General features: G+C 37.2%; 50 protein-coding genes, 2 pseudogenes and 1 other annotated feature (1 of these 53 only partly in view). Of the genes and pseudogenes, 43 read left to right on the forward strand and 9 right to left on the reverse strand.

Annotation, left to right across the window (positions count from 1 at the left end; genetic code table 11):
• Positions 1 to 417: LysM peptidoglycan-binding domain-containing protein (locus FC64_RS05860; protein WP_202987272.1), on the reverse strand; the 417-nt coding region annotated here is incomplete at its 3' end.
• A 220-nt stretch (positions 418 to 637) separates the two neighbouring features.
• Here FC64_RS05860 and FC64_RS05865 point away from each other — a divergent pair.
• Complete coding sequence (locus FC64_RS05865) at positions 638 to 1126, forward strand: DUF6568 family protein (protein WP_057906977.1); 489 nt, start codon at positions 638 to 640, stop codon at positions 1124 to 1126.
• Positions 1127 to 1308: 182 nt separating this feature from the next.
• Here the strand turns inward: FC64_RS05865 and FC64_RS05870 are convergent, their stop codons facing one another.
• Positions 1309 to 1659: a hypothetical protein gene (locus FC64_RS05870; protein ID WP_057906978.1), complete on the reverse strand. Its 351-nt coding sequence runs from the start codon at positions 1657 to 1659 to the stop codon at positions 1309 to 1311.
• Positions 1660 to 1774: 115 nt separating this feature from the next.
• Positions 1775 to 2734, reverse strand: coding sequence for a nucleoside hydrolase (locus FC64_RS05875; protein WP_057906979.1), 960 nt, complete (start codon positions 2732 to 2734; stop codon positions 1775 to 1777).
• A gap of 303 nt (positions 2735 to 3037) precedes the next feature.
• On the opposite strand from FC64_RS05875, the gene FC64_RS05880 reads away from it, so the two are divergent.
• The 12 genes from FC64_RS05880 (at position 3038) to FC64_RS05935 (ending at position 14419) form a co-directional block, all read left to right on the forward strand.
• Positions 3038 to 4114, forward strand: a complete 1077-nt coding sequence (locus FC64_RS05880; RefSeq protein WP_235804840.1) for an ABC transporter ATP-binding protein — start codon at positions 3038 to 3040, stop codon at positions 4112 to 4114.
• A 2-nt stretch (positions 4115 to 4116) separates the two neighbouring features.
• The gene (locus tag FC64_RS05885; protein WP_057827366.1) at positions 4117 to 4995 is read left to right on the forward strand and encodes a carbohydrate ABC transporter permease; all 879 of its coding nucleotides are present in this window, start codon (positions 4117 to 4119) and stop codon (positions 4993 to 4995) included.
• Entirely contained in the window at positions 4992 to 5810 is an 819-nt protein-coding gene (locus tag FC64_RS05890; RefSeq protein WP_057906981.1) for a carbohydrate ABC transporter permease, read from the forward strand. The genes FC64_RS05885 and FC64_RS05890 overlap by 4 nt, the downstream gene beginning before the upstream one ends.
• Complete coding sequence (locus FC64_RS05895) at positions 5794 to 7080, forward strand: MBL fold metallo-hydrolase (protein WP_057906982.1); 1287 nt, start codon at positions 5794 to 5796, stop codon at positions 7078 to 7080. The genes FC64_RS05890 and FC64_RS05895 overlap by 17 nt, the downstream gene beginning before the upstream one ends.
• 28 nt (positions 7081 to 7108) lie before the next feature.
• Positions 7109 to 8395, forward strand: coding sequence for an extracellular solute-binding protein (locus tag FC64_RS05900; protein ID WP_057906983.1), 1287 nt, complete (start codon positions 7109 to 7111; stop codon positions 8393 to 8395).
• A 112-nt stretch (positions 8396 to 8507) separates the two neighbouring features.
• Positions 8508 to 8990, forward strand: a complete 483-nt coding sequence (locus FC64_RS05905; protein ID WP_057906984.1) for a DUF3013 family protein — start codon at positions 8508 to 8510, stop codon at positions 8988 to 8990.
• Positions 8991 to 9000: 10 nt separating this feature from the next.
• Entirely contained in the window at positions 9001 to 9885 is an 885-nt protein-coding gene (gene prmA, locus FC64_RS05910; RefSeq protein ID WP_057906985.1) for a 50S ribosomal protein L11 methyltransferase, read from the forward strand.
• A gap of 1 nt (position 9886) precedes the next feature.
• Positions 9887 to 10648 (forward strand): RsmE family RNA methyltransferase, encoded by a 762-nt coding sequence (locus FC64_RS05915; protein ID WP_057906986.1) that lies wholly within the window; start codon positions 9887 to 9889, stop codon positions 10646 to 10648.
• Positions 10649 to 10683: 35 nt separating this feature from the next.
• Positions 10684 to 11013, forward strand: a complete 330-nt coding sequence (locus tag FC64_RS05920; RefSeq protein WP_057906987.1) for a hypothetical protein — start codon at positions 10684 to 10686, stop codon at positions 11011 to 11013.
• Positions 11014 to 11076: 63 nt separating this feature from the next.
• Positions 11077 to 13308 carry a RelA/SpoT family protein gene (locus FC64_RS05925; RefSeq protein WP_057906988.1) on the forward strand — a complete coding sequence of 744 codons (2232 nt, stop codon included), beginning with the start codon at positions 11077 to 11079 and terminating at the stop codon, positions 13306 to 13308.
• Between the two features lie 13 nt (positions 13309 to 13321).
• Entirely contained in the window at positions 13322 to 13768 is a 447-nt protein-coding gene (gene dtd / locus FC64_RS05930; RefSeq protein WP_057906989.1) for a D-aminoacyl-tRNA deacylase, read from the forward strand.
• A gap of 18 nt (positions 13769 to 13786) precedes the next feature.
• Positions 13787 to 14419 carry an HAD-IA family hydrolase gene (locus FC64_RS05935; RefSeq protein WP_057906990.1) on the forward strand — a complete coding sequence of 211 codons (633 nt, stop codon included), beginning with the start codon at positions 13787 to 13789 and terminating at the stop codon, positions 14417 to 14419.
• A 93-nt stretch (positions 14420 to 14512) separates the two neighbouring features.
• On the opposite strand, the gene FC64_RS05940 is transcribed toward FC64_RS05935, so the two are convergent.
• Positions 14513 to 15406: an N-acetylmuramoyl-L-alanine amidase gene (locus FC64_RS05940; RefSeq protein WP_057906991.1), complete on the reverse strand. Its 894-nt coding sequence runs from the start codon at positions 15404 to 15406 to the stop codon at positions 14513 to 14515.
• 139 nt (positions 15407 to 15545) lie between these two features.
• Positions 15546 to 15722: a binding site (T-box leader), on the forward strand.
• Positions 15723 to 15779: 57 nt separating this feature from the next.
• Between FC64_RS05940 and hisS the strand changes: the two genes are divergently transcribed.
• The 3 genes from hisS (at position 15780) to FC64_RS05955 (ending at position 22632) form a co-directional block, all read left to right on the forward strand.
• The gene (gene hisS, locus FC64_RS05945) at positions 15780 to 17057 is read left to right on the forward strand and encodes a histidine--tRNA ligase (RefSeq protein ID WP_057906992.1); all 1278 of its coding nucleotides are present in this window, start codon (positions 15780 to 15782) and stop codon (positions 17055 to 17057) included.
• 15 nt (positions 17058 to 17072) lie between these two features.
• On the forward strand, positions 17073 to 18854 hold the full coding sequence (aspS, locus tag FC64_RS05950) for an aspartate--tRNA ligase (protein WP_057906993.1): 1782 nt from the start codon (positions 17073 to 17075) through the stop codon (positions 18852 to 18854).
• Positions 18855 to 19017: 163 nt separating this feature from the next.
• Positions 19018 to 22632 carry a type IIG restriction enzyme/methyltransferase gene (locus tag FC64_RS05955; RefSeq protein WP_057906994.1) on the forward strand — a complete coding sequence of 1205 codons (3615 nt, stop codon included), beginning with the start codon at positions 19018 to 19020 and terminating at the stop codon, positions 22630 to 22632.
• Between the two features lie 79 nt (positions 22633 to 22711).
• On the opposite strand, the gene FC64_RS07425 is transcribed toward FC64_RS05955, so the two are convergent.
• Together FC64_RS07425 and FC64_RS07480 are read right to left on the reverse strand one after the other, a co-directional pair.
• The gene (locus FC64_RS07425; RefSeq protein WP_235804841.1) at positions 22712 to 23521 is read right to left on the reverse strand and encodes an IS3 family transposase; all 810 of its coding nucleotides are present in this window, start codon (positions 23519 to 23521) and stop codon (positions 22712 to 22714) included.
• Between the two features lie 66 nt (positions 23522 to 23587).
• Positions 23588 to 23782: a transposase gene (locus tag FC64_RS07480; protein ID WP_235804850.1), complete on the reverse strand. Its 195-nt coding sequence runs from the start codon at positions 23780 to 23782 to the stop codon at positions 23588 to 23590.
• A gap of 310 nt (positions 23783 to 24092) precedes the next feature.
• Here FC64_RS07480 and FC64_RS05965 point away from each other — a divergent pair, with 310 nt between their 5' ends.
• From FC64_RS05965 to FC64_RS06025, 14 genes and pseudogenes are all read left to right on the forward strand, one after another.
• On the forward strand, positions 24093 to 25277 hold the full coding sequence (locus FC64_RS05965) for an SIR2 family protein (RefSeq protein WP_057906995.1): 1185 nt from the start codon (positions 24093 to 24095) through the stop codon (positions 25275 to 25277).
• A 10-nt stretch (positions 25278 to 25287) separates the two neighbouring features.
• Complete coding sequence (locus tag FC64_RS05970; protein ID WP_057906996.1) at positions 25288 to 26916, forward strand: ATP-binding protein; 1629 nt, start codon at positions 25288 to 25290, stop codon at positions 26914 to 26916.
• A gap of 206 nt (positions 26917 to 27122) precedes the next feature.
• A pseudogene (locus FC64_RS07485) lies at positions 27123 to 28076 on the forward strand (acetate/propionate family kinase).
• Positions 28077 to 28491: 415 nt separating this feature from the next.
• Positions 28492 to 30006, forward strand: a complete 1515-nt coding sequence (locus FC64_RS05980) for a Y-family DNA polymerase (RefSeq protein WP_057906997.1) — start codon at positions 28492 to 28494, stop codon at positions 30004 to 30006.
• An 18-nt stretch (positions 30007 to 30024) separates the two neighbouring features.
• Positions 30025 to 30195 (forward strand): hypothetical protein, encoded by a 171-nt coding sequence (locus FC64_RS07440; protein WP_202987275.1) that lies wholly within the window; start codon positions 30025 to 30027, stop codon positions 30193 to 30195.
• 333 nt (positions 30196 to 30528) lie between these two features.
• The gene (locus tag FC64_RS05985; protein ID WP_081035650.1) at positions 30529 to 31077 is read left to right on the forward strand and encodes a cysteine hydrolase family protein; all 549 of its coding nucleotides are present in this window, start codon (positions 30529 to 30531) and stop codon (positions 31075 to 31077) included.
• A 196-nt stretch (positions 31078 to 31273) separates the two neighbouring features.
• Positions 31274 to 32158 (forward strand): alpha/beta hydrolase, encoded by an 885-nt coding sequence (locus FC64_RS05990; RefSeq protein WP_057906999.1) that lies wholly within the window; start codon positions 31274 to 31276, stop codon positions 32156 to 32158.
• A gap of 144 nt (positions 32159 to 32302) precedes the next feature.
• Positions 32303 to 33175: a YitT family protein gene (locus FC64_RS05995; RefSeq protein WP_057907000.1), complete on the forward strand. Its 873-nt coding sequence runs from the start codon at positions 32303 to 32305 to the stop codon at positions 33173 to 33175.
• 21 nt (positions 33176 to 33196) lie between these two features.
• Complete coding sequence (locus FC64_RS06000; RefSeq protein ID WP_235804842.1) at positions 33197 to 34375, forward strand: CDP-glycerol glycerophosphotransferase family protein; 1179 nt, start codon at positions 33197 to 33199, stop codon at positions 34373 to 34375.
• Positions 34376 to 34395: 20 nt separating this feature from the next.
• Positions 34396 to 35559, forward strand: a complete 1164-nt coding sequence (locus FC64_RS06005) for a glycosyltransferase (protein ID WP_057907001.1) — start codon at positions 34396 to 34398, stop codon at positions 35557 to 35559.
• 2 nt (positions 35560 to 35561) lie between these two features.
• Positions 35562 to 36770, forward strand: coding sequence for a glycosyltransferase family protein (locus tag FC64_RS06010; protein ID WP_057907002.1), 1209 nt, complete (start codon positions 35562 to 35564; stop codon positions 36768 to 36770).
• A gap of 14 nt (positions 36771 to 36784) precedes the next feature.
• Positions 36785 to 37819 carry a glycosyltransferase gene (locus FC64_RS06015; RefSeq protein WP_057907003.1) on the forward strand — a complete coding sequence of 345 codons (1035 nt, stop codon included), beginning with the start codon at positions 36785 to 36787 and terminating at the stop codon, positions 37817 to 37819.
• On the forward strand, positions 37816 to 38220 hold the full coding sequence (gene tagD / locus FC64_RS06020; RefSeq protein ID WP_057907004.1) for a glycerol-3-phosphate cytidylyltransferase: 405 nt from the start codon (positions 37816 to 37818) through the stop codon (positions 38218 to 38220). Before FC64_RS06015 ends, tagD begins: the two co-directional genes overlap by 4 nt.
• Before the next feature lies 1 nt (position 38221).
• The gene (locus FC64_RS06025) at positions 38222 to 39121 is read left to right on the forward strand and encodes a deoxyribonuclease IV (RefSeq protein ID WP_057907005.1); all 900 of its coding nucleotides are present in this window, start codon (positions 38222 to 38224) and stop codon (positions 39119 to 39121) included.
• A 180-nt stretch (positions 39122 to 39301) separates the two neighbouring features.
• Here FC64_RS06025 and FC64_RS06030 read toward each other — a convergent pair whose 3' ends face one another.
• On the reverse strand, positions 39302 to 39505 hold the full coding sequence (locus FC64_RS06030) for a hypothetical protein (protein WP_057907006.1): 204 nt from the start codon (positions 39503 to 39505) through the stop codon (positions 39302 to 39304).
• A 159-nt stretch (positions 39506 to 39664) separates the two neighbouring features.
• On the opposite strand from FC64_RS06030, the gene FC64_RS06035 reads away from it, so the two are divergent.
• From FC64_RS06035 to FC64_RS06070, 8 genes are all read left to right on the forward strand, one after another.
• The gene (locus FC64_RS06035; protein WP_202987276.1) at positions 39665 to 40999 is read left to right on the forward strand and encodes a D-serine ammonia-lyase; all 1335 of its coding nucleotides are present in this window, start codon (positions 39665 to 39667) and stop codon (positions 40997 to 40999) included.
• Positions 41000 to 41271: 272 nt separating this feature from the next.
• Positions 41272 to 42513: an arginine deiminase gene (gene arcA, locus FC64_RS06040; protein WP_057907007.1), complete on the forward strand. Its 1242-nt coding sequence runs from the start codon at positions 41272 to 41274 to the stop codon at positions 42511 to 42513.
• A 27-nt stretch (positions 42514 to 42540) separates the two neighbouring features.
• Complete coding sequence (gene argF / locus FC64_RS06045) at positions 42541 to 43578, forward strand: ornithine carbamoyltransferase (RefSeq protein WP_057907008.1); 1038 nt, start codon at positions 42541 to 42543, stop codon at positions 43576 to 43578.
• A gap of 48 nt (positions 43579 to 43626) precedes the next feature.
• Positions 43627 to 44568, forward strand: a complete 942-nt coding sequence (gene arcC / locus FC64_RS06050) for a carbamate kinase (protein WP_057907009.1) — start codon at positions 43627 to 43629, stop codon at positions 44566 to 44568.
• A gap of 56 nt (positions 44569 to 44624) precedes the next feature.
• Positions 44625 to 46052 (forward strand): basic amino acid/polyamine antiporter, encoded by a 1428-nt coding sequence (locus tag FC64_RS06055; RefSeq protein ID WP_057907010.1) that lies wholly within the window; start codon positions 44625 to 44627, stop codon positions 46050 to 46052.
• A gap of 53 nt (positions 46053 to 46105) precedes the next feature.
• Positions 46106 to 47569 carry an amino acid permease gene (locus tag FC64_RS06060; RefSeq protein ID WP_057907011.1) on the forward strand — a complete coding sequence of 488 codons (1464 nt, stop codon included), beginning with the start codon at positions 46106 to 46108 and terminating at the stop codon, positions 47567 to 47569.
• A gap of 143 nt (positions 47570 to 47712) precedes the next feature.
• A complete protein-coding gene (locus tag FC64_RS06065) occupies positions 47713 to 49221 on the forward strand; it encodes a YfcC family protein (RefSeq protein WP_057907012.1) in 1509 nt (502 codons plus the stop codon).
• A 15-nt stretch (positions 49222 to 49236) separates the two neighbouring features.
• A complete protein-coding gene (locus tag FC64_RS06070; RefSeq protein WP_057907013.1) occupies positions 49237 to 50568 on the forward strand; it encodes a M20 family metallopeptidase in 1332 nt (443 codons plus the stop codon).
• Between the two features lie 49 nt (positions 50569 to 50617).
• Here the strand turns inward: FC64_RS06070 and FC64_RS06075 are convergent, their stop codons facing one another.
• Positions 50618 to 51913, reverse strand: coding sequence for an MATE family efflux transporter (locus FC64_RS06075; protein WP_268888291.1), 1296 nt, complete (start codon positions 51911 to 51913; stop codon positions 50618 to 50620).
• Between the two features lie 148 nt (positions 51914 to 52061).
• Between FC64_RS06075 and FC64_RS06080 the strand changes: the two genes are divergently transcribed.
• On the forward strand, positions 52062 to 52484 hold the full coding sequence (locus FC64_RS06080) for an OsmC family protein (protein WP_057907015.1): 423 nt from the start codon (positions 52062 to 52064) through the stop codon (positions 52482 to 52484).
• Between the two features lie 98 nt (positions 52485 to 52582).
• Here FC64_RS06080 and FC64_RS06085 read toward each other — a convergent pair whose 3' ends face one another.
• Positions 52583 to 52804 (reverse strand): hypothetical protein, encoded by a 222-nt coding sequence (locus tag FC64_RS06085; protein ID WP_057907016.1) that lies wholly within the window; start codon positions 52802 to 52804, stop codon positions 52583 to 52585.
• Between the two features lie 231 nt (positions 52805 to 53035).
• On the opposite strand from FC64_RS06085, the gene rbsK reads away from it, so the two are divergent.
• The 4 genes and pseudogenes from rbsK to lepA all read left to right on the forward strand — a co-directional run.
• The gene (rbsK, locus tag FC64_RS06090; protein WP_057907017.1) at positions 53036 to 53941 is read left to right on the forward strand and encodes a ribokinase; all 906 of its coding nucleotides are present in this window, start codon (positions 53036 to 53038) and stop codon (positions 53939 to 53941) included.
• A 103-nt stretch (positions 53942 to 54044) separates the two neighbouring features.
• A complete protein-coding gene (gene rpe, locus FC64_RS06095; RefSeq protein WP_057907018.1) occupies positions 54045 to 54689 on the forward strand; it encodes a ribulose-phosphate 3-epimerase in 645 nt (214 codons plus the stop codon).
• 26 nt (positions 54690 to 54715) lie between these two features.
• Positions 54716 to 57107 (forward strand): annotated as a pseudogene (locus FC64_RS06100) (phosphoketolase family protein).
• Between the two features lie 284 nt (positions 57108 to 57391).
• Positions 57392 to 57671, forward strand: the 5' end (the start) of a protein-coding gene (gene lepA, locus FC64_RS06105) for a translation elongation factor 4 (RefSeq protein ID WP_057907019.1). The gene runs 1556 nt beyond the window's last position; the window shows 280 of its 1836 coding nt (coding positions 1–280); it begins with the start codon at positions 57392 to 57394; the stop codon falls past the right edge of the window.

A 57671-nucleotide genomic window follows, 5' to 3' on the forward strand; every position in this document is an offset into this window, starting at 1 on the left:
TTTTTCTTGTTGTTCTTTAGCAGCTTGAGCGGCAGCAGCTTGTTGAGCTTGTAATGCAGCTTGAGCTTGGGCAGCCTTCTGTTGAGCAGCTAATTGTGCTTGACGTTGTGCTGCTTGTTGTTGAGCAATTACAGCTTGTTCTTGTTGAACTTGGGCTGCATTTGCTTGAGGTTGTTGAACTTGTTGTTCAGCATTGTCATTTGTTGGGATGTTTAATTGTTCCCCAACTGTGATAAAGTTTACGTCTTGTAAATTGTTTGCTTTTTGAATTGCTTCAACTGTTGTATTGAACTTTTGAGCAAGTTCTGAAACAGTGTCCCCTGCTTTAACTGATACTGTATCAGCATTAGCAGCTGTTCCTGCTGCAGCGATTCCTGAGAGGGCAGCAGCTGATACTAAAACTTTGTTTAATTTCATGTAGAAAGTTCACTCCTAAAAGATTTTTAATCTATCTATATCTATCCTCATAGTTCAAATCCATTGAACCATCGTTTAAAAGTATAACTGACTAACATAACAATAAGATAGCAATAATGTTACTTTTTGATATTTTTTTGTAACATTTGTAACATTGAGGTATAAGAAACATCTGATTAATAGGGTATAATATTAATAGAATGATATGGAGGCGAATCTAATGGATAAGAAGAACAATTTGAAATTATTGCTTGGAATCTCTGGGTTAACAGCGGTTGCCGCCATGGGTTGGGAACATTATCGAAATCATTATAATTTAGATAATCATTTATCATTTGCTGAAAAAAGCATTATCTTTTGGCAACGTAAGGTATATGATCAAAAGATCAAATTCTTTATTCGGTTAAAAGCTCATAACTGGAATGAATTGTTACAAAATCGCGATCACTTTTTTGTATATATTGGAACGCGGAATAATTCACAATGTTTAAGTTTTGCACCGCGGCTGAGTTATGCTGCACAGCAAGCAGGGACAAATGTTTATTATTTAGATACAACAAAGGAAGCAACGAATCCAATCTTGCGCCACTTGCTTGAAGACTTACAGGTTAAAAATCCACCAGCATTATTATGCGTTGACCATGGACGGATCATTCGGTATGACTTTGACGAAAAAATTACAGATTTTATTAATGCTCATCAAAATTAAAAGGAGGTTGTGACGAAAGTCACAACCTCCTTATTCTATATCCGCATAATTGGGGTTCCAAAACAAGCGCAGCTACAACGCGAAGCTAGTGAGGGGACGCAAACCTCCAAATTTTTGCTGTGCGATTCGTTCTTTTTTGCTTCCACTACGCTCGTTTTTAACGTTTTATTACCACATTCTTTTTACATTTTAAAAACAAACAATCCACTTAAAACACCACAAATAATTGCACCCATCAAAAATCCTAAATCGATCCATGGATTTCCAACCAAGGTAAAGAAATTGCGCAGACAGACGATTCCTAAAATGACACATGAAATAAGAATTAATAAGTAAATAATTTTAAGCGGGGCGTACACAACGGTAATGATTACGGACGTCGCAAATAATAGCGTTCTTAAATTGTGATACCACACAATGTTACCGAAAAAAACATCGCGATATGACAAACTCCGATCCTTGGGCATCGACTCAAATTTAAACATTGTCAAAAGTAGCCAAAAAACGTATAAAGCTACACCAACGTATTTCATGATGGCTCTCTCCTCATGATTAAAATGACTTGTTATTTCACTTATTCAATAACATCTATTTAAGAATACCATATAAAAACCGGCTTGCAAGTTCATCAAGCCGGTAATTTTTTGATTAATGTTCTTTAAAGAAGGCGGAAAGTTTTGTCATAAACATTTCCAAGAACCGTGGAACATCGACGTTCACGGCAACCTGAGTAGTTGTTGCCGGTTCATTCAATCGTTTTTCATCACCGATCGTTCGCCCGGCATATGCTCCTTCAGTATCAACTTTCATGTTTAAGTAAATGGTTTGTAAAAGACTTGGATCAACCGCCGCCGCAACTGCTAATGGATCATGCAATCCGCAACCGTGAAGATGAGGACTGGTGATTTTATATGCGTTGATATAGTAGTCAACGATGTCTGCGTATTTGATGGCTGATGTCGTCCCAATTTCACGCCACTCTTGGGTTTCTTTCTTTGTAAGTAATGTCCGTAAGGTTACGTCAAGCCCAACCATTGTCAATGGAAGCTTACTGCGGAGAACTTTATCAGCAGCTGGCGGATCTTGGTTGATATTGGCTTCGGTGACAGGATTGACATTCCCAGGAATGGTCAATGTACCGCCCATTAACGTTACATGACCGATCAAGTCAATGATTTCAGGATCCTTTTCGATTGCGGCAGCGAGGTTTGTCAACGGACCAGTTGGAACGATTAACAATTGACCTTGATATTTGTGAGCAGCTTCAATGTAAAAATCAATTCCATTTTGACTTTCAATTTTCCGCTTAGCAGTTGGAACTTCAACTTCACCAATTCCATTTTTGCCATGGATTGTTTGACTGATCGGCATCACTTCAAAGTGATCAGTGTGTGAAGAATGCGTTGCACCAATGAAAACTGGGACTTCAGGATGTCCAAGCATTTCCAATAAGTTGAGTGTGTTTTGGGCGGCTTCCTCAGGAACGATATTTCCAAAAGAAGCAACGACGCCAATTAAATCACATTCGGGAGTGGCGAGGGCATATGCAAGCGCTAAGGCGTCATCAACGCCGGTGTCGAGGTCTAAAATCATTTTATACTTAGCCATGAAAAGTTCTCCTTTAGTTTTAACGTTTGATTTCATTTTAGCAGAAGTGAACAGCGATTGGAGAAACTTTTTTCTGCTTTTTTTGGGACGGACCAATTGTTAAAATGGAAATCTAATTGTTCGGCAAAAAACGAATGTTTTTTGGAAACGATATCTTCTAAAATTCACTTAAAGCAATGAATTTTTTGCGAATTTTATATTGATTATTCTGGAATAATTGATACAATTTGTTGTAGTTAAATGATTGATAATCATTATATTTTGTGGATATTAGCGGATCCGCGTAAAGGAGAAAATAAAAGAATGATTGAAGTTTCAAACCTCAATAAAACATACGAGAACGGATATGAAGCATTGAAAAATGTTAATTTTTCAGTGGAAAAAGGTGAATTAGTTTGCTTATTAGGCCCGAGTGGTTGTGGTAAGTCAACGTTGCTTAATATCATCTCAGGTTTGCTTGATGCAACCTCAGGTGATGTGAAGTTTGAAGGAAAATCAGTTCTTGATGTTGCCCCTGAAAACCGGGACATTGGTTTTGTATTTCAAAATTATGCATTATTCCCGCATATGACAGCTGAAGAAAACGTAATGTTTCCATTAACTGTTGGCAAAAATAAAAAATCGAAGGCAGAAGCACGTGAAATTGCACAGAAATATATGGAATTGACCCATATTACCGATATTGCGAAGAAGAAGCCGGGACAATTGTCCGGTGGACAGCAACAACGGGTTGCAATTGCACGTGCTCTTGTTCAACAACCGAAAGTTCTTTTAATGGATGAACCATTAAGTAACTTAGATGCGCGGTTGCGGCTTCAAATTCGGGAAGAAATTCGGGCATTAGTGAAGGAAGTTGGAATCACAACGATTTTTGTTACTCACGATCAAGAAGAAGCTCTTTCAATCGGTGATCGAATCATCTTACTTAACAATGGGGTCGTTCAACAAGCGGATAAGGGGCAAAACCTTTACCTTGACCCAGCAAATCAATTTGTTGCTAACTTTATTGGTAATCCGGTAATTGACTTATTTGATGTTCAATTTGATGGTAACCAATTTAATAATGAACATTTCAATTTATTAGCTGAGCGGTTAGCAGACAATAAATTAAAACAGAAGTTGCCTGCCGGGGATTATGTAATTGGAATCCGGCCGGAAAACTTGCAACCGTCAACGGCTGAAATGGCAGATTTCACAATTAAAGTTGATGATATTGAATTGATTGGACGTGAACGAATCTTGAAGTTCTACTTTGGTGATATGCAGTACCGGTCATTAGTTGATATCGAAGATCAAATCGGAGCAGGCAATGAAATCAACTTACGGTTTGATATGAAGAAAGCATTTATCTTTAACAAGGACGGAGAGCGGGTATATTAAAAATGAAAAATAAACGGCGAAAAAATCAATGGAGCGCATGGTGGTTCCTTGGACCAGCTCTTTTAGGAATTATCCTTTTTAGTGTTTTCCCAATTTTACGGGCATTGGTGATGAGTTTTCAATCCGGTTCATTAATTTCAATGCACTGGACAGGATTGAGCAACTATAAATATGTAATTCAAGATCCGTACTTTGCCAAGGCACTTCAAAATACTGCTTTGTATGCCTTTACGGTTGTTCCAATCGGAATGGTGATTTCAATTGCGATTGCATGGAACTTATTTAACCGGATCAAGCATTCGAAGTTCTTTGAAGCATTATTCTTCATGCCATACGTTACAAGTACGATTGCGATTGGAATCGTCTTCCGTTACATTTTCAACGGACAGTACGGCTTATTGAACTACATTTTGCGGTTCTTCCATTTAGGAACCCCGAACTGGTTAGATAATCCCAGCATGAACATGATCACCGTTATCATTTTTGGAGTTTGGCTCAGCTTAGCATTTAACATTGTTATTTTGATGTCAGCTTTACGGGGGATCGATCCGCAACACTACACGATTGCCAAGATGTACGGGGCAAGTGATTCGGAAATGTTCTTCCGGATCACATTGCCGCAATTGATCCCAACCTTAGCATTCCTTTTGACCGTTAACTTGATCAGTGCGTTCAAAGTATATACATCAATCTATGCTCTGTTTAACGGGCAACCAGGAATCGCGGGCAGTGCGATGACGGCGGTTTACTACATCTTTAATAAGTTCCAGACAGTTGGAACGCCAGGGGTCGCAATGGCCGCAACCGTCTTACTGTTCTTGATAATTTTAGTTGTATCATTCCTTCAAAATAAGTTATTGAATAAGGTGGGTCGCAGATGAAAAAAGTTACCGGCGTAATTACGTGGATTTTTATCATTCTTCTAAGTATCATTACGGTTTTCCCGTTTATTTACATGGTCCTTGGCGGATTGATGTCATATGCAGAAACAACAAGTATTCCACCGACAATCATTCCGCATCATTTACACTTCGAAAACTACGTGCAAGTCTTCCATCAGGCACCATTTTTGAAGTATTTCTGGAATACCTTGCTAACATCATCAATTGATACCGTATGTGTATTGATTACTTCATTGTTTGCTGCATTTGCATTAACAAGTTTAGATTTTAAAGGCAAAAAAGCCATTAAGCTTTTGATGATTTCATTGTTGATGGTTCCTTCAGAAGCAATCATCTTCACGAACTACAATACAATTGCTAAGTGGGGCTTGTTGAACACCTATGTTGGTTTGTTCTTACCATTTACAACGAGTGTCTTCTATATTTACTACTTGAACAGTTACTTCCAGGGAATTCCACGTAGCATTTACCAAGCAGCAAAAATCAGTGGTGCAAGTAACTGGCAATATGTATGGAAGATTTTAGTTCCAATGTCAAAACCGGCATTAACAACGGTGGGGTTACTCTCATTCATCGCCGGCTGGAATTCATTCCTTTGGCCATTATTGGTAACGAATAATGATAACATGCGGCTATTGAACAACGGGTTGGCCAATTTTGCTTCTGATGGTGGAGCCCAAACACAGTTGCAATTAGCAGCAGCCACATTAACCGTTATCCCGATTTTGATCATCTACTTCATCTTTAGAAAGCAAATTATTCAGGGGGTTACACGTGATGGACTTAAAGGATAAGCAAACACGCGTAACTTACCATAAAGGTGTTGATACAATTGGCGGAACGAATATCGAAATTGCATATGGCGATGCCCATATCTTTTTCGATTTGGGAACCGAGTATCGGCCGGAACTGGATTTGCCGGATGAATCTTATCAAACGCTGATTCAAAATCATTTGATTCCGAAACTGGATGATTTTTATGATGAACATTTAACCGGGGCACCGCAGTGGAAAGGAAAATTTCAACACAGCGCGGCGTTTATCTCGCATTTACATTTAGATCATACTAAAATGGTAAATTTTGTTGATCAGCGCATTCCGGTTTACAGTACTCCAGCAACGATCAAGTTGTTGAAAAGGCTAAACCGGGATGGTGATTTTCTGCTTCCGGCAGCTGGTCATCCGAAAGAATACCTGCGGCCGTTAACCGAATTGCCGGTTCATCACAAGGTGAAGATCGGCGAGATTGAGGTCGAATTTTATCCCGTTGATCATGATGCAGATGGCGCAGTCGCGTTCCTGATCCATACACCGGATGCATTTATTGTATATACCGGTGATTTGCGGCTCCATGGCTATCATCCGGAATGGACGCGGGCAATGATGAAGGCGGCTGCGGGATGCGATTTGCTGATCAGCGAAGGCGTTGGGGTGAGTTTCCCGCAAGATTTGGATAAGCCGCGTAAGCCGTGGAGTGAACAACTTTTAATTGAAAAGCTGGTTGACCTTGTTCAAAATGCGGAGGGACGCCCAACGACCTTTAATACTTATCCGGGTAATATCAGCCGGTTAGAAGCAATTTGTGATGCACAACCGCGGACAGTCGTTTTGACTGCTGACCGGGCATGGCTGCTTCAACAGATTACGGGACGGAAAGTCAATTATTATTACTCGCCGTCCGCCAAGCCGCTTCCAGAACTTGATCCAAGTTTGGAAGTTGATTACCAAACTCTTTTGGCTGATAAGGATATGTATTTGTGGCAGGTTGAAGATCATTTTGAAAATCTGCAGCCAAATACTTTGTACATTCACAGTGATGCGGAGCCGCTGGGTGACTTTGACCCAGCATATCAAAAGTTTCTTGAGATGTTAGCGGCCCATCACGTTGAATTTGTTCGGCTTGCATGTTCGGGGCATGCAACCGCAGCCGAACTGGATGAAATCGTTGCGGGCATCAAGCCGCAATTATTGACTCCTATTCATAGTTTTCATCCAGAAAATTTGAAAAACCCGTTTGGAAGTCGTGTTTTACCGCAAAATGGGCAAACGCTCATTTTGCATTAAACAAAAAATTTTAAGGAGGAGAGCTTTTATGAAGTTCATCAAAAAACTTGCAGTTGCCGCAACAACTGCAGCAACGCTTTTTGCAACAGTTGCAGGTGGTTTATCATCAACTGTAAGTGCTGACAGTATCCCTACAAAGGTTACAAAAAAGACAACCATTACATTTTGGAATGGGATGTCAGGTAATCAACAAAAGGCTTTGCAAACCTTAACCCAAGAATTCGAAAAGGAAAATCCGAATATCACGGTTAAGCTCGAAAACCAAGGCCAATACAAAGATTTGCAATCAAAAATCACATCAACATTGCAATCACCAAAGAATTTACCAACCATTACTCAGGCTTATCCAGGTTGGTTATACACGGCATCAAAGAATGACTTATTAGTTAATCTAAAGCCATACATTAATAATTCAAAGATTGGCTGGGGAAGTGCTGCTAAGAGCGGCATCAAGTCATCATTGATGAAAGGTGCTCAAATCAATGGTACTCAATATGGTATTCCATTTAATAAATCAGTTGAAGTATTAGTTTATAATAAGACAATGCTTGATAAGTATGGAGTTAAAGTTCCAATAACTATGGCTCAATTGAAGTCAGCTGCCAAGACAATTTATGAAAAATCAAATCATCAAGTTGTTGGTGCCGGCTTTGATTCATTATCAAATTACTATGTTTTAGGAATGAAGAATGAAGGCGTTGACTTTACTTCAAAGATCAACTTAACATCTGCTAAATCAAAGAAAGTTATTGATTACTATGCTGACGGAATCAAGGGTGGTTACTTCAAGACTGCCGGTTCACAAGGCTACCTTTCAGGCGACTTCTCAAACCAAAAAGTTGCAATGTTTATCGGTACAAGTGCTGGTGAAAGTTTCGTTAAGAAGGGGGTTAACGGCAAGTTCGATTACGAAGTTGCCCCACGTCCTGGCAAGTGGAACATGCAACAAGGAACTGACATCTACATGTTCAAGAACGCAAGCAAGGAACAACGGACAGCTGCTTTCATGTACATGAAGTTCTTGACCAGCAAGAAGTCCCAATTATACTGGGCACAACAAACTGGTTACATCCCAGTATCACAAGATGTAATTAATAGTAGTGAATACAAGAACAACAAAGATTCAAAGGTTCCAGCCCAAGTTGAAGCTGCAACAAAGAACCTTTACACAGTTCCTGTAACGAAGAACTCAAATGCTGCATATCAACAAATGAACACGATCATGCAAAACATCTTAAGTCACGCCAAGAATGGCAACCTTAACTCACTGATCAAACAAGGTGAAAGCCAATTTAAGAATGCATGGAACCAATAAAATAGTGTTCAGTAACTAGATAAAGAGTCGCGATGAAAATCGCGGCTCTTTTTGCATCATCGATTAAATCACGTTAAAATATTACTAATACATAAAGCGAAAGGATTCGAAAATGAAGAAGCAATCATTAATTGATTACCTTGACGATGGGGTTCAAAATTTAGATTTTGATGGAACATTGGCTTGGAATTGGCTCAAGCATGAACGGGCTTTTGAACTTGAAATGGAATTTTACGTTGAAAATCAAAACGGACATAAAATCATTGATTTGGATGATACAGAATCCGTTGAACCGATCATCACGTTTGATGATGCGATTTTGCTATATGATCAAACCAAGCCGTTTGATTTTGATCAGGAAGATTATCTGGTAACGTTGGGATTCAATGGTAAAAAAGGATGGACTAAAGGAAAAACGGATGCCTTTTTGGATGTCTTGCAAGATACACTCGATAATGGTGAATCAGACTTACTTGATTTTGTAAGTGATGATTCAATTCAAACATTCAATCTTAAATGGGATGAGGTTGAATTTCAAAAGCAACTTGAGGCGCGTAAAGATGAAACTCAACAATTAAATTATCCGAAATTCTAGGAGGCTGAACATGGACTGGACAGAACTTGTAGTTGAAACAACCAATGAAGCAATCGATGCGGTGACGAATATCTTAATGGAAAATGAAGCGGGCGGGGTTCAAATCGATGATCATGATTTAAATGATGTGCGTGTTATTACATACTTTCCTGCAAACATCAACGTGGCGGAAAAAGCTCCTGAATTAGAAATGCAGATCAAGGGATTAAGTCAATTTGGTATCGATCCGGGAAAGGCAACCGTGAAATTAAGCGATGTCAATGATGACTCCTGGCGCGATGTTTGGAAAAAATATTACCATCCGGTGCGCATTACACGGTATTTAACGATCGTTCCAAGTTGGGAAGACTATCAACCTGAAAGTGACGATGAAAAAGTGATTCGGCTTGATCCGGGCCGTGCATTCGGAACGGGAACACACCCGACAACTAGTCTTGCGCTTTTGGCACTTGAAAAGGAAATTCGTGGCAATGAATCAATGATTGATGTTGGAACCGGTTCAGGTGTTTTGAGTATTGCTGCCAAATATCTTGGAGCAGGCAAAATTGATGCTTATGATATTGATGATGAAGCCATTAAGGCGACGAAGGAAAACGTGGCGTTGAATCCAATTGCCAAGGACATTAATATCGGAACAAACAGCTTGCTTGACGGAATCAGTAAAAAAGTTGATCTCATCGTAGCTAATATTTTAGCTGAGATTATTGTACCGTTGATTCCGCAAGCTAAGGAATGCTTAAATCCAAGTGGAAAATTCATTACTTCAGGAATCATCAATGACAAGAAAGATTTGATTGTGAACGAATTAACAGACCATGGCTTTGTGATCGATGAAATCTTGAACCAAAAAGATTGGTATTCGATTATCGCACACTTGCCAAGCGAAGGAGAATAGGATGCAACGCTTTTTTACTATTCAAAAATCAACTGAATTCAAAAATGAAAAGTTACTTTTACCACAAGAAATTTTTCATCACGCCGTTGATGTTTTACGGATGAAAATCGATGATCAATTTGAATTAGTGACGGCCGATGAAAAGGTGTATCAGTGTCGGTTAACGAAGGTAGATAAACACGAAGGTCAATTTACGATTATTAAAGCTATTGACCGTGAAGTGGAAATGCCAGTCAAAGTAACGATTGTTTGCGGTGTTTCGAAAGGCGATAAAGCTGAAGAAATTGTTAAGAAGGGAACACAGTTAGGTGCGGACCGTTTTATTTTTTTGAATAGCCGATATTCGGTTGCCCGGTGGAAGAGCCAAAAGCAAATTAAGAAAATTAAGCGGCTGCAGACAATTGCGTTGAATGCGGCAGAACAGTCGCACCGCAATCATGTCCCAGAAGTTGAGTGGGCTAATTCATTGGATGATGTAATTATGAAGAATGCAGATACTGATTTCAAGGTTGTTGCATATGAAGAATCCGCTAAACAGAATGAAAAGACAGTTTTAGCTCAAATTGCAATGCAAGCTCGTACCAAAGGCTTGACCTCTTTGATTGCATTTTTTGGCCCGGAAGGCGGCATTGCACCCGAAGAAATCAAGCAACTCACGGCAGCGGATTATCAATGTGCTGGACTTGGACCGCGGATCTTACGGGCAGAAACCGCACCGCTTTATTTACTCGCGGCGCTTTCCTTTGCTACGGAGTTGGAGTAGAATAATAACAAAGATTTTAATTGAAGAGGATTTATATGACTGACGAAAAAAAGACCTTTATTATCCGAATGCTGTGGTATTTGGTAGCTGCTGCAATTTTTGCATTGATCATTCCAATTATTTTTAATGTATGTCAAGCCAATGATGTAACGAAAATTGGTTTTATTATGTTTGGTTTTGATATGATTTTTTCGGTTCTTGTAGGCTTATATGCTGGCAAGAACGATGATTCATGGATTCCATTATTGTTCTTCCCGATCATGTTTGTAATTACAGCGGGGAGTTTCTTTATGGGAATTTTACGAGTTGTTGCGGTAATTTACCTTGCAGCAAGTCTTTTAGCGTACGGAATAACAAAGAAATAAAACGGGTGAGGCTGGTGACAGTCTCATTTTTACTATGATTTAGATTGAAACGGGTGAAGACGAATGGATAAAGAAGTGATTTGGACTGCGGATGATGTCATTCAAATGTGCAGTCAATATATGAATGAGGAACACGTTGAACTGGTAAAGAAAGCTTGCAAATTTGCCACTTATGTTCATCGTGAACAGACTCGACAATCAGGCGAACCATATATTATTCATCCGATTCAGGTTGCGGGCATTCTGGCTGATTTGAAGATGGATCCTGAAACGGTTGCAGCCGGCTTTTTGCATGATGTTGTTGAAGATACAAACGTCACGTTAGGGGACATTGGCGAACTTTTCAACCATGACGTTGAAGTGATCGTTGACGGGGTTACTAAGTTAAGTAAAATTCGTTACAAATCGCATCAAGAACAGCTAGCTGAAAATCACCGGAAACTATTACTTGCGATGGCCAAGGATTTACGGGTAATCATCGTTAAATTAGCGGATCGTCTGCACAACATGCGGACGTTGAATCATTTGCGACCGGATAAGCAACGGCGGATCGCGAATGAAACGCTCGAAATTTATGCCCCATTAGCTGATCGACTAGGAATTAGCAAGATTAAATGGGAACTAGAAGATATTTCGTTGCGTTATTTAAACCCGCAACAATATTATCGGATTGTTCATTTAATGGATGCCAAGCGGACAGAACGAATCAAGTATATCAACGAGGCGATTGAAGAGATCAAGGATGCCATTAAGGACTTGAACCTTGATTGTGAGATCTATGGGCGGCCGAAACACATCTATTCGATTTACCGGAAGATGCGTGATCAGCACAAGCAATTCAGTCAAATCTATGACTTATTAGCGGTGCGGGTCGTTGTAAAGTCGATTAAAGATTGCTATGCCGTCTTGGGAGCAATTCATACGCGGTGGAAACCAATGCCGGGGCGGTTTAAGGACTACATCGCAATGCCCAAAGCCAACATGTACCAGTCACTGCATACAACGGTTATTGGTCCGCAAGGTAAACCGTTTGAAGTTCAGATTCGGACTGAAGAAATGCACCGGGTAGCGGAATACGGGATTGCAGCTCACTGGGCATACAAGGAAGGCAAAAAGAGTCCGGTCAAGGAAACGGCAACAGGTGATAAGCTGAACTTGTTTAAGGAAATCATCGAATTGCAAGATGAAGCGGCCAACGCAAAGGACTTTATGGAAAGTGTTAAGGGTGATTTATTCAGTGACCGCGTTTACGCTTTTACTCCCAAGGGCGATGTCACGGAGTTGCCGAAGGGGGCCGGTCCGCTTGATATGGCGTATGCAATTCATACGGAAATCGGAAATCATGCAACCGGCGCCAAGGTCAATGGTAAGATTGTTCCCCTTGACTATCAAATTAAAAATGGGGATATTGTCGATATTTTGACGTCGGCTAATTCTGCTGGCCCCAGTGGGGATTGGTTAAAACTTGTTCATACTAATCGCGCCCGTAATAAAATTCGGAAATTCTTCAAAAAACGTGATTATATTCAAAACCGCGATAAGGGTCAAGAATTATTAAATAATGCCTTAGTTGAAGAAGGATTTGATCCGCATAAAGTTTTAACTGAAAAGAATATTAAACGGGTGCTTGATAAAAAACAATTGCCATCGATAGACGAATTATATGTGGGAATTGGGTTTGGTAATTTGCAACCTCTTGGGATTGTGAACCTGTTAACTAAAGATATTCGGCAACAGCGGGCAAATGAGCAACGTAAACAGCAAGAAAAGGAATTGCTCGAAGATCATAAGCAGATTGATAATCCGACTAAAGAAACTTCCAAAAAAAGTAAAGATGATAACAATGACAATATTTTAATTGCCGGAATCAGCAATATGATGGTGCATTTAAGCCGATGCTGCAATCCAATTCCTGGTGATCAAATTGTTGGTTATATTACAAAAGGTCGGGGAGTTTCGATTCATCGAGTTGATTGTCCAAATGTTCAAGTAGCAACTGAGAATGGCAGTCGTTTAATTGATGTTTCATGGAATCGATTACCAAATGAGCATAAATTATATGATGCCGAATTAAAAATTCAAGGTTATAATCGCAATGGCTTATTGAGTGATATTTTACAAATGGTTAATAATTCAACGAAATCGTTAAAATCGGTTAACGGAAACGTTGATCATAATCAATTGATGGCGATTAGTATTGTTGTTGGGGTTCATAATAAAGAACATTTACAACGCTTGATCGACAACATCAAACGGGTACCGGACGTTTACCTGGTTGAACGTCCAATTCATTAAAGGAGATCATAAGATGAGAGTAGTTTTACAACGGGTTAAATCCGCAAGCGTAACGGTTGATGATCAGGTAATTGGAAAGGTCGGTAAAGGTTACATGCTGTTAGTTGGCTTTACCCACGATGATTCGATCGAAGATATTGATTACATTGCGCGTAAAGTTGCAAATGCTAGGTTGTTTGCCGATGAAAATGGTAAAATTAACCTGTCAATTAAACAGGTTCAAGGCGCAATTTTATCGGTATCGCAATTTACATTGTATGCTTCAACGAAACATGGAAATCGTCCAGGGTTTGGGGCAGCTCAGAAGCCAGAATTGGCCAAGGAAAATTATCATTATTTTAATGAAAAACTCCGGTCATACGGAATTGAAGTTCAAACCGGTCAGTTTGGAGCTGACATGGACGTGGCATTGGTAAATGACGGACCGGTAACGATCATCTACGACTCGAACCAAAAATAAGCGGAAAGAGTGACGATAATGTATCAAGAATTTTTCTGGGATTTTGACGGGACGTTATATAATACATATCCGGGCATGGTTGAAGCCTTTATGGATGTCTTTGAACAAAAGGGTGTCAAGCTTGATAAGAATGAAGTTTACCGTCATATGCGGCAAACTTCATTAGGAAAGACGTTTGCATATTACCGGACCCAAAACGACCTTAAAGAAGAACCAGAAGCACTGCGTGAAGAATATAATCCAATTGAAGCTAAGCTTGAAGATAAGATGAAGCCATTTGATGGGGTTCAAGCGGTATTAGCCAAGGTGGTTGCAAATGGCGGCCACAACTATCTGATGACTCACCGGAACAAGAGCTCATTGGAGATGTTGGTTAAGTTTGATTTGAAGAAGTACTTCACAGATGCGGTTACCGCTGAAAAGAAGTTTCCGCGGAAACCCAACCCGGCTTCGCTAAATTCATTAGTTGAAAAGTACGATCTTGATCCGCAAAGTTGTGTCATGGTTGGTGATCGGGTGCTTGATATTGCAGCGGCACATAATGCGAAAATGAGCGGAATTTTGTTTGATCCAGATGATTTGATCATTGAACCTGCATCTCCGGAACATCGAATTCAAGATATGCATGATATTTTAAATTGGATTAAATAGGAAGGGGTGACAAAACGTTCAAAACGAGCGTTTTGGAACTCGATTATACGAATATGACAAAAGGAGAATGTGATTAAAATCACATTCTCCTTTTTAATTTGGATCATTTGCAATCAATGCGTTTTCGTCTTTACCTTCAAAGTATAATTGTAAACCTTTAACAACGTCGCTTGTGACCTTATTTTGATAAGTGCTATCATCAATGAAACTTAAATCACGGTCCGAGTTGATATAGCCGCTTTCAAGTAAGACTGCCGGTTGAGTGTTATCTCGTAAAACAAGGAAGTTTCCGAAGTCAACGCCACGGTTATCCAAGCCCATCGACTTCAGCTGACTGTTAATGTCTTTTGCTAGTCGGAACGAACCATTGTTTTTATGATAATAGTATGTAGTGTACCCGCTAGCACTGTTATCTTGCGGCGATGAATCAAAATGGAAACTGATAAACGCATCGGCATGCACTTTTTCAGCCAATTCAGAGCGCTTGCTTAGGCTGACGGTCTTGTTGCTATCACGGGTCATGTAAACGCGTGCGCCGGCCTTTTTCAATTTTGATTGAAGTTGTTTGGCATAGCGCAGGGTGAATGTTTTTTCCTCTTTTTTGCCATTTGTTGACAGGGCACCGGAATCAGTACCGCCGTGGCCGGCATCGATCACGATCGTAGCTTCCGAAAGCTTGGTAACTGGATTTTTATATTTGGAATTGATCATCCAGGTTCCCATCCAACCATATTGATCTTCATTAGTTTTAACATAGACCCAGTTGTATTTGTGTTTCAATACTTTGACCCGGCTGCCTTTTGCTAGGTTGCGGTCTTTATGGGCAAACACACTAGGTTGCTGGTAAAGAGCGGCATCTTCGGTTTCGATGGGCATCTGTTGCATATAGGTATATGTCCGATAACCTAAAAATAACGCAACTCCAATTAAAAGAATCCAAAGAAAGCCGAACGTATCCTCAACTTTTAACTGATTGTTTTCTTTCATAAATTAAATCTCCAAAGATATTATCAAATACCATATTAGCAAAATATTTTGACTTAGTACAATTAACCGCGGAATTTAAGAGTTTTGTAACAATCAAACTTGACTTTGTTAATTTTCCTTTGTAAACTTTAGGTAACGAAAAAGGCCGGTGAGAAAGACCAGTAGTTGAATTGGCAGTTTCAGAGAGTAGATGGTTGGTGTGAATTTACAAGTGCGATTTAACGAAGACACTTTTGAGGTGTACTGATGTACCGTGATGAGCGTTATTCTAAAGTAAGAAGTTAAGGTGGTACCGTGCACAGTGTGCGCCCTTGTCAGTAATGACAGGGGCGTTTTCTTTTTGATCGGAATTTAAATGAAAGGAATGAGTCTTTTGAAGTATCAAAAACCAAAGGGAACAGCTGATATTTTGGCAGATGAATCTGCAAAGTGGCAATATGTCGAAGCCAAAGCACGTGAATTATTTAAGAAATACCGTTATCACGAAATGCGGACGCCAACGTTTGAAAACTTTGAAGTCTTTTCACGAACTTCTGGGGAAACGTCTGACATCGTAACAAAGGAAATGTATGATTTCCATGATAAAGGTGATCGGCATATTACATTACGACCGGAAGGAACAGCGGGTGTTGTGCGGTCGTTTGTTGAAAACAAGTTATACGGACCAGAATATCAAAAGCCGTATAAGGTTTACTACATGGGACCAATGTTCCGCTATGAACGGCCACAATCAGGACGATTACGTGAATTCCACCAAATCGGGGTCGAAGCTTTTGGAGTGGATAATCCAACGCTTGATGTGGAAGTCATTGCGATGGCAATGGACTTATTGAATTCAGTTGGAGTTCACAGTTTGAAGCTGGTTATCAATACGTTAGGCGATTTGGAAACCCGGAAGAATTACCGGCAAGCATTGATCGACTACTTGGAACCGTTTGAAGACCAATTATCAGAAGACTCAAAGGAACGTTTACACAAAAATCCATTGCGGGTCCTTGATAGTAAGGATGAAAATGACCAGAAGATCGTTGAAAATGCGCCATCGATTCTTGATTTCTTAACTGAAGATTCTCAAAAGCACTTTGATACGGTTAAACAATTACTTGAAAACCTCGGAATTGAATACGAAGTCGATGCTAACATGGTTCGGGGGTTGGATTACTACAACCACACAATTTTTGAAATCATGAGTGATTCAAAGGCCTTTGGCGGTAAGTGGACAACGGTTTGTGCCGGCGGACGGTACAATGGCTTAGTTGAACAACTTGGCGGCCCAGCAACTCCAGGAATCGGCTTCGGACTTGGGGTCGAACGGTTATTACTTGTTTTGGATGCGGAACAAGATAAATTACAATTGGATGATGAATTGGATGCTTACATTGTCGGTATTGGCGATGAAACGAATGTCAAGTCATTGGAAATCGTTCAAGCATTGCGTCACCAAGGATATACTGCTGATCGGGATTACCTTGATCGTAAGCCAAAGGGACAATTCAAGACTGCTAGTCGTTTGAATGCGAAGTACACGATTACGATTGGTGAACGCGAATTGCAAGAAAACAAAGCCAACGTGAAGAATATGGAAACGGGAAACGAAATCAGTGTTTCGCTTGATGATGTGATTAACGATTTTGCAAAAGTAATTAAGTAGTGGAGGAAGTTTATTTTGAGAAGAACAACATATGCAGGTTTGGTTGATGAACAATATTTAGGCCAAGAAGTTGTCTTAAAAGGCTGGGTTCAAAAGCGGCGGAACCTTGGAAACTTGATCTTTATTGATTTGCGGGACCGTGAAGGCATTGTGCAATTAGTCTTCAGTCAAGAATTTGGTCCGGATGCCTTAAAGATTGCTGATTCATTACGGAGCGAATATGTTATCGAAGTTGTCGGGAAAGTCGTTGCCCGGGATGAAAATGCCATTAACCCGAACATGAAGACCGGGAAAGTTGAAGTCGAAGTCAGTGACGTTCACATTTTGAACAAGGCAAAGTTAACGCCATTTGAAATTACTGATAATACAAATGCAACCGATGACATGCGGTTGAAGTACCGTTACCTTGATTTGCGCCGACCAGAAATGCAAAAGGCCTTGATGATCCGGAATCGCATCACGCAAACGGTTCACCGTTACCTCGATGAAAACAGTTTTGTAAATATTGAAACACCATATTTGACCCGATCAACGCCTGAAGGAGCCCGGGATTACTTGGTTCCTTCACGGGTATATCCGGGACACTTTTACGCATTGCCGCAATCACCACAATTGTTTAAGCAATTGTTAATGGGGGCGGGCTTTGACCGTTATTACCAAATTGCACGGTGTTTCCGTGATGAAGACTTGCGGGGCGATCGGCAACCAGAATTTACCCAAATCGATATTGAAACGTCATTCATGGATCAAGACGAAATCATGGAAATGACGGAAGGATTATTGAAAGCGGTCATGAAAGATACGCTTGGCATTGAATTGCAAACACCAATTAAGCACATTACATGGGATGAAGCCATGGATCGTTATGGTTCTGACAAGCCAGATATTCGATTCGGGATGGAACTAAAAGATATGGCGGATGCCGTTAAAGGCGCTGGCTTCAAGGTCTTTGATTCAACGCTTGAAGATGGCGGCCAAGTTAAGGCAATTGCGGTTCCTGGCGGCGCGGATGCTTACTCTCGGAAACAAATCGATGCTAAACAAGAATACATTAAACGCTTCGGTGCAAAAGGTTTAGCATGGATGAAGGTTACGGATGATGGCTTGCAAGGACCAATCGCAAAATTCTTCAAGGATCGCCGTGACCAAATCTTGGAAGCTGCTGAAGCAAAACCAGGCGACTTATTGCTCTTCGTTGCTTCAACGCGCAAAGTTGTTGCTGATTCATTAGGCTACTTGCGGAAAGAAATTGCGAAGGAACAAGGCATGATCAATGAAGATGAATTCGCCTTTATCTGGGTTGTTGACTGGCCATTATTCGAATACAGCGAAGAATTCCAACAATACATTGCTGCCCACCATCCATTCACAATGCCGAATGAAGAAGACCTTGAATTGTTGAAGACGGATCCGCACAAGTGCCACGCTCAAAGTTACGACATTGTCTTGAACGGTTACGAACTTGGCGGGGGTTCAATCCGGATCCACCAACGTGAAGTTCAAGAAGACATGCTCAAAGCCCTTGGATTCACCAAGGAACGCGCCGAAGAACAATTCGGCTGGTTCATGGATGCGTTAGATTACGGTTTCCCACCACATGGCGGCCTTGCCTTAGGCTTAGACCGGTTCGCAATGTTGCTTGCGAAGAAAGACAACATTCGTGAAGTGATTGCCTTCCCGAAGAACTCAAAGGCAACCGAACCATTAACTCACGCCCCGAGCGAAGTTGCTCCGCAACAGCTTGAAGACTTGCACATCGAAGTTGCAGATGAGGGTAAGGAAGATAGTGAAGAATAGTTAATAACTGAATAGATTGAAAACACTCCCGACGGCATGGTTGGGGGTGTTTTTGTTAAAATTTTTGATTGAAGTGAGTATATTCTTATATAATTATGATATAACCAATTTAAGCGTTTAAGATTTAACTAGTAGTTAAAATAACTGTTAAGGAGAATTTAAAATGGCATATGAATTTCAAAATTTAAAACAATCAATAAATCGTAATGTTAATACAATTATGCCACAGGAAGAGCAGAAAGAATTTTTTAGTAACGCACTTACTAAGTACTTAGAAAGTATAAGAGAAAATGAGCACCAAGATGAAGAATTTCAAAAAGGTGTTTTCCGGGATTTTCTAAAAGCGGTTATTCCTGATAAACAAATAAATGTTAGTGAAAAAATAGATTTAGCGATTTATAATGGAAATTCTTCAGAAAGTAAAGTAGGAGTCATCATTGAATATAAAAAATTGGATAATAAAAGTGAGATGATGAGTGAAGATAATATAAATACAAAGTCTTTTCGAGAATTGGTGGCTTATTATCTCAGAGAAAGAGTTATAAATAAAAATTTAGAAGTAAAAAGGGGAATCATAACAAATGGATATTCTTTCTTTGTTATAAATTCCTCTGAGTTGGAGAAATTCTTTTATAAAAATAAAAGATTAGTAGATAATTTCAATAAGTTTGAAAATAGACAATTGGCAAGTCAAAAAACAGATTTTCTTTTTGATGAAGTAATTGCTCCTGAAATAGATAGAGCGTTAAAAAAGAAAATAAAAATTGCGCATTTTGATTTAAATGATTTTTTAGTAGATGATCAAAATATAAGAATAAAAAAGAATATGATTACGCAATTATATAGGTTTTTTAGTTCTGAGAATCTACTAAATGAAATGATTTTTGCTGATGCTAATAGTCTTAATAAAAACTTTTATAATGAATTGCTGTATATTATGGGACTTCATGAAGAAAGAAAAAATGGAAATAAATTAATTACACGATTAAAGGAAAAAGACAGACAAGATGTTTCATTAGTAGAGAACGCAATAGAACAATTAGATTTAAAAGGTGTAAGCGAAGATAGACAACTAGATAATGCGATCCAATTAGTTGTTGTATGGATTAATCGAATATTATTCTTAAAATTACTAGAATCATCATTAATTTCATTTAACAAAAGTAATGCGTATAATTTTTTGAATTATAATAAACTGAACACTTTTGATGATATAAATGAATTATTTTTCGCTGTAATGGCAAAAAAAGAAGAAGAACGGACAGATAGAATAAAAAAGAAATATCCCAATGTTCCTTATATGAACAGTTCTTTATTTGAGCCAACCGATTTAGAAATGTCTAAGGAAGGTTTTACAATTAACGAATTACGCGAAGGAAAAATTCAAGTCTATTCAAAGACTAAACTGAAAGATACAAATGGGAAAAAGTTAAAGGGAAAAATAAATATTTTAGAATATTTATTTAAGTTCTTGGATTCATATGATTTTACCTCATCTGGCAGTGCAAAAAATAAAAAGGAACAAGGACAATTAATTAATGCTTCTGTTTTAGGATTAATTTTTGAAAAAATTAATGGATATAAAGATGGTTCTTTCTTTACACCAGGAAAGATAACAATGTATATGGCTAAAAAGGCCTTATATCAATCAGTATTAACAAAAGCAAATGAAATTTTTCACTTGAATATTCAAAGAATTGAAGAACTAGCTCAAATAACTAGAGATATATCTTTTTCAATGGAACAAAGAAGAAAGTTAAGCGATGCGATTGATTCATTAAAGATTTTAGATCCTGCAGTTGGATCGGGACATTTTTTAGTTTCAATTTTAAATGAAATAATTGCATTGAAGGCATCTTTACGTATTTTATTTGATGCAGATGGCAATTTGTTAAATTATATAAGTTGTACAGTTGCAAATGATGAATTAATAATACAGGATGATTATGGTAATAATTATTCCTATGATGCTAGTAAACCAAAATCTTTAAAAATTCAAAAAGCTCTCTTTAATCAGAAGAAAAAGATAATTGAGAACTGCTTATATGGTGTTGATCTTAATCCTAATTCTGTAAATATTTGTCGATTACGTTTATGGACAGAGCTGTTAAAAAATTCTTATTATGAAGAGGATGAAAATGGAGACAGACATTTAACAACTTTGCCTAATATTGATATTAATATTAAGGTTGGAAATAGTTTAATTCATCGTTTTGGATTAACAGATAATTTTGATTTACGCAAGAGTGAGTTTAAACAATATACGAAATTAATAAAAGATTATAAAAATACAGGCGACAAAAAATTAAAGCATGAAATCAACGAAAAAATTAATGCAATTAAAAAAACTTTTATTGATAGTTTTAGAACTCCAGAAGGAGATAGGTTTGAAGAAGCATTAAATAAATTAAATAAAGTTGGGCAAGGAAACCTTTTTAAAGATTTTGATAGTGTAGAATTTTCAAAATTAAAAGAAAAAGCAGATATAGCACGAAAGAAATTTGAGAATCGAAAAAACGATCCGTTTTATAAAGATAGTTTAGAATGGAGAATTGAATTTCCAGAAGTTTTAGATGAAAATGGTAATTTCGAGGGATTTGATATTGTTATTGCTAACCCCCCGTATATTTTTGCTCGAAATCAATCGTTTGATAAAAAAACGAAAGAATATTATTTAAAGCATTATGAAGTCGATGAGTATCAAGCCAATACGTATACTTTGTTTATGGAATTAGGGTTTAATTTACTTAAGCAAAATGGAACTTTTGCATATATTGTCCCAAATAATATGCTAACAATTCAGTCAAATCAAAAAATTCGAAAGTTCCTACTTGATTATTCTGGAGATCTAGTTATTATTGATTCATTAGACAAGATTTTTGCAGATGCAAGTGTTGATAATTGTTTGGTCTTTTTGAAGAAAAATATGTCAAGTTCTATAACATTTGGGGAGTTAATCAATGATAATTTTGAACTAGTAGGAACTGTAGATAAAGCATTTTTTGATGATGAAAACCCAATGTTTAGTATTTCAATGGTTAAGTATAAAGATGCCATTGATATTTTCAACAAAATGGAGAAATGTTCAAGAATATCTTCAGAAACTTCAAAGCAATTACAGATTGCGGAAGTAAAAACTGGAATAAAAGCCTATCAAAAGGGGAAAGGAAAGCCTAAACAAGGCAAGGAAGACGTGCAAAATAGGATATATCATTGTAAAGAGAAAAAGAATATGTCATATTTACCATATTTAAATGGCAAAAATGTTAGTAGATATAAAATGACATGGGACGGAGAATACGTAAAATACGGTGATAATTTAGCAGAACCAAGAAAAACAACGAATTTTAAAGAACCACGTATTTTGGTTAGACAGATACCATCTAAGAATGTATATGCAATCGAAGGAACATATATAGAAGGAGAATTTATTAATGATTTAAATTCAATGGTTATAGAAAATTCAAACATGAATTTGTTAGCACTGTTAGGAGTCCTTAATTCTAAAATTGAAACATTATGGTTCTTAATGAAGTTTGACAAATTTCAACGTAGAGTATTTCCACAATTTAAAGTAAAGGAACTAGAACAATTTCCGATTCCAAACATGAATCAACAGCAACAAGAGCAACTGGCCAGTTTAGTTAATGTTGTGCTTAGTAAAGCCTCGAAAAATGAAAACTTTCGATATGAAAATAATGAAATAGATGAGTTAGTAATGGATTTGTTTGGATTAACTGAAATAGAAAAAAAGATTGTAAGAGATTTTACCTTATAGGGAGAGAACTTTAATAATTAATAAAGAAGCATTAACTATATTTTGAAGTGCAAGACAAAAGTTAGACAAGATTAAATTATTAAGCTATCAAGGCGTGATTTCGGTATTCAACCGGAGTCATGCCTTTTGTTTTTAAAGTCGTTCTAACATTATTAAAATATTGAATATAATTTTGAGAAAGTTTCCTTAATTCTGTAATATCTTTACATGGCGGAAAGCCGGCCAGTAATTCCTTTTTGTACAGGTGGAAGAAACTTTCTACCGGAGTGTTATCTAAGCAATTTTCCTTGCGGGACATACTTTGAACAAAGTGATAATTCGCTAACTTTTGAGTATAGTAAGCTAACTGATAATGCCAGCCCTGGTCGGAATGAATGATTGGCTGGGCATCATCAGGTAAGTTATCAATTAATTCTTCAAGGGTGCGCATAATTAGTTCTTTATTTGGGCTAGTACTAAGCTGGAAAGCCAGGCTATCTTGGCTAGCTTCATCCATCATCACTGAAATATAAGTCCATTGATGGTTAGCCAACCGGACTTGCGTAACATCCGTATGAATAACTTGGTAAGGTTGATGTGCATTAGATTCTTGGTTCAATTTATTAGCTGCAATCTTCCCCACCGTGCCATGATATGATGAATATTTACCGTTACGGTGGCGGTTATAGAGACTTACTTCACTCATTAGCTTGCGAATCGTATCGCCAGACAAGTGTAATTCCAGTTTATCTAATTCGGCTTGAATCCGACGATAGCCCGCAGTCCAACTCTCTCGGACCTTAAAACGTTGTGCGATTTGAAGAATCATTTTCTTCGCTAATTCTTCTTTTAAGTGGTCAAGCTCACTTTGATGTGCGAGTTGACGCCGTTGTTTTTTAGGATGGTTCACTTTCGGTGGCCTACCTTTCGGTTGAGTATTCAAGGCAGTAATTCCTTCCCGTTCAAACCTTGAACGTCAGATAGAAATCTGCGGCGGTGAAACGTTAAAGCGTGCCGCTACTTCAGCCATCGAATCCTCGTGAGTTTGGTAATAGTTTATCACATTTAATTTGAAATCAGCAGTAAAATTCCGTTTATGTCGCCGCCTGAGGACGTCAGGACCATTCAACCGGTATCCTTGAATCCACTTAGCGATTTGCCTTCTTCCAATATGGTATTTCTTACTTAAATCATTGGTACTCTGCGCAGTTGAAAGATATTCATGATTTTAATTCAGGTTTATATTTAACCATACAAAAAGTGCCTCACAATCATTAGTTTTTGTCTAACAATTGTAGGGCACTTCATTTGATAGTTAGTGCTTTTTCTGTTTAAAAAGTGTAGTTAGTAAAGAAATTACTATTATCTATAATGTGGATGATTTGAAAAAGTATTATAGTTCATTGATGCTAATTCTATTAATTGATATAGTGATTAATAATAAGTATTAATATAATAATTATTTTTTATAGGAGAATATAATGTCAAATGTGAAAAACACTTATTTTTATGGTTTTAATACGCCTAAATATAAACAAGAAAACAAAAAATATTATAAAGATGACACAGAACTAGTTCAAGATTCAGGTCAAGAGTTCACTTCTCAAATGTTTAAGGATACAGTAAAAGCTGAGATTCAAAAATTACTTAATAAACCATATGAAAACATAGTAGTTTTAGCAGGAGCTGGAGCGTCAATTTGTGAAAATGGAAACAAAGGTAAAACAGTTTCACAGTTATATGGCGATATTAAAGAACTGTTAGAGAATGATGGAAATCTATATACTTTTGATGATTTAAAAAATAGAACAATAATTGATGAAAATGATGAAAATTTAGAAAATATTTTATCTGTGTTAATTAAAGCTATTAGTCTTTTTAAGGGGATAAAAAGTAATGAATTTTCAGAATTTATTGATGTGAATAAATTGAATCAAACAGTAGAAAAAATAAAACAACATATTTATCAAGTAACCAGTGAATACGGGTTTGATAACAACTGTAAACATGATCTCTTGATAAAAAAACTATCAAGGCTTCTCCCTAGCGATTCACGTTTGAATATTGTAACGACAAATTATGATCGATTATTTGAAGGAGCGGCTTCTAGTCTTGGATTCTGGGTTTTTGATGGATTTTCTTTTTCGAATCCTCCAATTTTTGATGCAGACATTTTTGATTGGAAATTAGTGAAAGAAATTCCAAATAGTAAGACTCAAGAATTGAAATATCGATCAAACATGATTAATTTGTTAAAAATACATGGTTCTGTTGATTGGGAGATGGACGAAAAAGGACAACTAATCAAAATTTTAACTAATAAACAAAGGGATGTTATAAGTCCAGTAATGATTTTTCCAAGTTCAGAAAAATATATGCAAAGTTATCAAGAACCATATTTTTCATTAATGACAAAGTTTCAAGAGTTATTGAGAAAACCAAATACTCTTTTTATGACAATCGGTTTTAGTTTTGCAGATAATCATATTTTTGAGATGATTTTGCAAAGCATCAAACATAATAATAGTCTATCAACGTTAATTACTGATTATACTTTGGATGGTGATAAAAATCCTAATTGGGAAAAATTATCAGAAAAATCAGAGATGTATGATATCCACTTTTTAAAGGGTGCATTAAATAAAGATTTATTAGATTATTTATAGGTGAGTAATTATGAAAATTGATGAGCTTTTTAAAGATTCAGAAGATAGCAATGTTAAAGAGAATTACTATATAGGGAAAGTTACCCAAATTTTTTCTGATAGTATTTATATCCAATTTGAAAATCTAAATACATCTTCGTCGAGAATTTTTTTAGGAGACTATCTGTGTCCAGGTAAAGTCGGAGAATATGTTATTATTGATAATTTTCCACTTCCGTTAGTTGGAAAAATAGAACAGATTAAATTGAAAGATAGTGATAATGTACATCAGTCGTTAAAAAATGCAGATGATGAGACTATTTATCCAACAAGTAAAATTCAAATTATTGGCACAGTTAACATTATTGATGATGAAGTTAAAGTAGAATTTGATGGTTTTAAAGTCCCAGAATTAGCGCAGAAGGTTTATGTTTGTTCAAATAAAATTGTTAAAGCAATTGATGCTACACTTTACAGAAAAAAGCCAGAAGAAAATAATAGTATTTCATTTTGTAATTTTCATAATGGTGATAAATTTCAAATTGCTGTCGATGATTTATATCAACAACATTTAATGATTGTTGGGAGTACCAATAGTGGTAAATCTACGTCAGCATTATCAATTATAGATAAATCATTAAAAAAAGGTGTTAAGTATCTTATTTTAGATCCTACTGGTGAATATTCAGGAAGCTTTGATCTTTGTAAAAATATTGATAAATATACATTGGGAGAAGATCTATATGTAGAGAATGGTCATATTCGAATAACTCAGTGGTGTGATATGATAGGAACAAATAATGATTCTCAACCTGCAACTTTAAATAAAGCAATAGAAGGATTAAAAATACAGCATCGGAAAAAGAAAAAAGGGGTGTATGAGTATATTGGTAAAAATATTTCTATTGTTGAGAATGAAATTCTAGGTTTTGAAAATGAATGTGAAAATTTTGACGTCTCTCTGTTAGGAAAGCAAATTAAAGAACAATCGGTAGAGCCTGAAAGAAATAACAATATATATAAGCAAAGTAGTTTCAAATTAGGGCCAAACATGTATCTGATAGACAAAATAAATTTGTTAATAAGCGATAATGACTTTATAAAAATTTTTAATTTTACGGGAAAAGAAAAAGAGAATAAATCTTTACAATCTATACTGGATGAATTTTATGAAAATAAAAATTCATTGTATATTAATTGTTCAAAAATCAATAACATTAATGTAATGTCAGTGTTTATTTCAATTTTAATTGATACAGTGTTTACAAATTCTTTAAAACTTAAAGAGAGAAAATCATTTATAATTTATCTTGATGAAGCACATCGTTATATGAAAAATGAAGTTTCAAAAGAAGCTCTGATAAGAATTGCACGTGAAGGGCGTAAATATGGTATATTTATGAATTTAACAACACAAAGTCCTAATGATGTTCCAGATATTTTACTAAGTCAAATTGGTACATTTCTTATTCATCGTCTGTCTCATAATTCAGATATTCAAACAATGTTAGAGTTTACTAAGGAAAATGTTGGATTACAATACCTGGGACAAGGAGAAGCAATTTTAACAAGTGTTCATTTAACTCAGGATGTTAAGATCGATGTAAATAAGAGTAAATTAACACATAAAAATAATACACCGAGTCTATTAAATAAGTAATATTGTAGAAAGAGAAGTCAAACAAAGTAATTGTTGACTTCTTTTTAATTTCTAAAATTACAATTATAATTAATCCAAAATTTCCAATTTTTATAAACATAATTATAATTAAACGGATTTTTCAATTTTTTATAAACGCAATTATAATTCTTCGATTTAAATTCATATTGAAACAGCTTTTATGAATAAAATTTTAGTAATCAATTGTGGGAGTTGAGTTTAAAGTTCAAATTTTTGATAACAGAGGGGAAGCGATCATTGCGCAAGGATTAGTTGGACGTATTAGCCAACAAGAATCATCGATCAAAGTTAAATATAAAGTAGACTTTACAGGAACAGTTTCAGATCATACTGCTGCGCTGAGTTTTATTTTTAAGCAATTAATTAAGTTAGGGATTATTTCTAAACTAGATGAAATCTGTGCAGTAGGGCATCGGGGCGTTGCCGGCGGTAAATATTTTGACCATTCGGTAATTGTTACCGAAAAAGTAATGAATAAAATTGATAAATTATCAGAATTAGCTCCAATACATAATCCGGCTAATTTAAAAGAAATTAAAATTTGTAAACGTCTATTACCTAATGCAATTGAGATAGCAGCTTTCATCATACTATTCCAGAGAAAAACTTTATATACAGTGTTCCTTATGAATGGTATTCAAAATATCATGTACGACGTTATGGTGCACATGGGATTAGTCATCAGTATATTGCAATAAAAACAGCAGAATCTCAATAATTTAACAATGATTTCATATCATTTAGGTGCTGGCTCATTGTGTGCTATAAAAAATGGAAAGTCTTATGATATTTCAATGGGATTCACGCCACTTTCGGGAGCCCAAATGGCAACTCGTTCAGGTGATGTGGATGTTTCTCTTGTATCATATATTATGAAAAAATTAGATATTAAAAGTATTGACAAAATGATTTATTTTTTAAATAAAGAATCCGGATTCAAAGGTGTTTCAGGTGTATCTGCTGATATGCGTGAGGTTGAGCAAGCTGCCGCAGCTGGTAACCAACGAACAAAACTAGCCATTGAGCTATATATTACTAGTATCATTCGTTATATTGGACAATATATTGCAGAATTACAAGGAATCGATGCAATTACGTTTACTGCTGGAATTGGTGAAAATGGTATTAAAGTTCGTTAACAAATTTTAAAACATTTTGGATATCTTGGAGTAACAGTTGATAAAGAGAGAAATAATGTACGAGGTAAAATCCGATTGATTTCTGGAGATGATTCAAAGATTCAAGCCTTTATGAATATCATTATGAGAATAATGTTGAAGATGATCGTGATGATTATGAAATTGGATTTCAAAAGGGAAAACAAGACCAATTTAACCATTTTAAATTTTTCCCATTGAATTTGTTTAAGAAACTCAATCAACTATTTCATGGTAGACTTCATGAAATTATTGATTATATTGAAGGTTATCGAGCAGCATTTAAAGCGTAAGCAAACTCTGTTTAATGATTAATTCATTAAGCAGAGTTTTTATTTTTAAATGAATATGCTATATTATAATTGTTAATCGAACATATGTTTGCGAGGGGGTTAAAATGGAACGGCGATCTTATATTGCGATTGATTTAAAATCATTTTATGCCTCGGTTGAGTGTATTGCCCGTGGATATGACCCATTAGACACTAATTTAGTGGTTGCGGATGAAAGTCGAACAGATAGGACGATCTGTCTTGCGGTTTCGCCTGCGCTTAAAAGTTTTGGAATATGCAGCCGGCCACGATTATTTCAAGTTAAACAGAAGGTTGATAATTTTAATTATCAACGAAAATACCGTATGGTTGGACATCGGTTAAAGGGTTACTCAGTAAATCGAAAAAAAGTTCAATCCAACCAAACTATTGGATTAGATTATTTGGTTGCTCGCCCGCGGATGAAATATTATGAACAGTTGAGTGCGGAAATTTATGGAATTTATCTTCGATATGTTTCCCAGGAAGATGTTTATCTTTATTCAATTGATGAAGCATTTATTGATGTAACGTCATATTTGAAAACTTATAGTTGTTCAGCCCAAACGTTGGCTGAAAAAATCATAAAAGATATATATGATGAAACTGGATTGACTGCAACGGTCGGAATAGGGACGAATTTGTATTTGGCGAAGGTGGCAATGGATATTCTAGCCAAGCAAATGACGCCGACCAAACACGGAGCTAAAATTGCAGAATTAACCGGAATGAAGTATCGAAAATTACTTTGGAATCATCAACCGTTAACGGATTTTTGGCGGATTGGAAAGGGATATGCCCATAAATTAGCACAATTAGGACTTCATACAATGGGTGAGATTGCGGCCTGTTCCGTAAATCCGCCTCGTTTGGATGATCAGTATAATGCCGAGCTGTTATATCAAACATTTGGTAAAAATGCTGAAATTTTAATTGATCATGCCTGGGGATATGAACCGTTAACAATTAAAGATATTAAAACATATGAGCCTAAACATCATTGTTTATGTGTGGGCCAACTTTTAATGAAGCCTTATACGTTTGCTCAAAGTCGGTTGATTCTAAGTGAAATGAGCGATGAGATTGCTTTAAAATTAGCAGCCACACATCAACTTACAACTAAACTTAATTTGAGCATTCACTATGATGAAAAAACTTTTGAATTGATCCCCAAGATTGCCGAATATGAAATTGACCGGTTTGGTCGTAAACGGCCGAAGTCGATTCGTAAAAAAATAAGTTTAGCACGCCCAACTAACGCTAATACAACTATTCGGCAAGCACTTCAAAAATTATTTAATGACTATGTTAATCCTCATTATCTTATTCGCCGCATAACAATTACAGCTGAGGAAGTGGTTGAGGAACAAGCAATGTATGATTTTCAAGAATATAAGCAGACAAACCTTTTTATTCAAGAAAAAGTTAACTCCAAAATTATCCAAGAACGTGATAATGAGCAGCGAGTCATGAATTGTCAAAATGCAGTTCTAAAAATTAAAGATCGTTTTGGAGCAAACTCAATTTATAAAGCAATGGATATCAAAAAAGATTCAATGACTCTTCGGCGAAATCAACAAATTGGCGGTCATTTAGCCTAGAAAGTGAAGGTGCAATTGATGAAGTATGATTATCGTAAAATTATTAAAATCCCGTATTATCAGTCACCGGCACATCCCCGAATGCCAATGGCGGAACGGGCGGCGATCTTTTTGCCATTTGCGGCATTAAGCGGGTTTGAAGATGAAATTGAACGGGTAAAGAAAAAACATCTTGAAGAAAATCGTTAATAATAGTTTGAAATGGTAATTAGGTCTTTAGCGGTGTATAATCTAAAATTAAAAAATTAGAAAGTGGTCAATATGTTACACATCTTAGTTTTATTACTAATTATTGTTTTAGGGATTCGCATATTGGATAGTTGTTCGGGATGTTTAATTTTAATTGGGTTAGGATTTTTAACCCTATTTCTTTTTAAATGGTGGATTGTTTGGTTAGGGATTGCTTTGATTGTATTTTTATTCAATTTGTAAGGTCATCAATCTTTGAAAGATAGGATATAAGATATAATAAAAGTGAATTTGAATTAATAATTTTTAAAATACCAATTAAGGAGAAGGCTAATGATGAAAGATGCAGTTCTTATAATTGACATGGTTAATGATTTTGTAACGGGAAAGTTTAAAAATGAACGGGCCCAAAAAATTATCCCGGCATTTCAAAAATTAATTGCGGCGGCGCATGAACATAATGTGCCGGTGATTTACTGTTCAGATGCCCACTTACCAAATGATTATGAACTAAACATTTGGGGTGAACATTGTATGAAAGGAACCTGGGGTGCTCAAGTCGTTCCTGAATTAGCACCGCAAAAAGCTGATTTTTCTTTACATAAAAGAACTTACTGTGCCTTTTTCCAAACCGGATTAGACAGTCTGTTACGTGAATTAAAGGTTGAAAATATTATTTTGACGGGGGTTGTAACCGATATTTGTGTTCTAAATACAGCAGCTGCCGGCTTTTTTAACGGTTATCATGAAATCGTACCACCCGAAACAACCGAGCCATTAAAGTCGGAAACGAAGCAAGATAATTTAAACTATATGCATGATAATTACCAAGCAGAAATCATGGCATTAGATAAGGTTATTGACCGGTGGAAAACTAAATAGAATTATTTTGAAGTGTAAAGTAAAGAAGAATACGGATAATGAATTTTAAACGTATGAAGTTATTTTAACTAAAGCGGATAGCAATTTAATAAGACTTCTTAACAAATATTTTGTGCTTATTATGAACATTTTAAAAATTCTAAACATGCTATAATAACTCTCAAAAAGGAAATTTTGATTTACTTCGGAGGAGAACATGGCAACTGAAGAACAAATTCAAGCAATTATGAAGTTACGTGAAGACTGGCAAGATGAAGATGATCAACGTGATGAAAATCTACCGCACGTTTTTGAGGGAATTGAGCGGATTGATAATCTGCAGTATGGTGATGATAAACAGTGGAATTTATTAGATGTTTATCGTCCGCAAAAACGTGATGGAAAATTACCAGTTATTATTTTGATTCACGGTGGCAATTGGTGTTATGGAACCAAAGATACATACCAATATTACGGAATGGAGTTGGCTCAGCATGGTTTTGCCGTGGTAAATGCTAGTTATCTCCTAGCTCCGCAAGTCGTTTTTCCTGGAGAACTGGACGATATTAATCGCTTTGTCACTTGGACGATTACTCATGCTAATGAATATGGATTTGATTTAGATAATGCCTTTCTTTGCGGTGACAGTGCTGGTGGACAAATGACGTTGCAATATTTAACAATTTGGGCAAATCCAAATTATCGTAAATTATTTGGCTACGGACAACCTCAAATTAAGTTTCGGGCGGGTGTGTTAAACTGCGCACCGTATTTTATGCTGACACAAAAATTGTGGACTTCAACTAAAGCATATTATACAGATGAAATTATGCAGCATCAGCAAGCAATGGTTGGAACTGAAAATCATTTTAATGACCAAATACCGCCATTATTTATCGCAACTGCAAATAACGATTATCTTCGAGATGATTCAATGAAATTTGCTGGATTTTTAATGGCTAAAAAGCACCCGCATGTCGCAAAGGTATATGGTGATGAAGACCATCAATTGAAACATGATTTTATGATCAATCAAACTAATGCGTTAGCAAAACAAGCAACGCTGGATGAAATTCAATTTATGAAGAAATATATTAAATAACTTGTAAAAACAATCTTTTCAGTGAAATCGAAAAGATTGTTTTTTAATCCTTTACAGTTTCTTTTAATCATTGATAAAATTAAGATTGAATGTATAATATAGGAAAAATTACCAATATTAGAAAAGTGGTTACAGAGAAGAAAAATGAATGAGCTACAAAAAATGTGGAAGAAACACATTTACCTATCGCGAGCATCAGCAGCATTGATCTATGGATTATTGGTATCAGTTGCAATGAATTTTTTCTGGGATCCCGGACACATTTATTCATCGGGGATCACTGGCTTAGCACAGCTTCTGAATTCATTGTTTAAGCACACGCCAGTTCCGATTACGACTGGGACGTGGATTTTCTTGCTGAACTTGCCGTTAATTATCTTGGCATGGAAGCAGATTGGACATCGTTTTACGATTTTTACGGTCATTGCGGTTGTGTGCTCAAGTGTAATGATCAGGCTGCTTCACCCAACCGTTTTAACAAAGGATCCGATCATTTGTGCAATTTTTGGTGCTATTCTGAATGGATATGGAACTGGATATGCATTGAAGAGCGGAATTTCAACTGGTGGATTGGATATTATCAGTTTAACGGTCCGGAAATTAACAGGAAAATCTGTTGGAACGGTTAATATTATTTTTAATATCTTTATTGTATTAGCCGCCGGGTTAATTTACGGATGGCCATATGCATTTTATTCAGCAATCGGGCTGTTTATTAATGCTCAAGTTATGGATGCGGTTTATACCCGGCAACAAAAGATGCAAGTTATGATCGTGACAACGAAGCCGAACAGCGTTGTTGATTGTATTCAAAGTCACTTACGGCGTGGAATTACGATTGTTCATGATGCCGAAGGGGCTTATCGTCATGATGCAAAGACGATTTTATTTACGATTATTTCACGATACGAAATTCCTGACTTGCAAGAAGCTTTGAATGAGTCTGATCCACAGGCATTTGTAAGTATTACGGAAAATGTCCATACAATTGGACATTTCTATGAACCAGAACCGTAAGTCTAGTAATGAGGGTTTATTTTGAAAAAAGTAATTTACATTTGGCTCATTAGTTTAATGTCACGGTGGAAACGGGTTAAAGACCCGCAAGACGTTGTGTACTTGATGAGTTTTGCGGGAAATGAACATTTAATTAAAGCGTTTGCCGATTTAGCAAAGCAGTTAGGAAGAAATTTTACCGTTTTATATTTGCCGCAGTGTCAAACAGCAGCAGCGAAGCTTGCAGCTAAGGGGATTCAGACTGTTGAATTTGCGGATGGTTTTGATTTTTTATTGCATAAATTACAAATTGTAATGCAGGCGCGGTTATTATTGTGTGATAACTATTATGCGTTTTTGAGTGGCTGTGCTTTTAATCAGCAACGAACCCATGTCGTTCAACTCTGGCATGCTAATGGTGCGATCAAAACGTTTGGCTGGGAAGAATTAACCACGTCTCAACGTTCAGCAGCAGATAAGCGCCGTTTCCAAAAAGTTTACGATCAGTTTGATGAATATTTGGTCGGATCAAAGAAGATGGCACAGGTATTTGCGCAAAGTTATCATGTTCCGCAAACCCGAATGAATGTGATAGGGTATCCACGGACAGATCAATTGTTTAATAAAAGTTGGCAAATACAAGTTTCTCAAAAAATTAAAACTCAATATCCTTGTCTTATCGGGAAAGAATTAATTTTGTATACACCAACTTACCGAGAAGATAAGACAGGAAAACCAACAATGAACCTTCCTGAAGATTTTAAACAATTTGTTAATCAATTATCCGGTAACCAACGATTAATCATTAAACTGCATCCGCATGTTAAAGCGGTTGAAAAACAATTAAAACAGCAGCTGAATTCAGATAAGGTCATTTGGGTCGATGATTTTAGTACCAATGACTTGTTGCTGGTTGCTGACCGGTTGATTACCGATTATTCATCGGTGATTTTTGATTATTCTTTGCTGCCAAATGCAAAGCAAATTTTATTTTATTGTTATGACTATGATCAGTATGCACAGCAAGTTGGAATTCAAGCCGATTTTAAGTCCTGGATTCCTGGGAAGATGGTAACAACCACGGCGGAATTAATTAAAGAAGTCCAGCAACCATTGGAAGCAACAGACTTTACACAGTTTAACCAACTGTGGAATACAGCTAATGACGGTCATGCAACTGAGCGGGTTTTACAAAATGAACTGAAATACATTCAAAAATAATTAAGAAGGAGATCTCCAAAATGCGGAAGCGAATTACAGTTCTGGGTTTTTTTAGTGAAGATATTGGTTTAACATGCTTTTTTAAAACGAATTACCGAGCTTTATTGGCTGACGGGTATGAGTTTAATATTATTAATATTGCAAATTACCGTCCAGCACGTGAATTGAAACATTTTGGAAACTATTATGAAGTTCCATTTTACTTTACCGATATTAAGGATAAACACTTTTTGCGGAAACGGCGGGCATTTAATCACCAACTTCATCAGGTTTACCAAGAATGCCTGTTAAATAGTGATGTAATTCATCTTTATTTGAATATGCTATGTGATCCGGTTTCGATCGTTTATGCGCGCCGGCTTGGATTTGAGCGGGTGATTGTGCACGCATACTCGAACCTTGGAGGAACGATGAACCTGACCAGTCGGCAGTTGCAAAAGGTTGGCAGACGAATGGCGGAAGTCTATGGAACTGACTTTTTGGCAGTTACGCAAGGGGCAGCGGACTTTTTCTTCTCGTCACGAATTCAACGCAGTCCGCGCTTTAAGTTACTTCCTGATGGAATTGCGGTTCGCAAGCAGCGTTATCACGAAGAACAGAATATTTATTATCGCAAACGGTATGACATTAATGAAAATGACTTTGTAATTGGAAATATCGGGCGGTTTATTGATGTCAAAAATCAATCATTTTTGATTGACAGCTTCAATCTGTTTCAAAAGATCAATCCAAACGCAAAGTTAGTTTTGATTGGCGATGGGCCAAAACTGGAAGAAGTACGGCAAAAGGTTTATCAATTACATCTGGAAGGCCGCGTAATTTTTACCGGCTATCTTGAAAATACGGAAGAAGTTCAAAATATTTTCGATGTTTTTGCCTATCCAGCCGAATCGGGCGGCTTATCGTTGGCGTTATTGCACAGCCTTGCAAATGGGGCGAAAGCAGTCGTTTCACAACGGCAACCAGCAGAGGTGCAAACGTTGGGTGCAGTAACGACGCTTTCAATTGATAATCCGCAAAGTTGGGCAGATGAATTTCACTCATTAAGTTTGGAGACGAGCAACCGGTTTGAACAAAGCTATAACACAATGAATGAATTGATCGAAAAAGGATATACGATTTCAACTTCAACGAAGGCTCTTCGAAAACTTTATGGCAAACCTCAATTGGAGGATGATTATTAAAAATGCGGGCAGCAGTTATTGGATATAATATTTTTGCGGTCGGCGGAACAACGCAAAGTAATTTAAATTTATTAACAACCTTAAACCAGCATTATACTTCAACGGTTTATTTTAATTATTTACCGTTTAATGCCACGGATATTCATCAATTAAAAAAACGGCATCATGGACTAGCAAAGACGCAATTTGCATTGATCAAAGATCTGTTTGAGCAGGAAAGCCAATCAGTGGGGCCATACGATGTTATTTGGATTACGCGGGAAGATCTTTTTCCATTAAGTACAATTTTCCGCCATGCAAATCCGCAAGCGTTGATCATCGGCGAGGTTCATACGCCGTTAGCGCTTCTTGATGATAATCTTCCGGGATTGAATGATTTATCATGCGTCCGGGTTGCAACGCCATCAATCAAGGATGAGTTTGAAGAACGATATAATTTTAAACGAATCTACGTGCAAATGGTCGGTCTTGATCACTTAAAATGGGGCAAGATTGATGATCAATTAAGTCCAAATTTTGTGGTTCAAAGCCGATTCTTTGAAAAGCAAAAGGACATTATGTACAGCTTACGACTGATCAATGATTTGAAGCAGCATGGAAAGACAGCTTTTCATCTATACATTCAAGGAATGGGCGCGGATGAATTTGATTATCGTAGCTACATTGACGGCAATCATTTACGTTCAATGGTTTCAATCAATCGGCCGCTTCCACAGCATTATACGTACCTTTCAACGTCGAAGTTTGAAACCCTCGGATATTCAATTGCCGAAACGGTTGCCCAAGGCCATCAAGTATTAGCCTATTTGGGCGATGATGATGTGATCTATGAAAACTTTAAAGATGTACCGATGGTTCATTGGATCGAAAAGCATAGTCTGGCTGAAGATGCTGAAAAAATGATCGCAATCAGTCAGCATGCGGTCACCACCGATGAATTTGAACAGTCCCAAGCAGCATTAAAGGCAATGGCAGCCGATTATTATTCAAAGTTTGTTGAGCGCACCCAGCAATTCGAAAATCTGGAATTTAATCTCCAACCGTGGACGGATAAAGATAAACTTCAAATTCAGCAAACAATTGAAAATAAGCTTGGACCATTGAATCCAGGCTTGCCCCGGCGGCTGTATTACCGAATGATCAAAGCGCCGATTTTTAAGAAAATTTTTGGATTGCGCTTTTTCCAACGGGTGAAGAAAAAAGTTAAGTAGGAAAGAAGATTTTTATGACAAACTACGTGTTGACCTCTGATATTTATAAGGGCTATAAACATGCGGGCCCGAAAGCGAAAGCAGATATTAATCAGTTTCTTGGCGAAGTTGGTTATCAGATTTTGGATTTGGATCTGCCAATTAAACGAATTCAGAAATTAGGTTATCGAATCTTTAAGTTACCGCATTTATTTAAAAATAAAAATGCCGATAAGATTATTTTTCAATATCCAATGTATACAGTTTTTTTGACAAAGGCGATCATTAAAGAGGTTCGGCGACAAACAAATGCCAAATTAATTTTTGTAATTCACGATTACGAAGCCATTCGGAAATATAAAGGCGATCAAAAATTCTTTAAGGATGAGGTGGCAATTTTTAATGCCGCTGATTGCCTTATTGTACATAGTCAGGCAATGAAGGACAAAATGCGTCAAAACGGAGTAACAACGCCCATGGTAATTCTTGGGGCCTTTGACTATTACAATCCGCAAAAACTGGTTGAAAATCATGAATATCACCAGTCAATTTGCTTTGCAGGTAATCTTGAAAAGTCTTCTTTCCTTACCAAATTAAAATTGCAGCATAGTCATGCGTATCTTTTCGGAATGGACCCGGCCCCTAAATATCCAATCAATATTTCATATGAAGGTCTTTATCAGGCTGAAGAACTTCCAAAACATTTAAAGGGTGATTTCGGACTGGTTTGGGATGGAACATCGCTTGATGGTGATGGCGGGATTTATGCAGATTACCAGCACTATAATGCGCCGCATAAAACATCTTTATATTTGAGTTCTGGAATGCCGGTCATTGTTTGGAATCAGGCGGCAATCAGTAAGTTTGTTCTTGATGAGCATGTCGGGATTGCGGTTGAAAGTCTTGAAAATCTTGACGAAACCTTGCAAAATATTAGTGCAGATGAATATTTTGAATTCCAAGCCAATGCACAAAAGTTAGCCGTAAAATTACGGAATGGAATGATGATCAAAAATGCGATTCATCAAGCTGAAGAAATCATCGATCAGAATGGAGTGAAGACAAAATGAAACGGGTAATTACATACGGAACATTTGATTTGCTTCACTATGGTCACGTTAATTTACTGCGGCGAGCTAAGGAATATGGCGACTACTTGATTGTGGGGCTTTCAACGGATGAATTTAATTGGAAATCAAAACATAAAAAAGCATATTTTGATTATGCTAAACGCAAGCAGCTTTTAGAAGCGATTCGTTACGTTGACCTGGTAATTCCAGAGGAAAGCTGGGAGCAAAAAAAGACTGATATGAAAAAGTATAAGATCGATACCTTTGTGATGGGTGATGATTGGAAAGGCAAATTTGACTATCTCAAAGATGAAGGCGTCAAAGTAGTTTACCTTCCACGAACCCCTGAAATCAGTACAACACAAATTAAAACGGATTTAAATGAGAAAAGAGGAAAGTAAATTGCTGATTGGATCACATGTAAGTATGAGTGGGAAAAAGATGTTGTTAGGGTCAGCTGAAGAGGCTTTCAGCTATGGCGAAAACACGTTTATGATTTATACAGGCGCACCTCAAAATACACGGCGTAAACCGATTGCTGAAATGAATATTCATGCGGGGCAAGCATATATTAAAGAACATGGCATGTCACATATTGTTGTTCATGCCCCATATATTATTAATTTGGGAAATACTAAGAAGCCTGATAAATTTGCATTTGCCGTTGATTTTTTGCGGAAAGAAATTGAACGAGCTGATGCTCTCGGAGCAGATCAAATGACGTTGCATCCTGGCGCTCACGTCGGGGCTGGAGCGGAAGCCGCAATTGCGAATATTGCTAAAGGATTAAATGAAGTCTTGACCCCTGATCAACATGTTCAAATTGCGATTGAAACGATGGCCGGAAAAGGAACGGAAGTTGGCCGGTCATTTGAAGAAATTGCATCAATGATTGATCAAGTTCAACTTAATGAAAAGTTAACCGTTACTTTGGATACCTGTCACGCAAGCGATGCGGGTTATGCAATTAAGGATGATTTTGAAGGCGTTTTGAACGAATTTGATCATGTGATTGGTCTTGAGCGGTTGAAGGTGATTCATTTGAATGATTCAAAGAACCCGCAAGGCAGTCATAAGGACCGGCATGCCAACATTGGATTTGGTGAGATTGGTTTTGACGCACTGAGTAAAATCGCCCATTTTGAAGATTTAAAGGAAATCCCAAAGATTCTTGAAACTCCATTCATTGGGCCAGATAAAAATCATAAGTATGCTCCGTATGGATATGAAATTCGGATGCTTAAGGATAATCAGTTTGACCCTGAAATGCAGGATAAGGTTTTGGAGAATAAGGGAAAATAAGTCAAGGTGTGACCACCCAATAAAAATAAGCGTGGTGGAAGCAGAAAAGTAAATGAATTGCGATGCATAGATGCGGATTTTTCGGACTTTACTAGCTTTGTGTCGTAGCTCGTTTGTTTTGAAATTCGATTATGCAAATATAGCAATCGCGACTGTAATTGTTTTACAATCGCGATTTTTTTAAATGAACAAAACACTGCAGAAAAGAATCAGGTCAAGGATAACGGACCAAATTAGAATTTTCTTTGGATAAAATTTCCGGTAAAAAGTAATGTAAAAGTATGTTTTCCCAAAATTAAAAAATTTTCCCATCCAGAAGTAAAGAAAATAGAGAATTTCAACTAAAATCAGGAATGCCAAAATTGTTGCTAAGATATGATGCATTTTTTGAACTCCTTGTTAAATCGTAATATCTTCATCGTACCACATTTAGCTGAAATTCAGGATGAAAATCCAGAAATTTACTGGGTTCACTAGAGAGAATATGGTATGATAACCGTAGTATAAATGCAAATTTAAACCGAGGTAATTGGAGGTCCAAAAATGGAAATCAATATTGACAAGTATATTGCTGAACAACCTGCATTGGAAGATATTAAAAATCAAAAACCAACTTTTTGGGTAAATCCGTATAAAGTTGCGGAAAATGAAATTTGGAATCATGAAGAACTTGGCTTAGCCGACATTGAAGCAGCCGAAGCAGATTTAGAACGTTACGCTCCGATGATCGCTAAACTTTTCCCGGAAACTGCAGCGACAGACGGAATTATTGAATCAGAACTTGAGAAGTTAGACAAAATGCAAGCTGAAATTGAAAAGAATCATGAGTTTCATGGTCATTTATACATGAAAATGGATTCTGATTTACCGGTTGTTGGTTCAATTAAAGCTCGGGGTGGCATTTATGAAGTTTTGAAGCATGCCGAAGATATTGCCTTGCAAGAAGGTTTATTGAAATCAAAGGAAGATGATTATACTAAATTAGTTACTCCGGAAGCCAAGAAACTTTTCAGCCAATATAAGGTTCAAGTTGGTTCAACCGGAAACCTTGGAATTTCAATTGGGGTAACGGCGGCTGCACTCGGATTCAATGCTATTGTTCATATGAGTTACGATGCCAAACAATGGAAGAAAGACTTATTGCGTGAAAAAGGTGCAAAGGTTATTGAATATGATACGGACTTTAATATTGCCTTGAAGAAAGGCCGGGCCGAATCCGACGCTGATCCAAAGAGTTACTTCGTTGACGATGTTAAGTCACGGATTTTATTTTTAGGTTATGCAACATCAGCATTACGAGTAAAGAAGCAATTTGAAAAACAAGGAATCAAGGTCGATAAGGACCATCCGGTATTCGTATACAGTCCAGCAGGTGTTGGTGGTTCATCAGGTGGTACGTTATTCGGAATGAAAGCCGTCTTTGGTGAAGCTGCGCGGGTATTCCTTATTCAACCAACCCACTGTCCAAGTATTCCATTGGGGATGGTAACTGGTTTAAACAATGATGTTTCAGTAATGGACATTGGCCTTGACGGTAAGACTGAAGCTGATGGATTGGCATGTCCAAGCCCATCAACGTTCTCTGGCGATTATATGAAACCAATGCTTGATGGTGAATTCACGGTTCGTGATGGAGCTTTGTTTGATTATTTACGTGAACTTCATTCTTCAGAAGACATGATGATTGAACCATCATCATGCGCAACGTTTGAAGGCCCAATTAAACTATTTGAAAACAAGTATGCAAAGCAATTCATGAAGGATAATGGTTTAGATAAGATTCAAGATAATATTATTCATCTTACATGGGCAACTGGTGGTTCAATGGTTCCGGATGAAATTAATCAACAAAATCTTAAGACTCATTTAGACGATTAAAATTAAATTTTTAGGCAGATCGAAAGTTGTTTTTGAGCAACTTTCGATTTTTTTGTGGTTGCTTGAAATGATTATAAAGAATCTAATTTTAAATTAATTGATGTAAAAGTTAAGAATCGCCGTTATGTTAACGTTTACATTCGAGCTATATAAATATGCAAAAAATCTTTTCTCATAAAAATAAATTTTATTGATTAAATCGTTGTATCCGGTTACATAACATGTTATAAATAGATTTGTAAGGGAAATAATTAAAAAATGGAGATGATTTTATGGGAAGTCCAATTCATATCACTTCGGAAATTGGGAAGCTTGAGTCGGTTATTTTAAAACGACCGGGACACGAAGTGGAAAACATTACGCCTGACACAATGGAAAGGCTGCTTTTTGACGATATTCCATACTTGCCAATTGCTCAAGAAGAACATGATTTCTTTGCCGATACCTTACGTCAAAATGGCATTGAAGTTTTGTATCTTGAAAAGTTGGCTGCCGAAGCAGTTGCTGATCCTAAAGTAAAAGATCAATTTCTTGAACAAATGATCAGTGAATCAGGATATCTCAGCGGTCCGATCCATGATGCTTTAAAGGAATATTTATTGTCATTCGATAATCAAGACATGATTAATAAGATTATGGCAGGGGTTCGGAAAAATGAAGTTAATTTGACATATCAAAGCCTTCAGGAATTAGCTGAAGATGCTGATTATCCGTTTTACATGGATCCAATGCCGAACCTATACTTTACACGCGATCCAGCTGCATCAATTGGAGATGGATTGTCAATCAACCGAATGACGTTTAAAGCACGTCAACGTGAGTCAATGTTTATGGAATACATTATCAAGTATCATCCACGGTTTGCCAATAAAGGTCTTCATGTATGGCGGAGTAGAAATCATACAAGTCATATTGAAGGTGGAGACGAATTGGTCTTAAGTGATCATGTATTTGCAATTGGAGTTTCACAACGAACAACGGCAAATGCCATCGAGGATATTGCAAAGCATTTATTTGAAGATCATAAATCAAACTTTGATACCGTAATTGCGATTAAGATTCCGCATAATCATGCAATGATGCACTTGGATACAGTGCTAACGATGATCGATTACGATAAGTTCACGGTTCACCCAGCAATCCTTACAAAGGGTGGTAAAGTTGATACTTATACTTTGCATCCAGGTAAGGAAGATGGTGAGCTTGAGATTAAGTACAACGATGACTTAAAAGAAGTCTTAAAAGAAGCCTTAGGGTTGGACGATTTGGACTTGATTCCAACTGGGAATGGTGATCCAATCGTTGCTGCACGGGAACAATGGAATGATGGCTCAAACACATTAGCAATTGCTCCTGGCGAAGTTGTTACTTACGATCGAAACTATGTATCTAATGACTTACTACGGAAACACGGTATTTTAGTACACGAAGTTCGTTCAAGCGAGTTAGCTCGCGGTCGTGGTGGTCCACGGTGCATGTCAATGCCAATCGTTCGTCAAGATTTAAAAAAATAAAATTATAAGATAAAGGGGAATTTAATTATGAGTAATTTTAAAAATGTTTTTCAAGGTCGGAGTTTCTTGGCATGTAAAGATTTCACTCCAGATGAAATCAATTATTTAATTGATTTTGCTTTACATTTGAAAGAATTAAAGAAAAATCATATTCCTCACCGTTACCTTGAGGGTAAGAACATCGCATTATTGTTTGAAAAGACATCAACCCGAACACGTTCATCATTTGTAGTTGCTTCACATGATTTAGGCGCCAATGCAGAATTTATGGGCAAGGATGATTTACAACTCGGAAAGAAAGAATCAATTGAAGATACAGGAAAAGTTCTTGGAAGCATGTTTGATGGAATTGAATATCGGGGATTTGCTCAAAAAGACGTTGAAGAATTAGCTAAATATTCAGGGGTTCCTGTATGGAATGGGTTAACTGATGAATGGCACCCAACTCAAATGATCGCGGACTTCATGACAATTAAGGAAAAATTCGGTCATTTGAAAGGCTTAACATTAACATTTGTTGGGGATGGCCGGAACAATATGGCTAATAGTTTATTGGTTACCGGTTCAATGCTTGGCGTAAACGTTCGCATCTTAGCACCAAAAGAATTGCATCCTGCAAAGGAAATTGTTGAGATGGCCGAAAAATTTGCGAAGGAATCAGGAGCTAAACCAGTGGTTACTGATGATATCGAAGAAGGCGTAAAGAACACAAATGTAATTTACACAGATGTTTGGGTATCAATGGGTGAAAGCAACTGGGAAGAACGGGTTAAACTCTTGAAACCTTACCAAGTCAACATGGAAATGTTCAAGAAGAGCGGCACCCCAGATGACCAAATTATCTTCTTGCACTGCTTGCCAGCATTCCATGATACAAACACTGAATACGGTAAGGAAATTAATGAAAAGTATGGTTTGACTTGCATGGAAGTTACAGATGATGTCTTCCGTTCGAAATATGCATGGCAATTTACTGAAGCCGAAAATCGGATGCACTCAATTAAAGCAATCATGGCGGCTACATTGGGTAATTTATACATTCCATCAGTTAAGATTGATGATTAATTCTAAAATTTAATGTGAGGATATTTTATTAGTAAGGGGTCGATTACAATGGGCAAAAGAATTGTAGTTGCTTTGGGGGGAAATGCGATCGTTACCAAGACAGGGACAGCTGACTCACAAATCCGTTCAATCAAAGAAACAATGAAGAAACTTGTTCAATTTATTGAGGACGGTGATGAGTTAGTAATAACACATGGGAATGGTCCTCAGGTTGGAAATTTGTTATTACAGCAAATTAATGGAAGTTCGGTTGATAATCCAGCAATGCCGTTAGATACATCGGTCGCAATGACTCAAGGGAGCATTGGTTATTGGATGCAAAAAAGCTTGGACGAGGTTTTAAAGGAAAAGAAGCTGAAAAAGAATGTAGCAACAATTGTTACCCAAATTGAAGTTAAAGAAGACGATCCAGCCTTTAAAAACCCCAGCAAACCAATTGGTCCTTTTTATTCAAAACATGAGGCAACGGTTCAGCATACAATGCATTCTGGGTGTATTTTTAAAGAAGATGCAGGGCGTGGATATCGTCGAGTTGTTCCGTCACCAAAACCTCAGAAAATTATTGAAGCGCCAGTAATTGAAAGCCTTTTGGTAAATGGCACCGTTCCAATTGCTGCCGGTGGCGGCGGAGTTCCTGTAATTTGTAAAGAAAATGGTGATCTGCAGGGAGTTGAAGCTGTAATTGATAAAGATTTTAGTGCAGCAAAACTTGCTGAAAATATAAATGCCGATGAGTTAATTATTTTAACCGCGGTTGATAATGTATTTGTAAATTATAATCAACCTAGTCAGAAGGCATTAACCAATGTTACTATTGATGAGTTAAAACAATACATTGATGAAGGACAGTTTGCAGCAGGAAGTATGCTTCCAAAAGTTCGCGCAGTGATTGATTTTGTAGAAAATACAGGTAAAAAGGCAGTAATTACTTCGCTGAAAAATGTAGATAAATTGATTGCTGGCGGAACTGGAACAGTTATTACCAAATAATAAATAAAATCGTCAGCTGATTAGCTGGCGATTTATTTTTAGGAGATGAGGATATTATGGATAATGAAAAAAAGAACGGGATTAATGCATTTGGACTTGCAGCTTTGATTGTTAGTTCAGCAATTGGGACAGGAATCTTTGGATTACCATCACAATTGGCACAAGTTGCAGCCCCTGGACCAGCATTACTAGCTTGGCTAGTTTGTGGAATTGGTGTTTTAGCACTGGTATTATCATTAAATAACCTTGCTAAAAAACGACCGGATATTGATTCTGGGTTATTCGGTTATGCAAAGGCTGCATGCGGTCCGTTAGGAGAATTCATGAGTGGCTGGACGTACTGGATTTCTGCTTGGATTGGAAATTTGGCATTTGCAACTTTCTTAATGTCAGCTATCGGAAACTTTATTGGAATTTTTAAGGGCGGTCAAAATATTGCTTCGATCATTGCCGCAATCGTCTTTTTATGGATTTTGACTTTCTTTGTTAATAATGGGGTTGAAAGTGCTAACTTTGTAAATACGATTGTAACGATCTGTAAGGTTATTCCATTATTTGTATTTATCGTACTAGTTGCAATGAGTTTTAAACTGGGAGTCTTTACCGCTCACTTTTGGACTAATTTTGCTTCAAATGTGAAAGCAACAGGAGTTAATGGTTCTGTATATGGTCAAATCAAAAACAGTATGATGTCGATCATGTGGGTCTTCATCGGAATTGAAGGCGCATCAGTTCTTTCAAGTCGGGCGAAATCACAAAAGGCTGCAAGTCAAGCAACGATTATTGGATTTATTTCATTAGTTGTAATTTACGTTTTTTCAACAATTCTTCCATACGGAGTAATGAGTCAGGCTGCAATCGCGAAAGCCGCTCAACCCGCAATGGGAAGCATCTTGGAAATCGCTGTTGGAAAATGGGCAGCAATTATTATTAACTTAGGAGTTATTATTTCAACCATTGGATCATGGTTATCATGGACAATGCTTCCAGCAGAAACAACTCGGTTAATGGCAAAAGATAAAACTTTGCCTGCTTCATGGGGTAAATTAAACAAGAAGAAAGCACCGCAATTCTCATTGATTATTACGGCTGTTTTACAAACATTGTTCTTATTCTCAATGTTATTTACAACTTCTGCATATAATTTTGCTTCAACACTTGCTGCAGCAGCAATTTTAGTTTCATACATGTTAGTTGGAATTTATCAAATTAAATACTCATTTCAACACAAAGAATGGTGGCAATTCTTTGTGGGGTTGATCTGCGCAGGATTCGAAATTATGGCGGCTGTATTGTCTGGATGGCAAGATTTATTACTTCTGACAATTTCATTCTTACCAGGCTTCGTTTTGTATTACATGGCTTCCAAAGAAGACCATCATCGGATTACTCCACGTGAAAAAATTGTCATGGCAGTTGTTTGCATTTTAGCAATTCTTGCAATTATTTTCTTGTTTACGGGGAAAATTTCAATCAATGGATAACTTAAAATAGCTTGTACGAAGGGTTTCTTCTTTTATACTAAGGAGATGGTCTTATGAAAAAAGGAGAAATAAAAAATAAAGTTGGACTTGGTGGTTTAACGGCGTTAGTTGTTGGAGGAACAATTGGATCAGGAATATTTGCTTTGCCAGCAACAATGACTGAAGGCGCTAATCCAGCAGGTATTCTTTTAGGCTGGGCAATTGTAGCATTGGGCATGCTGGCCCTTGCTTCGGTTTATCGTAATTTGACACTCCAACAACCGGAAATCGATGATGGAATTTATGGTTGGAGTAAGAGAATGTTTGGCAATGTAGGTGGTTTTATTGCTGCTTATGGTCATGGAGCTGGAGATGCAATTGGGAATGCAAGCTATTTAACAGTCTTATTTTCAGCGTTTGGAAGTTTTGCAATTTTCAAGTATTTTGGTAATGGGACTACATGGCCTGCAGTAATTATAGCTTCAATTTTATTGTGGGTAATCGTATTCTTAGTGCTTAAAGGTGTGCATACTGAGACATGGCTAAATAATTTAACAACAATTGCAAAAATTATTCCGATCACAGCATTTTTAGTTTTAGCAATTTTTAATTTTAATCCGCATATTTTCATGGCTCATTTTGCAAGTCAAAATGTTTTTAACGTAACTATTCATCATTGGAGCCATATATCAATTTTTAATCAAAGTAAAAATGTTTTATTGGCTGCAATGTGGACCCTAATTGGAATTGAATCTGGAACAATTTTTGCAACGCGAGCAAAGAAGTTGTCGGATGTGGCAAAAGCGACAACAATTGGAGCATTAATCGTTATTACGTTATTGGTTGGGACAAGTATTTTATCATTAGGATTGTTGTCCCCTAAGACAATTTCAGGATTACATGCACCTTCAATGGCAGGGCTGATGGAGCATATGGTTGGACCGTGGGGATCATGGTTGATTAATATATGCTTAATTATATCCGTATTAGGTGCATTAATTGCATGGGTGAATTTGAGTGCAGAAGAGGTTCGTTTGGCTGGCCGTGGTGGTTCAAGTTCAAAATGGCTAAATGGATTAAATAAGAATGAAGCACCAATTAATTCATTATTTGTGACTGCAGGAATTACTCAAGTTTTAATGATCGTAGCGGGAGCATATTCTGCAGGTTATGAGGTATTATTGAAATTTTCGACGTCACTTTCAATTGTTCCATACTTAATGGTTTCGCTGTATGCATTAAAAAGCGTTATAACCGGTATTGGATTTGGAAATCAACCTTTAAAGCAAAGAATTACATCTGGAATTTGGGCTGTAATTGCAGTTTGTTTCACTGCCTTTATGGTATATGGAGCCGGATTGAAGTATTTATTATTGGCGGCAATTGTTTGGATGACTGGATTTCCATTTTACTATAAAGGTAAGAAAGAACGTTCTGAAAAATGGGGAAAAACTGAGTTAGTTGCATGGATTGTTATTATGGTAATGGCAATTGTTGGAATTTATTCGTTGATTACTGGGGCAATTACATTTGATTAAGATTAATAAAGAGACTGTAAGTTTACAGCCTCTTTATTGTCTATAAATATTAATTTGCAAAATTCACTTGCATATTGATAATAGATTTTTGATAGCGCTTTATGATAAGATAAGATTATCTTATAGCAAGCAAGGAGGATTTTATGGATAAATCAAAAGGAAAGCATAAGTTTAAGATGCCTTCTGCGTTTACGATTCTATTTTTGATTATTATAATCATGGCAATTTTATCATGGTTTATTCCAGCAGGGGCATATCGGACAAAAGACGGTAACATTGTTGCTGGTTCATACCATCGTGTAGCACAACATCCGCAAGGACTTTGGGATATCTTTATGGCGCCAATTATTGGGATGATTGGTGATAAATCAACAGAGGGAGCAATTTCAATTTCGCTGTTTATCCTTGTTATTGGGGGCTTTTTAGCAGTTGTAAATAAAACAAAAGCCCTTGATCAAGGAATTGGTTCGATTGTTAGCAAATATAAAGGTAAAGAAAAAGCATTGATTCCAATTTTGATGATTTTATTTGCCTTGGGTGGAACAACTTTTGGAATGTCCGAAGAGACAATTGCATTTTATCCGCTTTTGATTCCAGTAATGATTAGTTGTGGCTTTGATTCAATGGTCGCTTTAGGAGTTATTATTATTGGATCACAAGTTGGGTGCTTAGCATCAACTGTTAACCCATTTGCTACAGGAGTTGCCTCACAAAGTTTAGGAATATCTCCTGGTGATGGATTAATATCACGGGTTGTTTTATTAGTAATTACATTAACAATTAGTATTGTTTATGTATATCGTTATGCATCAAAAATTGAAAAAGATCCGAAAGAATCGGTTATCTATGATCAGCGTGAATCGGATTATGAACATTTCAATATTGTTGATATGACTGATGATGAAGTTAAAATGAGCAAGCGACAAAAGAAAGTTATTACCGTTTTCATTTTGACATTTGTAATCATGATTTTTGGATTGATTCCATGGGATAGTATTAATAGTCATTTTATATTCTTTAATTCATTTACTAAATGGTTAACAAATTTACCTGTGATTGGAACGCTAGTCGGCAAGGATGTAACTCCATTTGGATCATGGTACTTCTCTGAAATTACAATGCTTTTCCTTTTCATGGCGGTATTAGTTAAATTCTTATATAACATGAGTGAAGAAGATTTCGTAAACACATTCTTAAGCGGGATGGCAGATTTTATCAGTGTTGCCATGGTTGTTGCGGTTGCACGGGGAATTCAAGTTATTATGAATAACGGAATGATTACAGGAACGATTCTTCATTGGGGAGAATTAAGTCTTCAACATTTATCAAGCAGTGCATTTAGTATCATTGCCTATATTTTCTATATTCCAATGTCATTCTTGATTCCTTCAACATCAGGCTTAGCATCTGCAACGATGGGAATTATTGGACCGCTCGGAGAATTTGCTCACGTTGCAGGCGATGTGGTTGTTACTGCATTTCAAGCAGCATCCGGTTGGGTAAACTTAATTACCCCAACTTCAGCAGTTATTATGGGTGCTTTAGCAATTGCACGGGTAAATATTAGTAAATGGTGGAAATGGATCGCCAAACTGATGGTAATTTTGTTTTTTGTTACATGTATCTACCTTGGAGTTTTAGCAGCAATATAGCGGGGAGGATTTAAAATGAAAAATTTAATTAGTGACGATATTCGCAAACAAGCTTTAGACGCTTTGAAAACAATCATTTCACAACCATCTTTTAATCAAGAAGCTGAAAAGAATGCTCCTTTTGGAAAGAATATTCGGTTAGCTTTGGATAAAATGATGGAAATTTGCAAAGATTTAGGATTTACTACATATGAAGATTCCGAGGGGTACTATGGCTATGCCGAAATTGGTGAAGGTTCAGAAACGTTTGGAATTATTGGACATTTAGATACAGTTCCTGCCGAAAACTTTGATGAATGGAATCATGAACCATATAGAGGAATAATTGAAAATGATACGATTTATGGACGTGGTGCTCAGGATGATAAAGGACCAACAATTGCTGCTTTGTTTGCTGTTAAGGCATTAATGGAAGATGGTTACAAATTCAATAAAAAAATTCGTTTCATTTTTGGAACCGATGAAGAAATCTTATGGCGCGGAATTGAAAAATACAATGAAAAGGAATCTCAAATCGACTTAGGCTTTTCACCAGATGCTGAATTCCCAGTTACATATGCAGAAAAAGGATTGCAACAAGCATATTTAATTGGGCCAGGAACTGATCAATTAAAAGTTGAAGATAAAGGTGCATTTAATGCGGTTCCGGCACAAGCATTTTATAATAGTTCAAAATTAGATAAAGTTAAAGATGAATTAGATAATTTGGGATTTGAGTATAAAGAAAAAGATGATGGAATTTTCGTTTTAGGAAAGACGGTTCATGCAATGCTTGCACCTCAAGGAATCAATGCAGTTATTCGGTTGGGAATGGCATTAAATAAGGTATTTGATTTCACACCGCTTAACTTTATTGGCGAACTGAAAGAAGACGCAACGGGAGCAAATATTCTTGGTAAAGTTTCTGATGAAACGGGAGACTTGACGTTTAACATTTCAAGTTTGGAAATCAATGGGAATGAAACGCGGATGCAACTTGATATGCGAATTCCATCAACGATTGATCATGATGAATTGATTGAAAAATTGAGCGAAGTAGTTGAGAAGTATGATTTACAATATAAGCATTACGATTACCTTGCTCCGCTTCATGTTCCCGCAAATTCGACGTTGGTCCAGACATTAATGGATGTTTATCGTGATAAAACTGGCGATAAGGATGCTCAACCGCAAATTTCAGGGGGAGCAACTTTTGCGCGAACAATGAATAATTGTGTTGCTTTTGGAGCAATGTTACCAACAACTCCAGATTATATGCATCAAACCAATGAACAATGGTCGGTTGCTGATTTTAACAAAGCAATGGATATTTACGCAGAAGCTGTTAAGCGTTTATGTGTTGACTAAAAATTATAAAAATGCAATAGCAATGGGCATGCTGTTAGAGAAATTTCAATTACTGCATGTCCGTTTTTTTATTAAGATGAGAAATCATTTTCTTTGAGTGAGCCCTCCATGTAATTAATTCAACGATCGAGGTAATTCCCTCGATTACTGTCAAGCTAAGCCATACGCCGTTAATTCCATATATTTTGGCTGAAAGAGGAACGAGGATCAAGGGAAGAATATATCCTCGAAGAATAACCATTGCGATTGAGATGTATGAATTGTTGATGGCTGAAAAGAAAATATTAAAGATAACGTTTAAACTTGAAAACAGCAAACTAATTAGTAACATTTTCATTCCTGAATTTGCCAAAGCGATGACCTTGAAATTTGATGCAGCATTGAAAAATTCAATAATCAGTCGGCTATTGAAACATACAAAAACTAAGCATATAATTCCAAGTAATTCGGCAATTATCAATCCAAAATGCAGTCCATGTTTAATCGTTTTAAAATTCCGATGGGCGTATTCTTGGCTGACAATCGGTTGGACTCCTTGGGCAACTCCCGTAAATAAAGCTAATGCAACCAAAAGGACGTTGGCTGCAATGCCGTAAGCCGCAACGGCATTATTGCCGCTGACTTTGAGGAATACCCAGTTGTAAATAAAAATTCCAAATCCGGTACTCATTTCGGTTAAAAATGATGGTAATCCAATCGAAAAGGTTTGCCGAAGATCACTCAAAATAAACGGGTGATTTACGAGCTTTAAATGATTTTCTTTTTTTTGAAAGTGAGTCATGATAATTAAGATACTGATAATGGGAGAAAAGCTGGTTGCTAGTCCAGCACCAATCATCCCCATATTGAGACGTAAAATGAAAAGCCAGTCAAGAAAGATATTAGCAAGACTTGAAATCGTCATGGCGAACATTGCGGTTTTGGTTCCATGATCGTTGCGAATAAATCCAAGTAAAAGGTTGTTAAAAATAAATCCGGGACCAAACAATAAGACAATTTGAACGTATTGGAAGGTCATTTTAAAAGTGGTAGGGTCAGCTCCGAGTAAATGGGAGATTTGCGGAGCGCATAAGATTCCAAGCAATGTAAAAACAAGTCCAATGATCAGTCCGACGATCACCGTTTGTGTATATGTTTTCGCTGAACGTTTGCGGTCCCGAATTTGATAGATCGTAAATAATGTTCCGCCGCCCATTCCGAGAAGAAAACCCAGCCCATCCATTACGTTAAAAAGCGGCATTGAAAGATTCATTACAGCAATACCTAAAACACCCATTTTTTGCGCTACAAAATAGCTGTCGGCTAAAACGTAACAACAGTACTTAAAATGCTGCGGAAGACATATTGCGACAACTGTTGATTAAGCGATGCGTTTGAAGTATTGTGCATTAGACTGATCCTTTCTGAATAATTCTTAGTTTCAGTTTATCATAGAGGTTAATGAAAGATAATTAAATCTAAAGCGCTAAAATAAAAATGAAGGAGGGATTAGCATGCGTTCAATGAAAGTTGTTTCGACGAAAAACGATGATGGTTATGAGGTTACAAATGATACAGGTGAATTTGTATTTAAGTGTGATGAGCCAGAAAAACTTGGCGGAAGCAACAAGTACCCGCGTCCAATTGATTATCTTTTAGGTGCTCTAGGTTCATGTTTGAATATAACGGCACGTTCGTTAGCCAAAAGAAAAGGAATTAAGATTAGCACATTAACGATTACGATTATAGGAAATATTGAATCCCGTAAAATTGATAATCAACGAGTTAAAAAGCAAATAACAAGTATTCAAATTAAATTCGAAATGAAATCCGATTTGCCTCGAATTAGGGAAGAGCATTTTTTTCAAGAGTGTGTGACAACATGCCCAGTTCATGCATTGATTGAGAATCAAACTAAAATAACATGGAGCTATTAGAAAAACAGTGTTCGAAAACCAAATTTTATGTTTCATTTTAAAATTTAGAATATTAAAAAGACTGTGATATTAATCACAGTCTTTAATTATTTTAGTAACTAATTACGTTTCAAAACCTGATTGCGAAGTTTCTTGCCTTCTTTAGTTAAAATAACGGATGCTGCAAGGAAATTTGCATTGGGAATCTCTCTAACTAATCCTTTTGTTACTAATGAAAAGTAATTTTTTCCATCAGCCATAAAAATTTCATCTTCAATTTTATTTTTGGCAATTTCCAAAAAAAGACTTTGTTCTTGAGGTGTAAGTTCATTAAATTTCATAGTGAATCTCCTTTCTATGCATCATATGGTCTTTAACTGTCTTTTCACTTTTATAATAGCATTTTCAGCGTGTTTTACCAGTTAAAAGTTACTTAAAAAAGATATGCAATTTTTATAATTGGTACTTACCAAAATTTTAATTGGTTATTGAAACCGACTACGGAATCAAGTATATTATAACTACAGAGTAAAGCGCTTCACTCTGAGTTAATTAAATTGGAGTGATCTTTTATGAATCAAGTAACCGTTATTGGAAGCATCAATCTTGACTGGACAATTCGGGTTGCAAGGATGGCAAAGCCAGGGGAAACCTTGCATACGAAAGAAATTTTCACGGCCGGTGGCGGAAAAGGTGCCAACCAGGCGATTGCTGCGAAACGTTTGGGGGCTAACACTTCCTTCATTGGTGCTGTAGGAGAAGACCGGGAAGTAAGTCGAACAATGCTGGAGCTTTTACATGAAGATGGAATCAACTGCCAGGGGATCGCAACATTACCCAATCATAAAACAGGTCAAGCATTCGTGATCGTTGACGATGAGAGTGAAAACTTGATTTACGTTCATGGCGGAGCCAATATGGCATTTCAACCTGAACACGTTGATCAGAACCGCGACTTGATCACCCATAGCGACTTTTTAGTTGCCCAATTCGAAACTCCAATCGATTGTACAACAGAAGCATTTAAAATCGCCCATCAAAATGGCGTTGTGACGATTTTGAATCCTGCACCGGCAATTGATCAAATTCCAGAAGAGTTATTTAAAGTAACCAATATGATTGTTCCAAATGAAACGGAAGCCGAAGTGATCACCGGAATAAAAATTACTGACCAAGATTCAATGATCAAGGCAGCGGAAAAGTTCCATGCTTTAGGAATTAAAGCCGTTGTGATCACGCTTGGAAGTCAAGGAACTTTTTATAGTTATGCCGAAAAGATAGCGATTATTCCAGCGTTAAAAGTCAATGCGGTTGACACAACGGCGGCTGGCGACACCTTTATTGGTGCATTAAGCAGTGTTTTGAATAAAGATTTCAGTAATTTAGAAGATGCAATCAAATTCAGTAATAAAGCATCATCAATTACAGTTCAACGCTTCGGTGCGCAGCCTTCAATTCCATATTTAAGGGAAATATAAGCCAAGGACATGTAGAGAGAATAGATCGTGAAAAAGATAAAAGTAATTAATTCAGATGTATCGTGGATAATTGTCTAAAGTAATTTGACAGGGGTGAAATAAAATGAAAATTGCACCTTCAATTTTAAGTGCAGATATTGCCAACTTAGGAAGAGATGTGAAGCGTGTTGAGCAGGCTGGCGCGGACTATCTGCATATTGATGTGATGGATGGTAATTTTGTGCCCAATCTTTCGTTTGGAACAAATGTTGTTCGGCAGTTACGCGGTCAATCATATTTGACTTTTGATGTTCACTTAATGGTTGAACATCCTGAAAGTTGGATCGATGAATTTGCTGCTGCTGGCGCGGATATTATCGGGGTTCACTACGAAGCCACCCCGCACATTCATCGCGCATTAAGAATGATTCATGAGGCAGGGAAAAAGGCTGAACTGGTAATTTGTCCGGGAACATCGGTTGCGATGATCACTGATTTACTTTCAGATGTTGAACAGGTTTTAGTGATGACCGTTGATCCAGGATTTGGTGGACAGCATTTCTTACCGTCAATGATACATAAAATCAAACAACTTGCAGAAATTAAAGCTCAACAAGGGTTCGCCTATGAAATTGAAGTCGATGGCGGAATTAATGATCAAACAATCGCGCAATGCAAACAAGCAGGTGCAACGATTGCCGTTGCAGGATCATTTGTTTATAATCACGAAACACCTGCAATTCAAATTCAAAAATTAAAAGCAGTTTAAAAATCTTAATTGAAGGGGAAAACAACATGACGAATACAAAATATGATACAACCGAATATTTAAAAAGTGTTGATGCTTATTGGAGAGCCGCTACTTATCTTTCAGTCGGCCAATTATTCTTAATGGATAATCCATTGTTACGGCGGGAATTAAAGGCGACGGATGTTAAGCCGAAACCAATTGGTCACTGGGGAACGATTGCGCCACAAAACTTTATTTACGCGCACTTGAATCGGGCAATTCAAAAGTATGATTTAAATATGTTCTATATTGAAGGCTCCGGTCACGGCGGCCAAGTAATGGTTTCAAATTCATATTTGGATGGCAGCTACTCGGAGATTTATCCACGAATTACGCAGGATGAACAAGGAATGCAGCGACTGTTCAAGCAATTTTCATTTCCAGGCGGGGTGGCTTCGCATGCCGCTCCGGAAACTCCCGGATCAATTCATGAAGGTGGCGAATTAGGGTACTCACTTTCACACGGGACCGGGGCAATTCTGGATAACCCAGATGTCATTGCGGCCGTTGAAATTGGTGATGGGGAAGCCGAAACTGGTCCATTGGCAGCTTCATGGTTCTCTGATAAATTCATTAATCCAATCCATGATGGTGCGGTATTACCAATTCTTCAAATCAACGGGTTCAAGATTTCAAACCCAACGGTCTTATCGCGGATGAGCGATGAAGATTTAACGAAATATTTTGAAGGAATGGGCTGGGGACCACATATTGTCAATGTGCATGGCAAAGAATCGATGGAAGCCCACCAAATTATGGCCGCTGCCATGGATGATTGTATCGAAAAGATCAAAGCCATCCAAAAGAATGCCCGTGAAAATAATGATGATTCATTACCAACGTGGCCAATGATCATTTTACGAGCACCAAAAGGTTGGACAGGTCCGAAGAAGGATCTTGATGGCAATCCGATTGAAAATTCATTCCGAGCGCATCAAGTTCCGATTCCAGTTAGCCAAGATCAAATGGGACACAAAGACTTACTGATCAACTGGATGGAATCATACAAACCCGAAGAACTGTTTGATGAGGACGGTTATCCAACTGAAATTGTGCGGCAAAATATCCCTGATGCACAACACCGGATGTCAACGAATCCAATCACAAATGGTGGTATTCATCCGAAGACTTTGAATCTGCCAGATTACCGTGATTTTGCGTTGGAAGTTGAAAAACAGGGCCATGGTCAATTTAAAGCCGAGGATATGGTTACGTGGGGCAAGTATTTAGCCGAAGTTGAAAAGTTGAATCCAACCAATTTCCGGGCATTTGGACCGGACGAAACCAAGTCGAATAAGTTATTCCAAATGTTAGATGATGGCAAGCGGCAATGGATGGAAGAAATTCACGAACCAAACGATGAAAATATGGCGCATGCGGGCCGCAATATTGATTCCCAGCTTTCAGAACATCAATGTGAAGGCTGGCTTGAAGGCTATGTTTTGACTGGCCGGCACGGGATGTTTGCATCATACGAAGCCTTTACCCGGGTCATTGATTCGATGTTGACTCAACATTTCAAATGGATCCGGAAAGCCGATGAACTTGATTGGCATCATGATTATCCATCATTGAATATCGTCAACGCTTCAAATTCATTCCAACAAGATCATAATGGTTAACACCCATCAGGATCCAGGAATGTTAACGCATATGGCAGAAAAGAAGGGTAAGTACGTTCGTGAATACACTCCATGTGATACGAATACTTTACTTGCCGTTGGCGACAAAGCATTTACTGAACGCAATGTGATCAATCTGATTGTGACTTCAAAGCATCCGCGGTTCCAATGGTTTACGGCCGATGAAGCCCATGAATTAGTTATGAATGGATTGAAGTATGTTGACTGGGCATCAACAGACCAGAATGCTGAACCAGATGTGGTAATTGCCAGTGCCGGAACTGAACCGACAACGGAAGCGATGGCGGCTGTAAGTATCTTGCATGAAACATTCCCTGAATTAAAGATTCGGACGATCAACGTGGTTGACATTTTACGGTTGCGTTCACCAGAAATCGATTCACGAGGATTATCAGATGAAGAATTCGATAGTTTCTTCACGAAAGATAAGCCTGTGATCTTTGCATTCCACGGTTTCGAAGATTTATTGCAAAGTATGTTCTTTAACCGGCATAACCACAATTTGCATCCTCACGGTTATCGTGAAGAAGGTGACATTACCACGCCATTTGATATGCGGGTCTTGAATCATCTTGACCGGTTCCATTTAGCCAAGGATGCGATCATGCAGGTTCCAGGATACAAGGAAAAGGCAGCACCATTTGTTCAAAAGATGGATGACATGATCAATAAGCATAACCAATACATTCGTGACAACGGCAAGGATATGTTGGAAGTTACGGAATGGCGTTGGAAAGATGTTAACCCAAAATAGATGTGGTAGTAAAAAGAAGGTATGACCAAACGTTAAAAACAAGCGTGGTGGAAGCAGAAAAACGAATGAATCGCGGAACATAAATTCGGAGTTTTTCAAACTTCACTAGTTTCGTGTCGAAACTCATTTGCGGATATAACAAAGAGGTTGCGACTTTACGTCACAACCTCTTTTGGTTATTTCTCAATAATTAGTTCAAAGTTATTTTAAATTCACTTTTGTATCGTACCAGATATTGATATAATAAAGATTAGACATTATTGGACGAAAGTGAGGACGCACGAATGGATTTGGAAAAAATGAAAGAGCGTCAGCGGCATATTCGCAACTTTTCAATTGTTGCGCATATTGATCACGGGAAATCAACGCTTGCCGATCGAATCCTTGAAATGACCGATACGGTTTCAAAACGTGAGATGCAGGACCAATTACTTGATACAATGGATCTTGAACGCGAACGGGGGATTACGATTAAGCTGAATGCAGTTGAATTGCATTATAAGGCCAAGGACGGGGAGACGTATATTTTTCACCTGATTGATACCCCCGGACACGTTGATTTTT

It is taken from the genome of Ligilactobacillus araffinosus DSM 20653, from assembly GCF_001435375.1.
GTDB classification, from domain to species: domain Bacteria; phylum Bacillota; class Bacilli; order Lactobacillales; family Lactobacillaceae; genus Ligilactobacillus; species Ligilactobacillus araffinosus.

Coding starts and splice junctions, on each gene's coding strand:
- arcA (WP_057907007.1), top strand. CDS start 41,272: ATGGGAAGTCCAATTCATATCACTTCGGAAATTGGGAAGCTTGAGTCG.
- FC64_RS05925 (WP_057906988.1), top strand. CDS start 11,077: ATGGATAAAGAAGTGATTTGGACTGCGGATGATGTCATTCAAATGTGC.
- FC64_RS05940 (WP_057906991.1), bottom strand. CDS start 15,406: ATGAAAGAAAACAATCAGTTAAAAGTTGAGGATACGTTCGGCTTTCTT.
- argF (WP_057907008.1), top strand. CDS start 42,541: ATGAGTAATTTTAAAAATGTTTTTCAAGGTCGGAGTTTCTTGGCATGT.
- FC64_RS05865 (WP_057906977.1), top strand. CDS start 638: ATGGATAAGAAGAACAATTTGAAATTATTGCTTGGAATCTCTGGGTTA.
- FC64_RS05970 (WP_057906996.1), top strand. CDS start 25,288: ATGAAAATTGATGAGCTTTTTAAAGATTCAGAAGATAGCAATGTTAAA.
- FC64_RS06035 (WP_202987276.1), top strand. CDS start 39,665: ATGGAAATCAATATTGACAAGTATATTGCTGAACAACCTGCATTGGAA.
- arcC (WP_057907009.1), top strand. CDS start 43,627: ATGGGCAAAAGAATTGTAGTTGCTTTGGGGGGAAATGCGATCGTTACC.
- FC64_RS05895 (WP_057906982.1), top strand. CDS start 5,794: ATGGACTTAAAGGATAAGCAAACACGCGTAACTTACCATAAAGGTGTT.
- FC64_RS05880 (WP_235804840.1), top strand. CDS start 3,038: ATGATTGAAGTTTCAAACCTCAATAAAACATACGAGAACGGATATGAA.
- FC64_RS06005 (WP_057907001.1), top strand. CDS start 34,396: ATGCGGAAGCGAATTACAGTTCTGGGTTTTTTTAGTGAAGATATTGGT.
- FC64_RS05955 (WP_057906994.1), top strand. CDS start 19,018: ATGGCATATGAATTTCAAAATTTAAAACAATCAATAAATCGTAATGTT.
- rbsK (WP_057907017.1), top strand. CDS start 53,036: ATGAATCAAGTAACCGTTATTGGAAGCATCAATCTTGACTGGACAATT.
- FC64_RS05980 (WP_057906997.1), top strand. CDS start 28,492: ATGGAACGGCGATCTTATATTGCGATTGATTTAAAATCATTTTATGCC.
- FC64_RS05965 (WP_057906995.1), top strand. CDS start 24,093: ATGTCAAATGTGAAAAACACTTATTTTTATGGTTTTAATACGCCTAAA.
- FC64_RS05935 (WP_057906990.1), top strand. CDS start 13,787: ATGTATCAAGAATTTTTCTGGGATTTTGACGGGACGTTATATAATACA.
- rpe (WP_057907018.1), top strand. CDS start 54,045: ATGAAAATTGCACCTTCAATTTTAAGTGCAGATATTGCCAACTTAGGA.
- FC64_RS05995 (WP_057907000.1), top strand. CDS start 32,303: ATGAATGAGCTACAAAAAATGTGGAAGAAACACATTTACCTATCGCGA.
- FC64_RS05905 (WP_057906984.1), top strand. CDS start 8,508: ATGAAGAAGCAATCATTAATTGATTACCTTGACGATGGGGTTCAAAAT.
- FC64_RS05900 (WP_057906983.1), top strand. CDS start 7,109: ATGAAGTTCATCAAAAAACTTGCAGTTGCCGCAACAACTGCAGCAACG.
- FC64_RS06065 (WP_057907012.1), top strand. CDS start 47,713: ATGGATAAATCAAAAGGAAAGCATAAGTTTAAGATGCCTTCTGCGTTT.
- FC64_RS05985 (WP_081035650.1), top strand. CDS start 30,529: ATGATGAAAGATGCAGTTCTTATAATTGACATGGTTAATGATTTTGTA.
- FC64_RS05890 (WP_057906981.1), top strand. CDS start 4,992: ATGAAAAAAGTTACCGGCGTAATTACGTGGATTTTTATCATTCTTCTA.
- FC64_RS06060 (WP_057907011.1), top strand. CDS start 46,106: ATGAAAAAAGGAGAAATAAAAAATAAAGTTGGACTTGGTGGTTTAACG.
- FC64_RS05885 (WP_057827366.1), top strand. CDS start 4,117: ATGAAAAATAAACGGCGAAAAAATCAATGGAGCGCATGGTGGTTCCTT.
- FC64_RS05990 (WP_057906999.1), top strand. CDS start 31,274: ATGGCAACTGAAGAACAAATTCAAGCAATTATGAAGTTACGTGAAGAC.
- FC64_RS05915 (WP_057906986.1), top strand. CDS start 9,887: ATGCAACGCTTTTTTACTATTCAAAAATCAACTGAATTCAAAAATGAA.
- tagD (WP_057907004.1), top strand. CDS start 37,816: ATGAAACGGGTAATTACATACGGAACATTTGATTTGCTTCACTATGGT.
- FC64_RS07440 (WP_202987275.1), top strand. CDS start 30,025: ATGAAGTATGATTATCGTAAAATTATTAAAATCCCGTATTATCAGTCA.
- FC64_RS06085 (WP_057907016.1), bottom strand. CDS start 52,804: ATGAAATTTAATGAACTTACACCTCAAGAACAAAGTCTTTTTTTGGAA.
- FC64_RS06030 (WP_057907006.1), bottom strand. CDS start 39,505: ATGCATCATATCTTAGCAACAATTTTGGCATTCCTGATTTTAGTTGAA.
- FC64_RS06070 (WP_057907013.1), top strand. CDS start 49,237: ATGAAAAATTTAATTAGTGACGATATTCGCAAACAAGCTTTAGACGCT.
- dtd (WP_057906989.1), top strand. CDS start 13,322: ATGAGAGTAGTTTTACAACGGGTTAAATCCGCAAGCGTAACGGTTGAT.
- FC64_RS06080 (WP_057907015.1), top strand. CDS start 52,062: ATGCGTTCAATGAAAGTTGTTTCGACGAAAAACGATGATGGTTATGAG.
- FC64_RS05875 (WP_057906979.1), bottom strand. CDS start 2,734: ATGGCTAAGTATAAAATGATTTTAGACCTCGACACCGGCGTTGATGAC.
- FC64_RS06010 (WP_057907002.1), top strand. CDS start 35,562: ATGCGGGCAGCAGTTATTGGATATAATATTTTTGCGGTCGGCGGAACA.
- FC64_RS06055 (WP_057907010.1), top strand. CDS start 44,625: ATGGATAATGAAAAAAAGAACGGGATTAATGCATTTGGACTTGCAGCT.
- FC64_RS05920 (WP_057906987.1), top strand. CDS start 10,684: ATGACTGACGAAAAAAAGACCTTTATTATCCGAATGCTGTGGTATTTG.
- FC64_RS05870 (WP_057906978.1), bottom strand. CDS start 1,659: ATGAAATACGTTGGTGTAGCTTTATACGTTTTTTGGCTACTTTTGACA.
- prmA (WP_057906985.1), top strand. CDS start 9,001: ATGGACTGGACAGAACTTGTAGTTGAAACAACCAATGAAGCAATCGAT.
- FC64_RS06015 (WP_057907003.1), top strand. CDS start 36,785: ATGACAAACTACGTGTTGACCTCTGATATTTATAAGGGCTATAAACAT.